General features: G+C 35.0%; 37 protein-coding genes and 2 tRNA genes. 20 read left to right on the forward strand and 19 right to left on the reverse strand.

The features are described 5' to 3' along the window. The first annotated feature begins 6 nt into the window (after positions 1-6). Both BLR17_RS11685 and BLR17_RS11690 read left to right on the forward strand, forming a co-directional pair. Complete coding sequence (locus tag BLR17_RS11685; RefSeq protein WP_066329448.1) at positions 7-756, forward strand: MlaE family ABC transporter permease; 750 nt, start codon at positions 7-9, stop codon at positions 754-756. Further along, entirely contained in the window at positions 753-1,514 is a 762-nt protein-coding gene (locus BLR17_RS11690) for an ABC transporter ATP-binding protein (protein WP_066329450.1), read from the forward strand. The genes BLR17_RS11685 and BLR17_RS11690 overlap by 4 nt, the downstream gene beginning before the upstream one ends. 67 nt (positions 1,515-1,581) lie before the next feature. Here the strand turns inward: BLR17_RS11690 and BLR17_RS11695 are convergent, their stop codons facing one another. From BLR17_RS11695 to BLR17_RS11710, 4 genes are read right to left on the reverse strand one after another with little or no spacing between them, the layout of a single operon-like run. Then, positions 1,582-2,187 (reverse strand): SprT-like domain-containing protein, encoded by a 606-nt coding sequence (locus BLR17_RS11695; RefSeq protein WP_066329452.1) that lies wholly within the window; start codon positions 2,185-2,187, stop codon positions 1,582-1,584. A gap of 29 nt (positions 2,188-2,216) precedes the next feature. Continuing rightward, positions 2,217-2,570 (reverse strand): four helix bundle protein, encoded by a 354-nt coding sequence (locus BLR17_RS11700; RefSeq protein ID WP_066329458.1) that lies wholly within the window; start codon positions 2,568-2,570, stop codon positions 2,217-2,219. A 29-nt stretch (positions 2,571-2,599) separates the two neighbouring features. Next, positions 2,600-3,277, reverse strand: coding sequence for an SDR family NAD(P)-dependent oxidoreductase (locus BLR17_RS11705; RefSeq protein ID WP_066329459.1), 678 nt, complete (start codon positions 3,275-3,277; stop codon positions 2,600-2,602). A gap of 49 nt (positions 3,278-3,326) precedes the next feature. Next, entirely contained in the window at positions 3,327-4,466 is a 1,140-nt protein-coding gene (locus BLR17_RS11710; protein WP_066329461.1) for an acyl-CoA dehydrogenase family protein, read from the reverse strand. A 171-nt stretch (positions 4,467-4,637) separates the two neighbouring features. Here BLR17_RS11710 and BLR17_RS11715 point away from each other — a divergent pair, with 171 nt between their 5' ends. Next, positions 4,638-5,720 carry an anhydro-N-acetylmuramic acid kinase gene (locus BLR17_RS11715; protein WP_066329577.1) on the forward strand — a complete coding sequence of 361 codons (1,083 nt, stop codon included), beginning with the start codon at positions 4,638-4,640 and terminating at the stop codon, positions 5,718-5,720. A 110-nt stretch (positions 5,721-5,830) separates the two neighbouring features. Then, the gene (locus BLR17_RS11720) at positions 5,831-6,736 is read left to right on the forward strand and encodes an energy transducer TonB family protein (protein WP_066329463.1); all 906 of its coding nucleotides are present in this window, start codon (positions 5,831-5,833) and stop codon (positions 6,734-6,736) included. Between the two features lie 103 nt (positions 6,737-6,839). Here the strand turns inward: BLR17_RS11720 and BLR17_RS11725 are convergent, their stop codons facing one another. Then, on the reverse strand, positions 6,840-7,235 hold the full coding sequence (locus tag BLR17_RS11725; RefSeq protein ID WP_066329465.1) for an ExbD/TolR family protein: 396 nt from the start codon (positions 7,233-7,235) through the stop codon (positions 6,840-6,842). Positions 7,236-7,238: 3 nt separating this feature from the next. Next, positions 7,239-7,934 carry a MotA/TolQ/ExbB proton channel family protein gene (locus BLR17_RS11730; protein ID WP_066329466.1) on the reverse strand — a complete coding sequence of 232 codons (696 nt, stop codon included), beginning with the start codon at positions 7,932-7,934 and terminating at the stop codon, positions 7,239-7,241. Between the two features lie 133 nt (positions 7,935-8,067). Here BLR17_RS11730 and BLR17_RS11735 point away from each other — a divergent pair, with 133 nt between their 5' ends. Next, positions 8,068-9,288, forward strand: a complete 1,221-nt coding sequence (locus BLR17_RS11735; RefSeq protein ID WP_066329468.1) for a bifunctional folylpolyglutamate synthase/dihydrofolate synthase — start codon at positions 8,068-8,070, stop codon at positions 9,286-9,288. An 80-nt stretch (positions 9,289-9,368) separates the two neighbouring features. Further along, positions 9,369-9,443: transfer RNA gene (locus BLR17_RS11740), tRNA-Val, on the forward strand. A gap of 151 nt (positions 9,444-9,594) precedes the next feature. Here BLR17_RS11740 and BLR17_RS11745 read toward each other — a convergent pair. From BLR17_RS11745 to BLR17_RS11780, 8 genes are all read right to left on the reverse strand, one after another. Further along, a tRNA-Ser gene (locus BLR17_RS11745) sits at positions 9,595-9,679 on the reverse strand. A gap of 157 nt (positions 9,680-9,836) precedes the next feature. Next, positions 9,837-11,390, reverse strand: a complete 1,554-nt coding sequence (locus tag BLR17_RS11750; RefSeq protein WP_066329470.1) for a glycerol-3-phosphate dehydrogenase/oxidase — start codon at positions 11,388-11,390, stop codon at positions 9,837-9,839. Between the two features lie 136 nt (positions 11,391-11,526). Then, positions 11,527-13,002: a glycoside hydrolase family 30 protein gene (locus tag BLR17_RS11755; RefSeq protein WP_066329472.1), complete on the reverse strand. Its 1,476-nt coding sequence runs from the start codon at positions 13,000-13,002 to the stop codon at positions 11,527-11,529. Positions 13,003-13,023: 21 nt separating this feature from the next. Further along, positions 13,024-15,492 carry a glycoside hydrolase family 3 N-terminal domain-containing protein gene (locus tag BLR17_RS11760; RefSeq protein WP_066329580.1) on the reverse strand — a complete coding sequence of 823 codons (2,469 nt, stop codon included), beginning with the start codon at positions 15,490-15,492 and terminating at the stop codon, positions 13,024-13,026. Between the two features lie 60 nt (positions 15,493-15,552). Beyond that, a complete protein-coding gene (locus tag BLR17_RS11765) occupies positions 15,553-17,640 on the reverse strand; it encodes a beta-galactosidase (protein ID WP_083189532.1) in 2,088 nt (695 codons plus the stop codon). 36 nt (positions 17,641-17,676) lie between these two features. Next, positions 17,677-19,143 (reverse strand): glycoside hydrolase family 30 protein, encoded by a 1,467-nt coding sequence (locus BLR17_RS11770; protein WP_066329479.1) that lies wholly within the window; start codon positions 19,141-19,143, stop codon positions 17,677-17,679. A gap of 374 nt (positions 19,144-19,517) precedes the next feature. Then, positions 19,518-20,993, reverse strand: coding sequence for a RagB/SusD family nutrient uptake outer membrane protein (locus BLR17_RS11775; protein ID WP_169817171.1), 1,476 nt, complete (start codon positions 20,991-20,993; stop codon positions 19,518-19,520). 11 nt (positions 20,994-21,004) lie between these two features. Then, on the reverse strand, positions 21,005-24,031 hold the full coding sequence (locus BLR17_RS11780) for a SusC/RagA family TonB-linked outer membrane protein (RefSeq protein WP_066329482.1): 3,027 nt from the start codon (positions 24,029-24,031) through the stop codon (positions 21,005-21,007). 345 nt (positions 24,032-24,376) lie between these two features. Here BLR17_RS11780 and BLR17_RS11785 point away from each other — a divergent pair, with 345 nt between their 5' ends. Continuing rightward, a complete protein-coding gene (locus BLR17_RS11785; RefSeq protein WP_066329486.1) occupies positions 24,377-27,247 on the forward strand; it encodes a triple tyrosine motif-containing protein in 2,871 nt (956 codons plus the stop codon). A gap of 49 nt (positions 27,248-27,296) precedes the next feature. Here the strand turns inward: BLR17_RS11785 and BLR17_RS11790 are convergent, their stop codons facing one another. Together BLR17_RS11790 and gldJ are read right to left on the reverse strand one after the other, a co-directional pair. After that, the gene (locus BLR17_RS11790; protein ID WP_066329488.1) at positions 27,297-28,583 is read right to left on the reverse strand and encodes a UDP-N-acetylmuramoyl-tripeptide--D-alanyl-D-alanine ligase; all 1,287 of its coding nucleotides are present in this window, start codon (positions 28,581-28,583) and stop codon (positions 27,297-27,299) included. Between the two features lie 64 nt (positions 28,584-28,647). Beyond that, positions 28,648-30,312, reverse strand: a complete 1,665-nt coding sequence (gene gldJ / locus BLR17_RS11795) for a gliding motility lipoprotein GldJ (protein ID WP_066329490.1) — start codon at positions 30,310-30,312, stop codon at positions 28,648-28,650. A 419-nt stretch (positions 30,313-30,731) separates the two neighbouring features. On the opposite strand from gldJ, the gene porV reads away from it, so the two are divergent. The 4 genes from porV (at position 30,732) to BLR17_RS11815 (ending at position 35,265) form a co-directional block, all read left to right on the forward strand. Beyond that, positions 30,732-31,928 carry a type IX secretion system outer membrane channel protein PorV gene (gene porV, locus BLR17_RS11800; RefSeq protein ID WP_066329498.1) on the forward strand — a complete coding sequence of 399 codons (1,197 nt, stop codon included), beginning with the start codon at positions 30,732-30,734 and terminating at the stop codon, positions 31,926-31,928. A gap of 73 nt (positions 31,929-32,001) precedes the next feature. Continuing rightward, positions 32,002-32,484 carry a cytidine deaminase gene (cdd, locus tag BLR17_RS11805; protein WP_066329501.1) on the forward strand — a complete coding sequence of 161 codons (483 nt, stop codon included), beginning with the start codon at positions 32,002-32,004 and terminating at the stop codon, positions 32,482-32,484. 143 nt (positions 32,485-32,627) lie between these two features. Next, positions 32,628-33,626 carry a pyruvate dehydrogenase (acetyl-transferring) E1 component subunit alpha gene (pdhA, locus tag BLR17_RS11810; protein WP_066329503.1) on the forward strand — a complete coding sequence of 333 codons (999 nt, stop codon included), beginning with the start codon at positions 32,628-32,630 and terminating at the stop codon, positions 33,624-33,626. A 7-nt stretch (positions 33,627-33,633) separates the two neighbouring features. Beyond that, entirely contained in the window at positions 33,634-35,265 is a 1,632-nt protein-coding gene (locus tag BLR17_RS11815) for a dihydrolipoamide acetyltransferase family protein (protein ID WP_066329507.1), read from the forward strand. Positions 35,266-35,477: 212 nt separating this feature from the next. Here BLR17_RS11815 and BLR17_RS11820 read toward each other — a convergent pair whose 3' ends face one another. Both BLR17_RS11820 and BLR17_RS11825 read right to left on the reverse strand, forming a co-directional pair. Continuing rightward, positions 35,478-36,119 (reverse strand): Imm26 family immunity protein, encoded by a 642-nt coding sequence (locus tag BLR17_RS11820; RefSeq protein ID WP_066329510.1) that lies wholly within the window; start codon positions 36,117-36,119, stop codon positions 35,478-35,480. Between the two features lie 27 nt (positions 36,120-36,146). Beyond that, positions 36,147-37,388 carry a glycosyltransferase family 4 protein gene (locus BLR17_RS11825; RefSeq protein ID WP_066329513.1) on the reverse strand — a complete coding sequence of 414 codons (1,242 nt, stop codon included), beginning with the start codon at positions 37,386-37,388 and terminating at the stop codon, positions 36,147-36,149. Between the two features lie 104 nt (positions 37,389-37,492). Between BLR17_RS11825 and miaE the strand changes: the two genes are divergently transcribed. Beyond that, positions 37,493-38,074 (forward strand): MiaE family protein, encoded by a 582-nt coding sequence (miaE, locus tag BLR17_RS11830; RefSeq protein WP_066329516.1) that lies wholly within the window; start codon positions 37,493-37,495, stop codon positions 38,072-38,074. A 49-nt stretch (positions 38,075-38,123) separates the two neighbouring features. Then, positions 38,124-40,868, forward strand: coding sequence for an AsmA-like C-terminal region-containing protein (locus BLR17_RS11835; RefSeq protein ID WP_066329518.1), 2,745 nt, complete (start codon positions 38,124-38,126; stop codon positions 40,866-40,868). An 89-nt stretch (positions 40,869-40,957) separates the two neighbouring features. On the opposite strand, the gene BLR17_RS11845 is transcribed toward BLR17_RS11835, so the two are convergent. After that, positions 40,958-44,947: a LamG-like jellyroll fold domain-containing protein gene (locus tag BLR17_RS11845; protein ID WP_083189535.1), complete on the reverse strand. Its 3,990-nt coding sequence runs from the start codon at positions 44,945-44,947 to the stop codon at positions 40,958-40,960. A gap of 383 nt (positions 44,948-45,330) precedes the next feature. Here BLR17_RS11845 and BLR17_RS11850 point away from each other — a divergent pair, with 383 nt between their 5' ends. The 7 genes from BLR17_RS11850 (at position 45,331) to BLR17_RS16495 (ending at position 53,993) form a co-directional block, all read left to right on the forward strand. After that, a complete protein-coding gene (locus tag BLR17_RS11850; RefSeq protein ID WP_066329521.1) occupies positions 45,331-45,909 on the forward strand; it encodes a TetR/AcrR family transcriptional regulator in 579 nt (192 codons plus the stop codon). 218 nt (positions 45,910-46,127) lie between these two features. After that, on the forward strand, positions 46,128-47,273 hold the full coding sequence (locus BLR17_RS11855) for an efflux RND transporter periplasmic adaptor subunit (protein ID WP_139068400.1): 1,146 nt from the start codon (positions 46,128-46,130) through the stop codon (positions 47,271-47,273). A gap of 11 nt (positions 47,274-47,284) precedes the next feature. Next, complete coding sequence (locus BLR17_RS11860; protein ID WP_066329527.1) at positions 47,285-50,515, forward strand: efflux RND transporter permease subunit; 3,231 nt, start codon at positions 47,285-47,287, stop codon at positions 50,513-50,515. A gap of 64 nt (positions 50,516-50,579) precedes the next feature. Next, entirely contained in the window at positions 50,580-51,998 is a 1,419-nt protein-coding gene (locus BLR17_RS11865; protein ID WP_066329530.1) for a TolC family protein, read from the forward strand. Positions 51,999-52,043: 45 nt separating this feature from the next. Then, on the forward strand, positions 52,044-53,150 hold the full coding sequence (locus BLR17_RS11870) for an NADH:flavin oxidoreductase (protein WP_066329532.1): 1,107 nt from the start codon (positions 52,044-52,046) through the stop codon (positions 53,148-53,150). Positions 53,151-53,493: 343 nt separating this feature from the next. Next, positions 53,494-53,844 (forward strand): ISAon1 family transposase N-terminal region protein, encoded by a 351-nt coding sequence (locus BLR17_RS11875; RefSeq protein ID WP_066329533.1) that lies wholly within the window; start codon positions 53,494-53,496, stop codon positions 53,842-53,844. Further along, a complete protein-coding gene (locus BLR17_RS16495) occupies positions 53,841-53,993 on the forward strand; it encodes a hypothetical protein (RefSeq protein ID WP_169817172.1) in 153 nt (50 codons plus the stop codon). Before BLR17_RS11875 ends, BLR17_RS16495 begins: the two co-directional genes overlap by 4 nt. Positions 53,994-54,071 lie beyond the last annotated feature (78 nt).

A 54,071-nucleotide genomic window follows, 5' to 3' on the forward strand; every position in this document is an offset into this window, starting at 1 on the left:
AAAACTATGATGCTCATTCGATATTTATCGCAAGTAGGAAAATATTTCCTGATGCTCAAAGAGATTTTTAACAAACAGACCAAATGGTCTATGATGCGCAATCTTATCTTTAAAGAAATAGACGATTTAATCATTGGCTCTCTTGGTATTGTTGCCTTTATCTCTTTCTTCGTAGGCGGAGTTGTTTCTATTCAAACAGCTTTGAACTTAACCAATCCATTAATTCCAAAATACCTAATTGGTTTTGCTACGCGTCAATCAGTAATTTTAGAATTTGCACCTACTTTTATTTCTATTATTATGGCTGGAAAAATGGGTTCTTTTATTACATCCAGCATCGGAACCATGCGTGTTACCGAACAAATCGATGCCTTGGAAGTAATGGGAGTAAATTCCTTAAATTACCTGGTTTTCCCTAAAATTATTGCTTTATTATTGTACCCTTTTGTTATTGGAATCAGTATGTTTTTAGGAATTTTCGGTGGCTGGCTTGCAGGTGTGTATGGTGGTTTTACCAGTAGTGCTGATTTCATTACAGGAGCACAAATGGAATTCATTCCTTTTCACATTACCTATGCTTTCATCAAGACCTTCATTTTTGCTATGTTATTAGCTACTATCCCCTCTTTCCATGGTTATTACATGAAAGGCGGAGCTCTTGAAGTAGGTAAAGCGAGTACTGTATCCTTTGTTTGGACATCGGTTACCATCATTCTTTTCAATTATATATTAACACAGTTATTATTAGGATCATGATAGAAGTTAAAGACGTTGAAAAATCATTTAGCGACAGTAAAATCCTAAAAGGAATCACAACTACTTTCGAAACAGGAAAAACCAACCTAATTATAGGACAAAGTGGTTCCGGAAAAACAGTATTATTAAAAAGTTTACTTGGTATTCACCATCCGGAAGTAGGTACAATTTCTTTTGACGGTCGTATTTACTCTAGTTTAAATGATGATGAAAAAAGAGAATTAAGAACAGAAATAGGCATGGTATTTCAAGGAAGTGCTTTATTTGACTCGATGAGTGTAGCCGAAAACGTGGCTTTTCCTTTGAAAATGTTTACCAACAAAAGTAAATCTGAAATCAAAGATCGTGTTGATTTTGTTCTAAAAAGAGTAAATCTTATTGATGCACACCATAAATTACCTTCTGAAATTTCAGGCGGAATGCAAAAACGTGTTGCAATTGCCCGCGCTATTGTAAATAATCCCAAATATTTATTTTGCGACGAACCTAACTCAGGATTAGACCCTAACACTTCTATTTTGATTGATAATCTCATCAAAGAAATCACCGAAGAATACAATATCACTACAGTAATCAACACACACGATATGAATTCGGTAATGGAAATAGGCGAAAAAATTCTATTCCTGAAAAACGGTGTGAAAGCTTGGGAAGGAACTAAAGAAGAAATCTTTAGAACAGACAACGAAGCCGTAGTCGCTTTTGTGTATTCATCTAATTTATTTAAAAAAGTACGAGAAGCATATTTGAAAGAATAAGTCTTTTAAAATTCCAATTAAAAAATCCCAAATTCCGATTTGTAATAAAATAGGAATTTGGGATTTTTTAATTAGAACTTTTAATCAATTCCACCTCAGCATTTGGATTAAATAAATACAAACGTCCCGAATTGATTTCCAGACATTCATATCGCTTGGTACGCACAGCTATCTTTTTGAAAACCTTTCCGTTTTTAATTCGAAAGACACTGCCGTAGGGAATTTCAAAAACATAATTTTTATCGTTTACTTTGTCAAATTGTTTCAATGCAAGTGACAAAGTAGTATCGGTATCACTGCTGGCGCTGGGATTTCTAAAATGCCTGGCTAATAAAGGCAACAATTGATTGGGAAAAATTTCAGGTCGAATATATGGCACCATCAATTGCTGAAAAACATATTTCCACTCGTTACCATGTGGCTTTATATTACGACCAAACTTTTCGAAGGCAACCAAATGTGCAATTTCATGAATCAGCGTAATCAAAAATCGATATTTATTCAAGCTTCCGTTTACGGTAATTTCGTGTTTTCCGTTCATGGCTTTTCGATAATCACCATGACGAGTTGCACGTTCGTTAACGATTTTTAAATGCACCCTGTTTTCTACAATCAACTCAAAAGCGGGTTTGACTGCATGATCAGGTAAGTATTTTGCTAAAGTATCGCTCAATTTTTTAATTATAAATTATGAGTTATGAATTATAAATTTTTCTTTGAGGTTATAATTATGCTTCGGATAATCTTTAAAACTTCGGCACTTTGTCTATGTAGAGAATTAAATTCGATTTCAGAAATATAATCGGTTTCTTTGAGAAGTTCTAACCAATATATCGTTTCATCACATTCTTTTTGAGCTATCGATAATTTATGAATAAAATCAGGTTTGCTTTGAGCATTTACAGCTTCACGTACATTAGCTCCCACCGAAGTTATGGAACGTAAAAATTGCTTACTCATAACATATTCTTTCTTTTCAGAAACAATATTTTTGTAAAAATTAACACCGCTAACTGCCAAATCAAAACTCTTTGTTTTAACGATACTTTCACTCATAACTTATAATTCATAACTCTTATAATTACCTACGGATTTGTCGTTGAAACCTGCAATACTTTTCCGTTGAAATATTTGTTTCCGTTCAATGTAAAATCAAAAATATAATTAGCCATGCCTTCTGCCGAAATGGGTGCCTGATAACCCGGAAAAGCTTCTTGCAACATTTCCGTTTGTACAGCTCCCAAAGCCAAAACATTAAAAGCAATACCACGTTCTTTATATTCTTCGGCTAACAATTCAGAAAGAGTTATTACAGCTCCTTTACTTGAACTGTAAGCAGCAAGTCCGGCAAATTTTAAACTGCCCTGAACGCCTCCCATCGAACTGATAGTAACCACATGACTTCCTTTTTGTAAAAATGGCAAACAGATGCGTGTCAAATTGGCAACACCAAAAACATTTACCTTATATATATTTTCGAAATCAGTTTGCGTTAAAGCTTCGAAGGGTTTACAAATCAAACTTCCCGCATTGTGAATCACAGCATCGACTTGTTTCCATGTGGAAGCAAGAAATTGTTCGACATTTTCTAAATCAGATTCATTTGCCAAATCAACCGAAAGACAGCTGATATTTTCATGAACGATTAACTCCTGAGGTGTTTTTCTCGAAATAGCCAAAACCTGATGTCCTGCATTGGCAAATTGCAAAGCCAACTCAAATCCGATTCCTCTACTGGTTCCTGTGATAATAATTTTCTTCATGTTACAAAAATAAACAAAAGCTTTAAAATAGCGATTACCAATATTTACATTAAGAAGTTAATGTTCTCGAAATTACAATTCGCTGAATCTCTGAGGTTCCTTCATAAATTTGGGTAATTTTTGCATCGCGCATCATGCGTTCCACATGATATTCGGCCACATAACCGTTTCCTCCATGAATTTGAACTGCCTCCACAGTAACATCCATAGCGGTTTGGGAAGCAAATAATTTAGCCATCGCCCCCGATTGGGTAATATCCATTCCCGCATCTTTTTCTGAAGCTGCTTTTAGACACAGCATTTTAGCTGCCATAATTTGGGTAGCCATATCGGCTAATTTAAAAGCAATAGCCTGATGCTGAAAAATTTCTTTCCCGAAAGATTGTCGCACATGAGAATATTTCAATGCCAATTCATAAGCTCCTGTCGCAATTCCTAAAGCCTGGGAAGCAATTCCTATTCGTCCTCCATTGAGAACCGCCATAGCAAATTGGAAACCAAAACCATCTTCCCCTATTCTGTTTTCCTTTGGCACTTTTACGTCATTAAATTGTAACGAATGCGTATCTGAACCACGAATTCCCATTTTCTTTTCTTTGGGACCAATCTCAAAACCAGCCCAGCCTTTTTCTACAATAAAAGCATTGATTCCTTTGTGTCCTTTTTCGGGATGTGTTTGCGCCATCACAATATAAGTCGATGCCGAAGAACCATTAGTAATCCAATTCTTGGTTCCGTTTAACAAATAATAATCGCCCTTATCGATGGCTGTTGTTTTTTGCGAAGTAGCATCCGAACCGGCATTGGGTTCCGAAAGACAAAAAGCACCTATAATATCTCCTTTTGCCAAAGGCACTAAATATTTTTGTTTTTGTTCTTCGTTGCAATATTTTTCTAATCCGGCACAAACCAAAGAATTATTTACAGACATAATTACCGCCAAAGAAGCATCGACTTTTGCAATTTCTGTGAGCACCAAAACATAAGAAACATTATCCATGCCCGAACCACCGTATTTAGGATCAACCATCATCCCCAAAAAACCTAATTCGGCCATTTTCTTTACTTGTTCCGTTGGAAATTTAGAAAATTCATCCCGTTCTATCACTCCCGGCAATAATTCAGTTTGGGCAAAATCTCTGGCAGCTTGCTGAATCATTTTTTGTTCTTCGGTCAAATTGAAATCCATAATAACGCTTTTAATAAATTAAGTCCTTGCAATGCTTTAGACGTAAAAAATATTTCAAAATTCCACACACAATCTTCGCATATTGATTTTGTGTTTTCTAAATTTACTTACTTTTATTTTAAAAACACAACTTCGGCTTTTAATATTTTAGTCGGCTTCATTTCTAATTTTATGCAAAAAGAATTTTACAATCTAATTGGCGTTATGTCAGGAACTTCATTGGACGGAGTTGATTTGGCTCACATCCAATTCGAAATAAAAAACAAGCAATGGTCATTTAAAATTCTCGAAAGCGAAACCGTTCCTTACAGCACGGATTGGGTAAACCAATTAAAATCGGCAGTAGATTTCTCTAAAGAAAATCTCGAAATTTTGAATAAAAAGTACACCCAATTGCTATCACAGATAATTGTAAATTTCATTGAAAAACACCAAATCACAAATCTTGATGCCGTGTGTTCTCATGGACATACCATTTTACACCAACCTCAAAACGGATTCACACTTCAAATAGGCAATCTTCCAGAAATAGCAACTTTGACAGGGCAAAAAATAGTTTGCGACTTCAGAGTTGAGGATGTTCAATTGGATGGACAAGGAGCCCCCTTGGTACCTATTGGTGACCGAATTTTATTTTCTGAATACGATTACTGTATGAATCTAGGTGGTTTTTCTAATGTTTCTTTCGAAGAAAATGGCAAAAGAATCGCTTTCGATATTTCGCCTGTAAACACCGTGTTGAATTTTTATGCTGACCAATTAGGCCTAAACTATGATGATAAAGGAAAAATTTCAAGTACCGGAAAAATCCACACGGAATTACTAAGCAAACTCAATTCCTTAGAATTTTATCAGCAACCACATCCAAAATCCTTAGGTTTTGAGTTTGTTAAAGAAACAGTGTTACCGCTTATGGAAAGCTATAAAATCTCAATTGAAAACAAACTAAGAACATTCACGGAACATATTGCTATACAAACGGCACTAGCCTTACCCGAAAAAAAAGGTCGCTTATTCATTACCGGCGGAGGCGCTTACAATGATTTTTTAATTTTTTGCATTCAAAAGCAACTGCCAAAAATGACCGTTGTCATCCCTGAAAAGAAAATCCTTGAATTCAAAGAAGCTTTGATTTTTGCTTTACTTGGAGTTTTGAAATTAAGAAACGAAATCAATGTTTTGAGTAGTGTAACCGGAGCAAAAGAAGATCATAGTGGCGGTTTTATTTACCTTCCAAATCACATTAAAAACTAAATACTCTAATAGAACGACATCATTTTAATTCCGAAGACTGTTTTTTACTCTTAACAATTTTTAGTACTTTTCGACGTTTTTAATACGAGCATTATAATTTAAAAATACCAATGAGTTCAACCATTTCATCAGATCAAAAAAAATCACTGGCAATATCATCACTTTTATATGGGATAATGCTTTTGATTTTATTCTTTATCCGTTTTTGGCCTCCGGCAAATCTGGACCAACTAACAGGTGGCGGTGGTGGTGGCGGTGTTACTATCAACTTTGGTGACAGTGACTTAGGCTCGGGAGCTAATTATAAAAGTGAAGTTTTAGAAGTAAAACATCAGGCTAAACAAGTACCTTCAAAAAGCACTCCTGACGAAGCCATTTTATCACAGGAAAACACTACCGAAGAAAGTGTTGTAATTCCAACCAAAGAGAAAACTAAAAAGCCTGTCGTGGTTGTAAAAAAAGAAGAGCCTAAACCGGTTGTAATTGCAAAACCTAAAGTCTCGAGCAGCACTAACAATGCCTTAGCCAGTATTATGAAAGGCTCAAACAGAGGCGGTGACGGCGATGACAAAACGGCCGGAAACAAAGGAAAATCGAACGGAAACCTAAATTCGAATGGTTATTACGGAGTGGGCGGTTCAGGCGGAGGAACCGGTGGTGGTAATGGAACTGGTAACGGAACTGGTACCGGCCCCGGAAGTGGCTCTGGTTCAGGTGGAGGATACGGAAGTGGCTCTGGTGGTGGAACAGGTTATTCACTGGGAAACAGAAGAGCAATTTCAAAACCCGTTCCAAGATACAACTGCAATGAAGAAGGAAAAGTAGTTGTTGAAGTTTCAGTAGACCGAAATGGGAGAACCACTAATGCAGTTGCCGGAATAAAAGGAACGACAAATACCGCAAGTTGTTTATTAGATCAGGCAAAAATTGCAGCAATGAACACCAGATGGCAACCTAGTGATAATGCCCCTGAAAGACAAGTAGGAACTATTACTTACAACTTCAGACTTAACTAATAAATTTTCAAAACAAACATAAAAAGAGAGCCTTAGTTTTTGAAACTAAGGCTCTCTTTTTATCATTAGAATTTAATTACTATAATTCTTAATTCTTAAAAAATTACTTCGGACTTGTAGCGATAACAAATTTCAAATTGTTTTTAACTCCTATTTGCAACACATCAACTAAATCCTGTACCTGCAAATTAAACGGAATTCTAACAATCACCGTTTGATCTTTCTCAGTATCCATCTTAGACATTAAAGTTGTTTCTAATTCCTCAAAAGCAACAGGCTGCTTATCTATGTAGAATTTTTTATCTTCAGTAACTGATAAACTGATGTATTGTTTATTTGTTTTTTCATTACTCTTTGCTTTTGGCAAAGTCATCTTAATCACATTCGGATTAGCCAAAGTAGAAATAATCAGGAAAAACAGCAACAAAAAAAACATAATGTCACTCAATGACGAAGTGGCTACTTCGGCATGGAATCTTCTTTTTCTCTTAATTGACATAACTTATGATTTTTGAATAATATTGACAAACTCCAATATTTGTTTCTGAATTTTTAAAGCAAAATGATCAACTTTCCCGTTTAATAAATGGTATCCACTATAAGCTATAATCCCCACAATCAAACCTGCACCACTACTAATCATTTTTTCATACAGTCCTCCGGAAATATTACCAATACTGATATTTTCGGTCACCGAAATGCTGTAAAAAATCTTGATAACCCCAGAAATAGTTCCGATAAATCCTAAAGTAGGTGCAATACCGGCAATAAGCCCTAATTGCCCCAGATGTTTCTCCATCTCACCTATTTCAATATCGGCTGCACGGTCCATATTCGATTCAATCTCTGCAATTGGTCTGCCTACAACCTGAATTCCTTCTTTAATGATAGTTCCTGAGGCCGTATTACTTCTCTCAGCAATAGCAGTTGCCATAACTAAATTTCCGGAAACAAGATTAACACTTACATCTTTTAATAAATGGGTATCAATTTTTGAGGCTTTATTAATGTATAAATAACGCTCTATAATCAAATAAAAAGTATAAAATAATAAGATTGCAATCGGGATTAGAAAAAAACCTCCTTTTAAAAGAAAACTCAAAACAGAAATTTCCTGATTTGCAGCCACATTTTCGACTACAACATTCGACGCAGCATTAGCAATAGTATCGGCCTGTAATTGTATCAAACTAAACATATATTATTTTTTAAATTTTACTCATTAGTTATTAAAAAATACTCCAATTTTGTATTGTAGTAACTTTTAGTTGCAATATTAAACTAAAAAAATCGAAATTTATTTCAGACCTCAACTAATTTATCAAAATATAATGAATTATCAAGAAACCACGGCTTGGATGTTCAAGCAGCTTCCCATGTATCAATTGCAGGGGGCTTCTGCCTATAAAAAAGATTTAACCAATACGCATTTGCTAATCAATCATCTTGGTAATCCTCATTCTAATTTAAAATGCATTCATGTTGCCGGAACTAACGGAAAAGGCTCCACTTCGCACATGCTTGCTTCTATACTACAGGAAGCAGGTTACAAAGTTGGGCTTTATACTTCGCCGCATCTAAAAGATTACAGGGAGCGCATCAGAATTAATGGTTCTGAAATCGCCGAAGATTTTGTTTGCGACTTTATCAACTCCAATAAAACTTTTTTTGAAGCCAATGACATTAGTTTTTTCGAAATGAGCGTTGGATTAGCTTTCGATTATTTTGCAAAAGAAGAAGTGGATATCGCGATTATCGAAGTCGGAATGGGCGGAAGACTTGATGCCACAAACATTATCACTCCATTGGTTTCTATAATAACTAATATCGGATTAGACCACGTTCAGTTTCTTGGAAACACTATAGAATCAATAGCTTTTGAAAAAGCTGGAATCATCAAACCCGAAATCCCGGTTGTCATTGGCGAATATACCGCTGAAACAAAACCTGTTTTCGAAGCAAAAGCAAAAGAAACCAATTCCGAAATCTATTTTGCGGCTGATTTAATTACCGAAGAATTTCCTTCTGACTTAACTGGCAATTATCAAAAACACAATAAAAAAACCGTCCTGCAAACCATTAAAGTTATAAATAAGCAAACTGATTTTAGCATCAGCCAAAATAATATTGAAACGGGCTTATTAAATGTGGTAAAAAATACGGGACTTCTGGGCAGATGGCAGCAATTAGGCACATCACCAAAAATAATTTGTGACACCGCACACAACAAAAACGGCTTAGAAATTGTTTTAAACCAAATTCAAAACGAAAAATTCGAACAATTACATATCGTTTTAGGAGTAGTAAACGACAAAGATTTAGACGAAGTACTGCCTTTATTTCCAAAAAATGCCATTTATTATTTTTGCAAGCCAAATATTCCACGAGGCCTTGAAGCTTTAACCTTAAAAGAAAAAGCAGCTCAACACGGTTTAAAAGGCCCAATATTACACTCTGTAACAGAAGCTTATAAAAAAGCCAAGGAATCCGCTAATCCCAACGACTTCATATACGTAGGAGGAAGCACCTTTGTAGTTGCAGAAATTTTATAATTTTTTTCATTTTTTGTTTGCACAACTGAAAAAGGGTTGTATATTTGCACTCGCAATCACGAAATGATAGCAACAAAATAGGGCGATTAGCTCAGCTGGTTCAGAGCACCTCGTTTACACCGAGGGGGTCGGGGGTTCGAACCCCTCATCGCCCACAAAATTTAAAAACTCCATGATCAAATGTTTTGGAGTTTTTTTTTATTCCCCAAAACTTAAAGATTACTCCATTCGAATTCACCCCCGCACAAAAAATCCATATCGCTAAAAACAAAAAACCCGAAACTCTCGTTTCGGGTTTTAATTCTGCGGAGAAAGAGGGATTCGAACCCCCGGACCTGTTACAGTCAACAGTTTTCAAGACTGCCGCATTCGACCGCTCTGCCATTTCTCCAGTATATCACAACCATTTCGTGATTGCGAGTGCAAATATAGAATGTTTTTCCTGATAAAAAAACACTTTGAACCAAGTTAAATCAAAATTATTGCAACAAAACAAGCCCCTGTAAAAAACACATACGCCAACGAACTGACTAAAAACCCTTTACAACCTACACCACCAAATATCCTTGAGCTAATTTTTCAAAAAACAAAATCTGCTCCCGCTCCCAATCAGGATTTTTTCCCAGCAAAGAAGCTATTATTCCGGCAACTATTGGCACAGCTTCCATTGCCGATCTTGCATCCAAAAAAAGCAATCTGATTCTTCTGGCCAAAACATCTTCAACAGTTAAAGCCATTTCGTATTTTACAGCCCAAACCACTTCTGCTTTTGTATACGAATACAAAGGATGAATTTTTTCAGACAAAGAATCATCATCAGCAATCATTTGTTGAATCAAATAAGCATCACAACCATAAACAGCTAAATGAGAATTGATTTTTTGTTTTGAATAACCGTGAACCTTCAAGTGTCTTGTTTTGCAGCGAACAAATTTCAAATCTGAAACTTGTATTACTTTATTAATAGTTTGCTGAGCCATTTTTCTATAAGTAGTCCACTTACCTCCCGTAACATCAACTAAACCGGACGGAAGCACTTTAATACTATGCTCTCTTGACAACAAAGCTGTTTTTTTCTCAGATCCAGCTTTTACCAACGGTCGCAATCCTGTAAAAACACTATTTACATCAGCATAATCAATTTGATGCTTTGAGTATTTATTAAAATGATTAATGATAAAACGGATTTCTTCTTCCAATGGTTTTGGTTCCAACATGACTTTATTAACAGGAGTATCCGTAGTACCCAACAAAACTTTATCGTGCCATGGAATTACAAACAAAACCCTGCCGTCAGAAGTTTTAGGAATTAACATTGCTGATAAACCTTCGAAATACGACTTATTCAATACCAAATGAATTCCCTGAGATGGCACAATAGTTTCCAAATTATGCCCTTCTGCCTTTTGCAATAAAGCATCTGCAAAAACACCCGTTGCATTAACAACCACTTTCGATTGAATTACATATTCCTGATTTGATAATTCGTCTTTAGCTTTTAAGCCAATTATCTTATTGTCTTTTTTTATAAAATCGGTAACTCCACAATAATTCAACACTAAAGCTCCATGTTCTGTAGCTGTTTGAGCTAGATTAATTGCCAATCGGCTATCGTCAAATTGTCCATCATAGTACAAGATTCCACCTTTCAAATTGGTCGAATCTAAATCGGGCAAATGTTTTAAGGTAGCTGCTTTTGAAAGTATTTTAGTTTTACCCAAACTGAATTTAGCCGACAGAAACTCATACACCCACAAACCAAACCCATAATACCATTTGTCCCACCATTTGTAAACTGGCACAACAAAACTTAATTTATGACAAACATGAGGTGCATTTCGCAACATTCTGCCACGTTCGAGTAAAGCCTCCCGAACCAAATGAATATTACCCTGAGCCAAATACCTCACACCACCATGTACTAATTTTGTAGATCTGCTCGAAGTTCCTTTGGCAAAATCATATTTTTCCAAAAGCAAGGTTTTATATCCACGACTGGCAGCATCAACAGCACAACCCAAACCGGTTGCTCCACCGCCAATTATTACAATATCAAATTCTGGATTTTCACGAAGTTGGTTTAATTTCTCTTCTCTGTTCATCAAAAAAAATAACTTTAGACTTGCCGCTGTATTTCACAACTGCAAGCCTAAAGTTAATTTATTTATTGCTGCTTCTATATATTCTAAAGAAATACTTTTCAAGTAATTCAAAATAGCACTTTGAACTAATAAACAATCAATCGTTAAATTGATAAACTAATGTTTGAATAGCGTGTGGCAATATTGAAACTTCAGTTGCTTTTGTTCCAATACACAAATAATATTTTATGGCATCATTACTTTGATTCATCACAACAGTAATCACTTTTCCTTCTGGATTTAAAAAAGAAGTCGTTAGTAACTGGCTTCTACTGGCAACACTACTGATTCTTTTTGCGCCTTTATCAATAAATTTAGAAAAATGACCAATGTAAAAATATGATGGCGTATAAATTAGCTTTCCTGTTTTTGTATCGCCATGTATGGGTGCGAAACAAAAATTACCAACATGATTTGGTCCTCCGTTTTCATCTAAAAGGACATTCCAGTCTGTCCAACCCACCGTTCCGTTATTGAAATCATTAATCATCGATTTTCCATAACGTTCTCCATTTGCCCAAAGCTGTAGTTTTGAATAGTCAAATCTTTCCACACATCCTTCAGTAAAAAGCAAGTTTTTATCCGGATACATTTCCTGGACTTTCCCAACATTTTCAAACATTGAATCCCCTCCACTCCAACTTTCATACCAATGAAATCCTATTCCCCAAACATATTTATTGGCTTCCGGATCATCCAGAATTGTACTTGCTCTTTGAGATATCAAATCCCTGTTATGATCCCAGGCTATAATCTTTTTATCTCCAAGTCCAGTATTCTTTAATGTTGGACCTAAATATTTTTTCAAAAAATCACGCTCTTCTTCGGCGGTATAAATACAAGATTCCCAAGTTTGTTTTGCCATTGGTTCGTTTTGAATTGTAAGTCCCAAAATTGGAATTCCTTCTTTTTGATAAGTACTAATAAACTTCACATAGTAATTTGCCCATGATTGATAAAATTCAGCTAATAATTTTCCACCATGCAACATATTTTCGTTGTCTTTCATAAAAGCTGGCGGACTCCATGGACTTACAAACAATGTTATTTTCCCTCCCGCGGTCGCCATCGCTTTTTTTATTAATGGAATTCTAAACTTTTTATCATGTTCAATGCTAAAACTTTTTAACGCAGCATCTCCTTCCTCGACATAAGTGTAACTTTCAGAACTAAAATCACAACTGTGAACATTCGTCCTAATTAATGAATACCCAATTCCTTTTTCTTTATCATAATAGGCTTGCAAAAATTCCTGCTGACTCTCCATACTCAATTTTGCAAAGACCTCAGCACTGGCATCCGTAATTGCCCCGCCTATTCCTAAAAAGCTTTGAAAAGTTTTATTTGGATTTACAAAAACACAAATTTGAGTTTCAAGAGGCTGTTTTAAATCGGTAAATTGCAAATAAGAATCCGTTTTAGTCAATCTAAAATCAGTATTCTCTGCCGATGTGTAAACCATAACATTTTTGCCTTTTATCAAAAACTCAGCATTCTCACTCAAATATCTTGCTTTTTGCTGAGCAATTAGTAACATTGGAATCAACAGCAAACCTAATAAGAGTTTTTTCATAAAGAATATTTTTAGTGACACCTAGTGTTTCAAATCAGTAAACGGAGTATCAAGTGTAAATGCAGCATGTGTTTTCTCCACTACTTTTTCTTTTTCTAATGTAAATTCAGCGGTTTCTTTTATATTCAATGACGATGCACCCACCAAAACTTTATATTTTCCTGCTTCTGCAATCCAAGCATTTTTATTGGGAACAAATGAAGCCAGGTTTTTAGCATTTAATATCAAAGTGATTGTTTGACTTTCACCGGGTTGTAACAACTTCGTCTTTCCAAAAGCTTTTAACTCTTCTCTTGGTTTATCAATTGATTTTTCAGGAGCAGACAAAAACAATTCAACCACTTCTTTACCTGCTGTTTTACCCATATTGGTTATGGTAACCGAAACAATCATTTTATCATTAAATGTTTTCGAACTCAAAGTAAGATTCGAATAATCAAATGTTGTGTATGATAAACCGTATCCAAATTCATAAGAAGGTTTGACATTAAACGTGTTAAAATAACGGTAGCCAACATAAATCCCTTCTTCGTAATTAACGCTTGTAGGGTTTTCGGCAGGTGTTCCAATCCAATTTTTAGTAGCTGCTGCATCTTCATAATTCACAGGAAAAGTCATAGTCAATTTTCCTGAAGGTGTAACTTTACCTGTAAACACATCAACAACAGAATTTCCGCCTTCCTGTCCCGGTTGCCATGGTAACAAAATAGCATCTACTTTGTCTCTCCAACTGGCTGTTTCAATTACACCGCCAATATTTAAAACAACAACCACTTTTTTGCCTTGAGCATGAAAAATTTCAGAAACACTATTAATCAGATTAATTTCGTCCTGAGCTAAATTGAAATCATCAGCCACTTTACGATCATCACCTTCACCAGCATTTCTTCCAATTGTAATTAAAGCCAATTCTGAAGTTTTCGCTTTATTGTTTATAGTTTCATTGTTTAGATCTAATTCGATAATTCTTTTTGGTGTTGCTAATAAACCGCCTTCCTTTTCGCGGCGAGCCATTTCTTTTACTTTTTGGTCTGCTACATAAGGTTTATATAAGTCTTCTAAATCTTTATCAATAGAAAAACCTGAATTAGTCAGGCCGTCAATCAGTGAAACAGAATATGCTTCGTTGACGTCTCCACTTCCTGTTCCCCCTGCAATAAAATCATAAGAGGTATTTCCAAAAACTGCCAGCGGAGCTGATTTTGATACAAATGGTAAAACAGCATTATCATTTTTCAACAAAATAGTTCCTTCTGCAGCAGCTTGTCTGGTAACTAAAGCATTTTCTTTTAAGTTGGGTTTATTAGAATACTGGTAGTTATTCATCACCGGTGATCTCATAACTAATTCCAAAATTCTTCTCAAATTAGTATCAATTACTTCATTAGTTAATTTACCATTTTTAATATTTTCTAAAATAGCATTTTGCTGGCTAGGTAATCCAGGCATCAATAAGTCATTACCCGCCGAAAGTTGTTTGACCACATCACTAACAGCATCTTTAGAAGAAATAGCTCCAAATCCGTTATAACCACCGAACCAGTCCGACATTACCAATCCTTTAAATCCCCATTCCTCACGCAGCACTGTAGTCAATAAATCTTTTCGAGCCGACGTATATTCTCCATTAACTAAATTATAAGAAGACATTACCGTCCAGGGCTGAGCTGTTTTGACCGCGATTTCAAAACCTCTTAAATAAATTTCACGCAGGGCTCTTTCGCTGATGTGAGCATTAATCCCCATACGATTTCTTTCCTGATTGTTGGCAGCAAAATGTTTGATTGAAGTTCCAACACCGTTTGATTGTACTCCATTTACCATCGCAGCAGCAATGGTTCCTGACAACAATGGATCTTCTGAATAATATTCGAAATTTCTACCACACAATGGATTTCGGTGGATATTCATACCTGGCCCAAGCAACACATCAACACCATATTCTTTCACTTCATTCCCCATCGCTTTTCCAACATTGTTAATCAGCTCTTCATTCCAAGTGGAAGCCAAAGCCGTTCCAACAGGAAATGCCGTTGCATAATAAGTATTGGTATCATTATCTCTGGTTGGATTAATTCGTAAGCCTGCCGGTCCATCCGATACAATCACTGCAGGAATCCCCAAACGTTTTATTTCATAAGTTCCTCCAGCTTCTCCAGGTACTTTTCCTTTATCAGCTCCCGGAATGAATGTGAAAGTATTCACATCAAAACCAGGCATTCCAATCCCAATGAGCATACTCGCTTTTTCCTCATCGGTCATTTTACTGATTAAATCTTGAATGCGATCTTCTACAGCAAGACGATAATCTTCATAAATATCTAATTTTCCGTTTCTATTTAAATCCGTAAAAGTGAATCCGTTAATCGTAATAATTGGATTTTTATCAATCTTATTATTATCTCCTTTCTGGTTCCATGAAATTCCTGAAACCACTAATGTTGAAACCAGCGATACTTTTACTACTTTCCTGATATTGCTAAAATTCATATCTAATATTGTTTGATGTTTATTATTCTCTATCGTTTTCGCATAACTAATCATCAGGAATTAGTTTTCCTCAATTACAAGCATTCCCCATGGAGCCAGATTGATTTCTGAATTCTTAACCACTTTTTCTAAGCTAAGTAAATCCGTTCCGTTTTTACCTTGGGTGTAAGTGAAAGTTTTGGCTTCTCCCGAATAATTAAAAAAGTACCGGATTGTTTTTCCCTGATTATTAATCCCTGATTTTGTAATAAACGGAAAATGTAATTTTTGATCTTCTTTCCACAAACCGGCTTCTTTCAAACCACCTTCCAGAATTTTCTCCATAAGATTATCACCTGGCATAAAACCAATATAAGTCACCGTTCCTTTGCCGTAATTGTTTTGAGTAACAGCGGCATAATTATTCCATTGTGGATGATCATATTTAGCCAGTACTTTGGCAGTGGTAGGAGTCAACAGCTCCATCCAGTATTTTATTTCATTTTTGTTTTTCCCTACCTGAAATGGGTCGTCTTTTAGTGATACATTTTCCGGAATCACAAACTGGCTATAATTCACACCCGCAGCCTCATTGATAATTCCGGGCTGAATGGTGTTACGTACCGTTACATTCTCATTACTAAAACCACTTTTAAAAGTATAAATAATACGCCCTCCATTTTTTGCATAAGCATTCAGTTTTTGCAGCAAGGCATCTGGTGCGGCATATAAAGCAGGTACAATAATCAACTTGTATTTTTCAATATTTGATGACGATGGATCTATAAAATCAACCCCGACATTCATTTTATACAAGGCATCATACATGGGACGCAAAACATCATTATATTGTTCCTTGGCTCCCCATCCAAAACTGAAAGCGTTAAAAGCTGTTTGGGCTTCATTACTGAAAAGAATTGCCACCTCATTCGTTTTTTTAAGACTGGCTATTTTTGAACCTATTTTTTTAAAATCACGACCAATGGTTATCGCTTCGTTATAGGTAGGATTAGGCTGAAAATCATGACTCAATAATCCTTTCCAATACGTCTCGGCAGAATTATGAATCGAATGCCAATGCCAATATTCTAACATATTAGCTCCAGAAGCAATATGACTAAATGCCTGTAATCGTAATTGTCCGGTATAAGGCACCCATTGCGGAAATCCTTGTGCTTCTGTTTCAATAACCAAATAGTTTTGACCATTTTTCATCGAACGAGCCATGTCTCCTCCAAAAGAAATTTCAGTACCCGTTAAATGATCTTGTGTAGGATGATAAATATCTACACCTGCTATATCCATCGCTTTTGCCGCAGCAAAATGATCTACATCACCCTGTATTCCATACGAATAGCCTCTCCAATCAAAGTCGAAATTTTGAGTAACAAACTGTTCCGGTTTTTTATATTCACGAACAATCGATGCTTGCCATGAAAGAAAATCAGTAACTAAACCACGTTGAAACTTAGAAAATTCAGCTTTCAATCCGGCATTAATTGTCCCCACCATAGAAGGAAATTCTTCCCATGAGTTAATGCGATTACTCCAATAATCCAGTCCAAAAGCTGTATTAATCGCTTCGGTAGTTTTAAATTTAGCTTTCATATACTGCACAAATTGCGCCTGAACATTTGCACCAGCTGTACCGTAATGCTTGGTTTCATTGTCAACCTGATAACCAATAATAGCAGGATGGTCTTTTACATGTTCCATGATTTTACGAATAATCCTTTCGGCATGAAACAAGTAATCCTTGTTTGTTATATCCATATTTTGTCTGGCTCCGTATTGATTTTTCCCCATTTGAGTGGTCGCCAATATCTCTGGATATTTTTTAACTAACCAGGCAGGAACAGCATAAGTAGGCGTCCCGATAATTACTTTGATTCCAGCTTTATGCATAGCATCAAGAACTCTGTCTATATGACTAAAATCGAATACATTATCCTTTGGTTCTTCGGTACTCCAGGTGCTTTCAGCAATACGAACTACGTTTATACCCGCATCCTTCATCATTTTAATGTCTTTGTCTAAACGGTCATACGGCATATATTCATCATAATAAGCAACGCCATAAAGCAATTCATTTTTGGGAGCCTGAGCATTTATGGAAGATACCGTTAATATCAAAGCCATAAATCCTGTAATTTTTTTATATAAATTCATCAATTTTTAATTTAAAGATTGAAATTAAATGGAATCTTATTGTAACAAAAAGCTGTTATACGAATCTGCTTCTAATGTTGGTGTGAGTATTTTGTCTCCCACTTTTATGGTAAACTTTTTTTCTTTGGTACTATCATTTTGAACCACGATTACTACACTATTATCAAGGTTAACAAACGCTAATAAATTAGTATAATCACCAGAGGTTTCCAGACGTTTTGCGCCCGGTTTCACAAAATGACTAAGATGTTTCATCAGATAATATTCAAAATTGTATTTGAAGGTTTTATTAATAGTATCGATACTTACCAATGAATTTTGTCTCCAACCCCAAGTGCTTATACCTCCTTCTTTCAATAAAGTATTCCAGTACATATAAGCATTAGCTCCATTGGTTAAATAATGTTTCATTAAGCCCCAGGTATATCCGCAATATTTCCAATCATTTTTTCCATTGCCACATTCCTGTTCTGATTGGTATAATTTAAGATTGGGATAGTTTTTATGAATTGTTGGAATGGCATCTTTTCCAGCCCATTGAAAACCAACTCCTTTAATGGATTTATTAATTGCTGAATCATTCAAAATGGAATCAACTAATTTATAATTTGGACGTTCCATTGTACCAAAGAAAATATCTACCTTCTCCTCATTCATTGCTGGAATTAAATAACTTAAAAATCGGGATAAGCCTTTTGACGTCCAGGTACAACTAGGAAAAACCTGTGCCGAATTGAATTCATTTTGTGGCATTACCATACTGATATTAATATTTTGGGCACGGTATTCCTGAATGAATTTTGAGAAATATAAACTATACGCTTTGAAATATTCATCCTCCTGAATAAACATATCTTTCCCTTCAAAACCTTCCTGCTCTGGTTTTAATCCATTGTCAAAACCTTTAAAATCCATTCCCCATTTTTCTCTTGCTTCGTCTGCAACATCTTGAGGCATGTCTTTAGGAAAAGGTTTTGAGGCATAATGCTTATTGTATTTCATCCATACAGGTGGAGACCATGGTGAAGCCCACAGCTTTATATTTGGATTGTATTTTAATGCACTTTTAATGAATGGAATTAGCGTTTGAGAATCATTTGAAATGCTAAAATTTTTCATTTCAAAGTCTCCGGCTGTTTCATTATAAGAATACCAATTAGTAGAAAAATCATTGGCTCCAACTGGCATACGGCAAATCGTAAAATTAGCTCCTACATTTGGCGAAAAGAGTTCTTTCAAAATCTTTTCTCTATCATCCGCATTTAAAACACTCAACGAAGTCCAACCTAATTCATTGAAACAAGTACCAAAACCGTCAATTTGTTGCAGAGGTTTATTTAAGAGTATCTCTACATCTGTTTTTCCAGTTGTTAAACTCACCTTTATATTCTTATGACTTTGCCATTGTTTGGCTTCTGTACTGGATACCCAGGTTATTTTGCTTTGCGAAAAAGAACAAAAAGTTGTGAGCAACAACATTAGAAATAGTTGTGTATTTTTCATTGATTTATTATTGTTTATGCAATAACAAAACCCATATTTATATTCATTTTCCACTGATTAAATTGAGAATAGCTTTCCTTTTAGAAAAACATGCTCAATTTATACTGCGTTTTTTATGAATTTAAACAGGGAAATTTGAAACTGCTTTTTGATGAAAATTGAATTTGAAAATAATTTTAGAAAGCAATAAAGCCTAACTCATTACTAGTCCAAAACATTAATTTTAGGACATTATATTCCCTTACGGACTTGTTTTGTAGCACAACAAGTCCGCTCAGAAATAATAAAGCCAATAGGCTTCTTGTAAAAAAACACTGAACTTAATTTATTAACCAACCCAACAAATTAATCTTTTCAGTAATCTAAATACTTATTTAATATCCGGTATTATTAGGTAAAAGATTCTTGTTTATTTGAATATCTCCTAAAGGAATTGGTAGCAACTTATGAAATTCTTGCATACCATAATTAAGCGGCTGAAGACTTGAATTTACCTGACTATTCATTAAATTCACCATGTTAATAGTTCCATTTGCATCAGCGCGTTTCAAATCATTCCATCTGGTACGTTCGTAAACCAATTCTAATCGTCTTTCTTTTAATACAGCTAAAGCTAATTCGCTTTTTGTAACTGCAGTAGTATTGGCTAATCCGGCTCTTATTCTTATTTGGTTTAACTGATTTTTAGCTGCATCCAGATTTGCCTGATTTCCAATTTGCACATTTGCTTCAGCTGCCAACAAAATGATATCAGCAAGTCTGATCATGATTAAATTATCACCATTAGTCCATGTGTCACTATATGAGAACTTACCGCAAAAAGGAATTGCCTGAGTTGGATTCCATGCGTTAAAAGGCATATTGAAAGAAGCTCCTGTAACCTGCCAGTTGAAAGTAGATGTATATCTTGCTCCGTTATCTCCGGCATCATTAAACGCTTTCACTAAATCATAGGAACCTATTTGACGCTTTGGCCAGTTATCAAACGGACCATAAGAAAGTACATTTATTTTCCAAACATTATATGGAGAACCAGTGGTAGGAACCTGTAATTCAAAAATGGACTCCGAAGAATTCTTATTTGAAAGTCCCCATAGTTTAGCGTAATCAGCTACTAAAGTGTAAGGTCCTTCTTCGATAACTTTATTACAATAAATTAAACAATTTGGGTAATCTCCCATTTGTGCATAAGTTTTAGCCAGTAATGCTCTCGCAGCTCCTTTTGTAGCTCTGCCATAATCTCCATGGTATGGATTATTGTCTAACACTGCTTCTGCATCTTTCAAATCCTTAATAATTTGTGCATATACTAAATCAGCACTAGTTCTTGAAGGATAGTAATTTCCAGCGTTATTAGACGAAAGAATTAACGGTACATTTCCCCATGAAGTCACTAACCAGTAATAAGCAAAAGCTCTCAAAAAAGTAGCTTCAGCTATTATTTGCGCTTTTCTATTGGTTCCATCCCATTTAGGGTCATTAATAAGAGTTACATTATCAATAGCTGTATTTGCCGCCGTTATATGTTTGTATAATTCCTGCCAACTTAATTGAATTTCACCATTGGAAGATGTAAAAGTGAAATTTTCAAGTGGTTGTTCCACATTATTATCTCCATTGATATAGGTATTATCAGACATACCCTCAGTAGTAAAGAAGTTACTGTATGAATAATAATCCGGCATAGCATTATAAGCTCCATTTAATATGCTTTCGGCATCTGAAGCTGTAGTTAAAGAACCAGCTGCTAGTTGAGATTCAGGAGATTTGTCAAGAAAATCCTGAGAACATGATGTAAGTATTATTGCTAATACTAAGAAATGAGCGTATTTTAATATATTTTTTTTCATCATATTATTTTTTAAAGTTGAATATTAACACCAGCTGTAAAAATTTTTGCTGCCGGATAAGTTCCTCTATCAATACCAAGCGACATCAATGATGAACCAGAGCCAGCATTTTCAGCCTGATTGTTTGTTCCTTGTCCAAATCCATTAACCTCAGGATAGTATCCTTTGTAATTATGAATAGTAAATAGGTTTTGAGCAGTTCCGTAAATTTTCAGTCCTGACAAGCCAAGTTTTTCAACAAACTTTTTCTCGATTTGGTAACTTAAAGTAATATTTCGTAATCTAAAGAAAGAGCCATCTTCGATGTAATGTGAAGAAACTTTGTTTTGCAACATTGCTGCTGCTCCGGTATTAGTTGTCCCATTTCCTAATGCTCTTGGAACACTGGTAATATCACCTGGCTGTTTCCATCTGTTTAATACTTCTGTACTCTCATTGGCATAACCTGACAATCCTTCAATTTCCATTCTTGTTGCATTGTAAACTTTATTACCCTGAACGGCATCAATTAAAAATGATAACGAAAGTCCTTTGTACGCAAATTCATTTGAAAAACCAACCGTATATTTAGGTAAAGCTGAACCTAGATTAACTAATTCGTTACCATAAACTAAATTACCTGTTTGTGGATCCACTCCTTCTGATTTATATCCCCAGAATGTTCCAAGAGGATAACCATTTTTAATAATTTGAGTATAAAGAGGCACTTGACTTCCTCCTATCAAAATAGGTCCTGTTTGAAAAGAGGTACTTTCATCAATGCCTTCAATACGATTTATATTTTTAGAAAAATTCACATTAGACGACCATGTAAAATTATCCCCTTTAATGATATCTGCATCTAATGATAACTCTATACCTTTATTGACGTCATATCCTGGTAAATTCATTGCAGTAACAGAACTTCCTGTAGTTAAAGGTAGTTGTAGTGTAAAAATCATATCTTCCACTTTCTTATGGTAATAATCAGCTGTAAAATTTAAACGACTATCAAAAAATCCTACCTCTAAACCAATATTGGTTTGCGTTGCCGATTCCCATTTCAAATCTGGATTTCCTAACTGAGAAGCTGGTTTAATACCTGGAGCAATATCGGTAGAATTATAAGCATAAGGAGCACCTACATTTAGTAAACTGTAGGTAGGATACAACATAGTATAAGGAGGTAAATTACCTGTTTTTCCCCATCCCACACGTACTTTAAGATTCTGCATCCATTTTACGTTTTCCATGAATTTTTCATTAGAAATTTTCCAACCAGCAGATAATGCAGGGAAATTGCCATAAACAACATTTGTACCTACCCTTGATGATCCATCACGACGGAAAGTAGCTGTAAAAAGATACTTATTGTCGTATCCGTAATTAAATCTTCCAAAATAAGAATTTGTAGACCACTCATATTCTCCTGTTCCTATTTGAAAATCAGAACTGGCAGCATTCAAAGTCTGTACAGCACTTGTTGCAAAACCGGCTCCATGCTGAGTAGAGTTTGCAATTGATTCATTCACTGCAGATGTTCCTACTATTACATCAAAAGAATGTTCTCCAAAATTTTGCTTATAATTCAAAGTATTATCCCATTGCCATCTAAAAACTTCATAGTAATTGCTGTCAGCTCCACCTTGAGAACTACGACCATTCAAACTGCTATATGGATCTAAGAAATAATCATATTTTGAATTTTGAACAACACCGTTTAACTGCGTTTTGAAAGTTAAATTCAGAGGCAATTTAGCCTCAACATAAGTACTCCCTAATAAATTATTAGCAATAGTTTTATTTTCATTGTTGTAAATTAAAGCCAATGGATTTTCGCCGGAATAAAAATTACTCACCCCATAAACACCCGGAATAGGTGCATTTGAAGGCATATAAATTGGAATATACTCTGGAGTTACAAGAGCGCTGAGTACAACTCCTCCAAAATTAGCAGAAGCATTATCTGTAATAGATCTTTGATTGGTTCTGTTGTAATTAATAGATCCTCCAAATTTTATCTTCGATGTAACATCTTGGTTTACATTTAGATTAAGCGAATAACGTTTAAAATTTGAACCAACAATAATACCCTCTTGGTTTAAATACCCCAGACCTAAATAATAATTACCAGTATCTGAACCACCTGAAGTGCTTACATTAACACTGGATTGCGCTGCAGTACGATAAATTAAATCCTGCCAATTGTTGTTTGTCCCCTGCAAATCGTAATAACTTGGAACATTAGGAGCTGTACCTAAAATTTCTGTTTGTAAATCAACCCATTGCGAATTATTTAATACCGGTAATTTCTTAACAATTTGTTGCACACCACCGTAAAAATTAATTTCTGTTCTAGGTTTTCCTTTCTTACCCTTCTTAGTTGTAATAAGAACAACTCCATTTGTTGAACCTGCAGCTCCATAAATACCTGCAGCCGATGCATCTTTTAAAATATTAATTGATTCGATATTATTTGGATCAATTGCCTTAACATTACTTGTAAGCACACCATCAACAACATACAATGGTTCACCACCATTAGGTGATCCAATTCCACGAACACGAACAGATAATGCCCCACCAGGTGATCCTGATGACGATGAAACCTGTACTCCGGAAGATTTACCAGTTATAGCTTCAACAGCACTAACAATAGGTCTATCTGAAACATCCTTAACCTTAACGCTTGAAATTGCAGAAGTCACATCTGTTTTCTTTTGACTTCCATAACCAATAACAACGACTTCTTCTAGTTTTTGCGATTCCGTTTTAAGTTTTATAGTTATATCCTTTCTTCCCTTGATTGGTTCTTCAATTGTAGCATAACCTACAAAACTAATAGCAAACACTCCATTTAAAGGAGCTTTTATTTCAAAGTTACCATCAAAATCCGTAGTGGTAGATTTAGATGTTCCTTTAATTAAAATTGATGCACCTGGAACTGACATCCCGGTTTCGTCAAGTACTTTCCCTTTTACTACAGCATCCTGTGCTTGTGAGTAAACTGAGAATACGATAGACAAAAAGCAAAAAATAAACATTTTTGTTAATTTCATTTTTCTAAATTTTTTGGTTAGTAAATTAGTTATTTGATACAAACTTATCTATTAATTTATGTTATCAATAATTTTTATATATTACAAAAACACATCAAACAACAAAAAAAGACTAGACAAAAACACATCATATTTAAAACAAATCACTGATTTACAGTTGTTTATTTTTTTTATTAGCACTGTTATTAAAACGTTAAATAAATAAAAAACACTACATTTATAAAAACATTAGAAATTATAGAATATAAAAGGGATTTTAACACAAACAACAAATTTCAAACAAAGACAACTAAAACACTAACATCAGCTATAAACCATTAAGATAACATTATTTTCAATTGTATTATGAGTCTAATAAAATCATACTTTATTATCATTATAGTGCTACTTTCAAACAATCTATTCAGTCAGGAAAAAAAAATTGGCTTACCCGAAATCAAAAACTACAGCAGAATAGATTACAAAGGAGATACTCAAAATTGGGAAATCAATCAGGACAAAAGAGGCAATTTATATTTTGCAAATAACAAAGGGCTTTTCCAGTTTGATGGTTCGTCATGGCGCAAATATTCCTTACCAAATTCAGGATTAATCAGATCATTTAAAATAGATAAATCAGGAAAAATTTTTGTTGGTGGAAACAGTGAATTCGGCTACTTCAAACCTGATTCAAAAGGGAAAATGGAATATTTTTCTCTTTCTAAATTAATCAACAAAAATGTGGTTAAATTAATTGATATTGTTTGGAAAACACATCTGTACAATAATGAAGTAATCTTTCAAACATTTTCAAATATCTATATCTACAAAGAAAATAAATTAAGAATTTTAAAGGCACCTGGGCGCTTTCAATTTTCATTTAAAGTAGGGACAAAACTTTATATTCAAGATCATAAAAAAGGATTACTTGAATATATAAACGGCTCACTTACTCCCCTGAAAAATACTACTACTTTGAACAATAGAGAAGTATGGGCCATATTCACATTACCGGATAACAACCTATTAATTGAAACCATAAATAATGGTTTGTTTATATATAATTTTAAAAAAATAGTTCCATGGAACACTGAAGCTAATGAGTTCATGAAAAAAAATGGCGCTTTAGGAGGCACCGTTTTACGAAATGATTTCATAGTTCTTAATTCGGCAACTAATGGAATTATTATTTGCAACAAAAAAGGAAAAATCATACAGCATTTCAATAAAAACAAAGGACTGCAAAACAACACCGTTTTAACATCATTTGTAGACAATAAAAACAATATATGGTTAGGCCTTGATAGCGGAATCGATTTTATTAATGAAAATTCTCCTATCACCTATTTCGGTTCAAGCTATGGAATAAGTACTGTATATGCTTCTGTAGTTTACAAAAACAACCTTTATGTAGCTACAAATCAAGGTCTTTTATATCGCTCTATGAAAAACATATTTAACGACAACACCTTTAATTTGGTAAGTGGCACTTCGGGTCAGGCATGGAACATTCAAATAATAGATGGTCAATTACTTTGCTCTAGTAACAAAGGCGCCTTAGTAATTCAAGACGGAAAAACAGTCCAAACAATTGACACTAAGGGATACATTGGTCTTAAATTAATCCCAAACAAACCCAATTATATGATAGGTTGTAATTATACTGGCTTTGCTGTATTTGAAAAAATTTCAAATAAATGGCAATATAAAAATCAATTGGAAGGTTTCTATGGATACCCATATTCCTTTCAGGTTGAAAATTCAAATTTATGGTTTCAGCTAGATAATTTAATTTACAAAATGACCTTAGCAGATGACATGACAAGAATTAAATCTATTAAAACTTACAAAAACTTATCTAATAAAGACAAAGGCATTGGAAGTATCCAACAAATAAAGCAAGCAATTTATTTTCAAAACAACAATCATTTTTACAAATATAGCGGAGATCTAGATCTATTTTATGAAGACAAAGAAATCAACAAACTATTTAAAAATCTTCCAAAAATAAATACAATAAAAGAGGACCATCAGGGCAATATCTGGTATGTCTTTAAAGAGTCTCTTGGAGTATTGATGAAAAATAATAATGGAACTTACAAAAATATCATCACCCCATTTTCAAATTTAACCGGTAATTTGGTATCCAATTACCTATCAATAAACACAATAGATTCTCATAACATATTCATTGGTCTAACAAACGGAATAGCACATTACAATCCAAAACAAAAAAACAACTTGGTTATCAAACCAAAAGCTTATATAAGGAGTTTTACATACCCTGGTGACACCTTAATTTTAGGAAATGGACAAGAGGAGTTAGAGAAATACAAAATTCCATACAAATTCAACCATGTTAAATTCTCTTTTTCTTCTCCCACTTTTGAAAATCTTGAAAATGTAGAATTTTCATACCAACTAGAAGGATTTGACAAAAAATGGAGTTCCTGGTCAAACAATCCCATAAAAGAATATACAAACCTGAGAGAGGGTAATTATAAAATGAAAATCAAAGTACGGAATAGTTATGGTGTTCAATCTGATGAAACATTCTTATTATTTACAATTTCACCACCTTGGTACAGACATCCTTTTGCCTATTTAATTTATGTAATACTTACTATTACAATTATCTATGTTATCCGAGAAAGAATAAAAATAAAGATTCGAAAAAACAAATACTACGAAACTCTGGAACAAAGAAGATTATACTTAGAAAAGGAAACTAAAATCAGACAAGAACAATATGAACTTGAAAAAGAAATTGAAAAACTAAAAAACGAAAAACTAAAAATAAAAATTTTAGCCAAAGACAAAGAGCTAGTCAACAACTCCTTACAAGTTGCTAAAAAGAACAAGGTTTTAAACAACATTATCAATAAGATAAAGGACATCAATGTAGACACTTTTGACGAAACCACTAAAACACAATTTACTAAACTCAATAGAAGCATTATAAAAGAGGTAAATACTGATAAAAGTTGGCAAGATTTAGAAAAGCATATAAAAAATGTACATTATGATTTCTTAAAAAGATTAAAAGAAAAATATCCTACTATTTCTCCCAGGGAACTTGACTTAGCAACCTATTTATTGATGAATATGTCAACAAAAGAGATTGCAGAAGTAATGAATATTTCCAATGGTGGCGTGGAACTGGCTCGTTACCGATTAAGAAAAAAATTAAATCTTAATAAAAAAGAAAATTTAATTGGTTTTCTGATGAGTATATAAACAACAAACGCCATCATATCCGATGGCGTTTATTATGTGATACTTTTTGTTATTGCAAAAAATCCAAAGTACGCTCTAAAGCCATACCTCGAGAACCTTTTATCAAAATTGTATTGTTTTCGAAATTCACATCTTTTAAACCAACTGAAAAAGAATCGAAGCTTTCGTAGAAATGGAAATTGTCTTTTGGAATCTGGCACTCATAAAAAGCTTTTCCCACAAAATAACATTGAACATTAGCTTCATTTATCAACGAATTCACCAGAGCTTCATGTTCTTTATGGCTTTCGTCTCCTAACTCAAACATATCTCCTAAAATCATTATTTTATTTGATTTTTCAAGCTGTAAAAAATTAGCAATAGCAACCGCCATACTACTTGGATTTGCATTATAAGCATCCAAAATAATTTCGTTACTTCCTTTAGTCAACAACTGAGACCTATTATTTTCCGGAATATAACTTTCTAAAGCTGCTTTTATAGCCTCATTATCCACCTCAAAAAACTTTCCAATCGTTAAAGCTGCATTTACATTATTTGCATTGTACAAACCAATTAAATGTGTTTTTATTTGAAGCGAATCAAATCGTACTTCCACAAAAGGATTTGCTTTGATATCTGCAATCACAACATCAGCATTTTCTCTATTTACACCAAAAGAATAATGTTTTAAAATTTTAGATTTCTCAAGCTGAATAGCGTCTTCAAGATTAATAAAAGCTAATTTATCATTTTTAGCAAGATATTGATACATCTCACTTTTTCCCTTTATTACACCTTCAACCCCACCAAAACCTTCTAAATGTGCTTTACCAAAATTAGTTATATAACCATAATCGGGCTGAGCAATTTCACACAAAAATTCGATCTCCTTCTGATGATTAGCACCCATTTCTACAATTCCAATTTCAGTTTCCTTATTAAAAGACAATAAGGTCAACGGAACACCTATATGATTATTTAAGTTTCCAACAGTAGCTTTGGTTTTAAACTTTTTAGCCAAAACCACATTAATCAATTCTTTTGTAGTTGTTTTACCGTTACTACCGGTCAAAGCAATTATAGGTAATTTTAAATAGTTTCGATGAAACTTAGCCAATTCCTGTAAGGTCACTAAACTATCATCTACTAAAACAGTTCGATCATCAATATAATAATCTTTATTATCAATGATAACTGAAGAAGCTCCTTTTTCAAGGGCTTCATGTGCAAAAGTATTAGCATCAAAACGATCTCCTTTGATCGCAACAAACATTGAATTTTTCTCGATTTTACGGGTATCAATAGATACTCCCGATGATTTTAAAAACAAATTATGAATGTAACCGATATCCATATAAAAATGATTAAAAAAAACAAAAGCCCCAATCAAAGGGCTTTTATCTAGTATGTTTTCGAAATTAATTTCTTGGTGATTTTCTTTTATCTGATTTAGAACCTACTCTTGACATTGCACATCTAAATCCAATATAATCTGTTGCCATATCCTGAGGAAAGTATCTTCTTTGTGCAGGATCTAACCAATACGCTCTATCTCTCCAAGATCCACCTTTATAAACTCTAATTTTATCATTAATCAAAGTAGTTCTTTTACTAGATCTGTCGTATTTTCTAACCATATTCCCTAAGCTATCCGTTGTTACATTGTGCTTAGGAGAATTGTACATTTTCTCAATTTCCTTTTCTTTAGAATTATCAGACTCAGAAGAACCAAAATTATAATACTTAGAAGACTGTTTATCTCCGTCTCGGTAATTAATATTATTACTCTTGTCAAAATTTTGTCTTAAGTAGGTCTCTTTTTCATCAACCGGAACCTGAGCAATTTGACCTGGGAAACTTCTGGCAATGATTTTACCGTTGCTCAAGGTATCATATTTCATGTTATCCTTGGTAATCATTTCTAACTTACCATCTTTTCCTATGCTATTTTTATAATAGACGTTACCTCTGAAATAGTTAAAATCATTCATTTCATTATCAACGATAGGTCTATAAACATCCGCAACCCATTCTGCAACATTACCTGCCATATCATACAATCCAAAATCATTTGCAGCATATGACTTAACCGCATTGGTAATATCAGCACCGTCATCAGACCAACCTGCTATACCTCCGTAATCTCCGTTACCTTGTTTAAAGTTAGCTAACTGATCTCCTTTAGTTTGTCTTTTTCCTGAACGTGTATACTCACCAGACCAAGGATATTTCTTTTGACCTTTATAAATATTATATTCTCTTTGCCCTACATCAGCTGCGGCAGCATATTCCCATTCTGCTTCTGTTGGAAGCCTATATTCCGGCATAATGATTCCTGATGAACGTTGAGCATATACATTTTTTTGTTCTGAAGTACTTCCGTCTTTAGCTTTTACAGCTCTTCCTTTTCCTCTTTTCAAAACGATTTCATCACTTCCTCCTCTAGAAGTTGAAGGAGACATTAAATAAGCTTCGGTATTAAAAGCGTTCTCAGCATTTACATCATCTGTTTTCGCATTCTTTTTCAAATAACCATTACGTTCTAAAACAGCCTCATTAACACGATCTGTTCTCCATTTTGCAAAATCAACTGCCTGAATCCAATTAACACCTACTACCGGATATTCAGCATAAGCAGGGTGTCTTAAATAATTATTAGTCATAGTTTCATTATACCCTAACCTGTTTCTCCAAACAAGAGTATCAGGCACAGCACCATCATAAACTTCCTTATATTCATCAGGTGGAAAAACCAACTTTACCCAATCCAAATATTCTAAATACATAAAATTGGTAACCTCAGTTTCATCCATATAAAAAGATTGAACGTGCTGTTGAGTAGGGGTATTATTCCAATCATGCATAACATCATCCTGTACTTTACCCATGGTAAAAGTTCCTCCTTCTACAAAAACCAAACCCGGACCTGCTTCCTGCTTTTTAGCCGCTGTCTTATTGTCCACATTCCATCCTGTAGCTCTTGAAGAGCCTTTAGAACTGGATTTTTTACTACAACTGGCAAATCCTAAAACAACAATTAGTGATAAAACTAATCGAAAAAATGTAATTTTATTTACTTTCATACTCTTCATAAGGTAATATTATGGGGCGCAATATAATCATTAACGATAAACTCTCAACACTTATGTCAACAATTACAAACTATTACTATAATCAAATTTAACGCAAATTTATACTTTTTATTATTTATTAGCACACTTAACGCTTTTTTTTTAGCCTTTTAAGTTTTTTATTAAATATCTCCTTACTATCCAATACATAAAGACATTTATTGATCCGTTTTTTATACAAAAATGCAGCAACAAAATCTTATTTAGCACAATATTAATAAGAATTAATAGTTATATTTAGTCACAATGAATTAGACGTCAAAAAAACAAAAAAACAAAAACGACACATTTCCCTTCATAAAGCATTAAAGAGAAAACTTGCAACTTTTTAATAAAACAGTATATTTGTTGAATCAATTTTCCACTAACCAATGAAAAAAACAATACTTTCAACCCTTTCTTTGTTTTCCATTTTGCTTATTCAGGCACAACAACAAAGACCTATAACTACAGCAGTTCCATTTCTGACTGTTAGTGCAGATGCCCGGTCCGCAGGTATGGCCGACATTGGTGTCGCCACCTCTGCTGATGCATTTTCTCAGCAATGGAATCCGGCCAAATATGCTTTTGCAACAGACAAACAAGGACTTAGCGCCAGTTACACCCCCTATTTAACAGGCTTAGCGAATGATATTTCATTAGGCCAGGCTACTTATTACAACAAAATTTCAGACAGAAGTGCCTTTGCCGGAAGCATTCGTTATTTTGGTTTTGGAGAAATTGAATTAAGACAGGACGCATCAGACCCTAACCCTCCTATTGTTTCTCCAAATGAATTTGCATTAGATGGTTCGTACTCACTTAAATTAAGTGAAAAATTCTCTATGGCAGTTGGCGCAAGATACATTCATTCTAATTTAAAAGTTGCAGTCAACAACAACGACGCTACAGCTGCAAGTTCATTTGCAATTGATGTAGCAGGCTTTTATCAATCAGAAGAAATTGCATATAAAAACTTTAACGGCAGATGGAGAGCCGGTTTTAACATGCAAAATTTGGGCCCTAAACTAAGTTATGATAACGACGAAATAAGCGCAAACTTCCTTCCCGCCAATTTAAAACTAGGAACAGGATTTGACTTCATCCTGGACGATTATAACAAACTAGGAGTCAACCTTGAACTAAACAAACTTCTTGTACCTACGCCTAAAGTAGAAAACAACAATGGTGTTTATTCAGGCAAAGATATGAATGGAGACGGTGTGGTTGATGCAACCGACTTCAACTTATCTAATGAAGATTACAGAAAAACAGGCTGGGTTTCCGGAATTTTCAAATCATTAGGAGACGCCCCTGACGGATTCAAAGAAGAACTCAAAGAAGTAATGTACTCTTTAGGAGCTGAATATTCTTATCAGGATGCTTTCTCAATGCGTTTAGGTTACCACCATGAGAATATTAGTAAAAGCGGATTAAGATACTTTTCTCTTGGAGCCGGCTTCAAATACACTTCTGTAAAAGTAGATGTATCTTACTTATTCTCGGCCTCAAAAATACCAAACCCTTTAGAAAACACCTTACGTTTTTCACTAACATTTAATTTTGGTGACAAATACGAACAATATTAATTTCAAAAACAAGACAATATAAAATCCAAATTTCCAACTAACGAAATTTGGATTTTTTTTACTCTAAAATAAAATGGAAGAAATCATTATCTCTAACAGATTCTTCACCTTTAATAACATCGAAGAATTACCCAACAACATCCAAAACCTATTCAACCAAGCTTCTGCAGCACAAAAAAACGCCTACGCACCTTATTCAAAATTTAGAGTTGGCGCAGCAATCGAATTGGATAACGGCGAAATTATTTTAGGTACAAATCAGGAAAATGCCGCCTATCCTTCCGGATTATGCGCTGAAAGAGTCGCTCTATATCAGGCTACTTCTAATTTCCCAAATGCAAAAATCCTTTCAATTGTCATTACCGCTTCACCAGAAGAAACAGGAATCTCTGTCCCAATTACACCATGCGGTTCCTGCAGACAATCTATAGCTGAATACGAAACAAAACAAGACAGTCCGATAGCGATTTATTTCATGGGAGAAAAGGAAAAGATATACAAATCTGAATCTTTAAAAAACCTGCTCCCTTTATTATTTAACAAAAAACTGCTCTAATAAAACTAAAAATTAGCTTTATAATTTTAGTACTTAGTCGGAATGTTCTATTTTTGCATTTCGCAAATTCGACCTAAAATGAAGAATTTGCAAAAAATACTAATTTACAACACAATAAAAACTTTAGTAAAAGAACACTTGAGATGAAAGAAGTTACAAAAGAAGTATATTTAAAGTGGTATGAAGACATGCTACTTTGGAGAAAGTTTGAGGATAAACTAGCTGCGTTATACATCCAACAAAAAATTAGAGGTTTTCTTCATTTATATAATGGTCAGGAAGCTGTACTTGCAGGAGCATTGCACGCAATGGATTTATCCAAAGACAAAATGATTACTGCTTACAGAAACCACGTTCAGCCAATTGGTATGGGTACAGACCCAAGACGCGTTATGGCTGAGTTACTTGGAAAAGCAACTGGAACTTCTAAAGGAATGGGTGGATCTATGCACATCTTCTCAAAAGAGCACGGTTTTTATGGTGGTCACGGGATTGTAGGAGCTCAAATTCCTGTAGGTGCCGGAATTGCTTTTGGAGACAAATACAACAATACAGGAGGAGTTACTATGACTTATTTTGGTGATGGTGCTGCTCGTCAGGGTTCTTTACACGAAGCTTTCAACATGGCTATGTTATGGAAATTACCAGTAGTATTTATTGTTGAAAACAATGGATATGCAATGGGAACTTCTGTTGAAAGAACAGCTAACCATACTGATATTTGGAAATTAGGTTTAGGATACGAAATGCCTTGTGGACCTGTTGACGGAATGAATCCGGTAAAAGTTGCTGAAGCAATGCACGAAGCTATCGAAAGAGCACGTCGTGGTGACGGACCAACTTTCTTAGAAATGAAAACGTACCGTTACAGAGGACACTCTATGTCTGATGCTCAATTGTATCGTACTAAAGAAGAAGTTGAAGAATACAAAAAAATAGATCCAATTACTCAAGTTTTGGATATTATCAAAGAGAAAAACTACGCTACAGAAGCTGAAATCGAAGCTATCGACGAAAGAGTGAAAAGTTTAGTTCAGGAATGTGTTGATTTTGCTGAATCTTCTCCATATCCGGAACTTGAACAATTATATGACGTAGTTTACGCACAAGAAGATTATCCATTTACACCTCATAAACTATAAAAATATTATGGCGATAAAAGTTACAATGCCTCGTTTGAGTGATACCATGACGGAAGGAACGGTAGCAACTTGGCTTAAAAAAGTAGGAGACAAAATAAGCGAAGGAGATATCCTTGCGGAAATTGAAACTGACAAAGCAACGATGGAATTCGAATCCTTCAACGAAGGAACTCTTTTACACATTGGTATTGCTGAAGGAGAAACTGCTCCGGTAGATTCATTATTAGCAATCATAGGAAACGAAGGTGAAGATATTTCAGCTTTATTAGCTGGAGGTGCTGCGCCAGCAGCTGCCGCTCCTGCTGCAGTTGAAACTAAAAAAGAAGAAACAGCAGCTCCTGCTGCTCAACCAGCTGCTGCATTACCAGCTGGAGTTATCGTTGTTACAATGCCTCGTTTGAGCGACACAATGACTGAAGGAACTGTAGCTACCTGGTTGAAAAAAGTAGGTGACTCAGTTGCTGAAGGTGACATTCTTGCTGAAATCGAAACGGATAAAGCAACAATGGAATTTGAATCTTTCAACGAAGGAACCTTATTATATATCGGAATTCAGGAAGGAAATACAGCTCCTGTTGATAGTTTATTAGCTATCATCGGACCTGCAGGAACTGACATCAGCGGAATCGCTGACGGTTTCGTTGCCGGTTCTGCTCCACAAGCTGCTGCTCCTGCTGCTGAAGAAACAAAAGCTGCTCCTGCTGCTGTAGCTGCCGCTCCGGTTGCTCAGGAAGCTCCTGCTGACGGAGGAAGAATCATCGCTTCTCCATTGGCTAAAAAAATTGCTTCTGACAAAGGAATCCAATTAACTCAGGTAAAAGGATCTGGTGAAAACGGACGTATCGTAAAAAGCGATATCGAAAACTTTACTCCTGCTGCTGCCGCTCCACAAGCTGCTCCTGCTGCTAAAGCAGATGCTGCTGCACCAGCTGCAAAACCTTATGTTCCGGCAGGACAAATTGCTACTGAAGAAATCAAAAATTCGCAAATGCGTAAAATCATTGCGAAACGTTTATCAGAATCTTTATTCACTGCACCTCATTACAACTTAGTAATCGAAGTATCTATGGATGAAGCTATGAAATCAAGAGCTACTATCAACACGGTTCCTGATACAAAAGTATCTTTCAATGATATGGTGATTAAAGCTTCAGCATTAGCTTTGAAAAAACACCCAAAAATCAACTCACAATGGTCTGCTGATGCAATAACAATTAACTACCATGTAAATATTGGTGTTGCTGTTGCTGTTGAAGACGGTTTAGTTGTTCCTGTATTACCTTTTACCGATGGTATGAGTTTATCTCAAATTGGTGCTAGTGTAAGAGATTTGGCTGGAAGAGCTAAAAGCAAAAAATTATTACCTTCAGAAATGGAAGGAAGTACTTTTACTATTTCTAACCTTGGAATGTTTGGTATCACTGAATTCAACTCTATCATTAACCAACCAAACTCAGCTATCCTTTCAGTAGGAGCAATCGTTGAGAAACCAGTAGTTAAAAATGGACAAATCGTTGTAGGAAACACTATGATGTTATCTCTTGCTTGTGACCACCGTACTATCGATGGAGCAACCGGAGCTCAGTTCTTACAAACATTAAAACAATACATTGAAAATCCAGTGACTATGCTTGCATAATAACTTGGTTGTTTATAATAGAAATCCCGTTTTGAAAATCAGAACGGGATTTTTATTTTTAGGCATGTCCCCGCTTCCACTCCCGATAATTATCGGGACGTTACAGCGCGGTCGGGCTGTACGCTATATCTTTTATTCCTCTCTTTAAAAAACGAGATCCATAAAAGGATACCACTTCCATCCTTCATGCTAAAATTTCAAAGCGAAAAATTTTATATTTTTTTTACCAAACCTTTTAATTCATCTGGAACTTCGTTAAATGGCGTTTTGTAAATCATATTATTGTATAACGACAATTCTTCCCAATCCTCCAATTTATAGTAATCCTTAATATTCTTACCTGAACGGTATAAAAACTCCATCGACAAACGCATTTCTATGGCTTCATAATCAAGTGCCGTGTTATCTTCTAAATGCTTCACCTGATCGTAAGTAGCAACAATCCATTTAAAAGGAGTTCCATTTTCAAAATAATCCCAATGGGTTGCCTCATCTTCATAATAATGATCTTTAAAAACCATTGCAGAAAAACCCCTAAACGAAGGCAGTTTTTTTTCATATTCACGTAATGAAATTTCTCCTTTAATTTTGTATTTTTTATTACGTATTGCCCACAATATATCATCTACAAACAAGGGGCCTGCTAAAGGTTCTGCCTTTAAAAAATCTTCCTCCCTATAATCTTCTTCTTTTTGAACAATATAATTGTAAGAGTAAATAATTAGGTGAAATGTAGTTGATAAATCATATTCTGAAAAATCACACATATTAATGACCTTTACAAAAGTATAACCGAGATTATGATTTAATGTAACTTGAATAACTGTTCCACTATTTAATGTTTCCTTTCCCATAAATTACATTTATAAAATTTCAATCAACTATTTATTCTTCTCCTCAATCCACTTTGCCATATACTTTGTACTTTTTAAAGTATGATGTTGCAACAACTCACCCATAAAATTATTCAATCTGTGTTGCTTTATATTAGAAACTAAAAACTCCATTTGTTTAGCAAAATCATTTTCAAATAAAGTTCTCAAATAACGCTGATTAATTATTTCAATTCCGTTTTTTTGAGCCTGTAACCAAAGGTCTTTATCCTGATACAATTCTACCGCTTTATCAGCAAAAAGTTCCGGCTGATCCTCTACAAAACCATTCCAATCTAAATTGTCCTGCATCGATTCAGCACCAATAAAAGTAGTCACACTTGGAGTTCCACATCGCATGGCTTCCAGTAACTTCCCCTTAATTCCTGCACCAAAACGCAAAGGAGCTAAAACTACACGAGCTTTTTGAACCACTTCATTAGCATTTTCAGCACGCCCCTGAATTAAAAAACCTTGTTTAGCATTATGCAATTGCAATACTTTTTGCGAAGGATAAGCGCCATAAACATTCAAAACAGCTTCCGGCAATTGCTTTTTTATTAACAGCCAAATCGTTTCTTTCAAATACTGAACCGCATTCCAATTAGGCTCATGAAGAAAATTACCAATAAAAACAAAATCTGTACGTTCTTCGAAAGCAGATAATTTGTCTATATCGGAAATGAAATTCGACTCCAATAAAAGCGGTAAATAATATAACAAACTTGCATCTATTTTAAAAACCGTAGTTAGCAATTCCATTTCATATTCGGAAATCATCAACGACAAATCACAACGCAAAATACTGGCAATTTCACGTTTCACTACTTCTTCAACTAATAAATCCTGAGTTTGAAACTCCCGCTTTTCCTTAAATGCTTTTTGTCTTGCTAATCGCAAACAATGCAAATCTTCGGTATCCAAAATTCGTAAAGCATCGGGACAATTTTCGGCCACACGCCAACCAAATTGCTCTTCAACCATAAATCGGTCAAACAAAACAACAGACGGATTTAATTCTTTAACAAAAACATCAAAGCTGGAACAATTTAAATGTATCGTTTGCTTCGCAACATCAAATTGACATAAATCAACCATAAATTCGCTATCCTGCGCCGGACTTGCAAAAGTAATTGCAAAACCCTGCTTTTGAAATAATGAAATTAATTGCATCATTCTCCCACCTGCTGCCGAAGAATTTGGCTCTGGCCATACAAATCCGATAATTAATAAGCGTCTGTTCTGATTCATTGAATGTAAAAATGCGGTAAAGTAACGGTAAAATAACAGCAAAGGTCGAAAATATAATAGAATACAAGGCAAAAAACTTAATTTTGTAACCTAAATTCAAAATCATGTTAGGATTAAAATTAGCCACCGATCCAAGATGGGTCAATATCGTAGAATCGAATATCGAAGAAATTTTAACCGACCACGCCTGGTGCGAACAAAAAGCAGCTTCTAACGCCATCAGTTTGATTACCCAAAACTCTGAAAAAGAAGAATTAGTTAATGAATTAATTTTAATAGCTCAGGAAGAAATGGAACATTTCAAAATGGTTCACGACCTGATTAAAGAAAGAGGGCTTACTTTTGGTCGAGAACGCAAGGACAGCTACGTAAACGAACTTTTTAAATTTATGAAAAAAGACGGAAGCCGTAATGATGCTTTGTGTGAACGTTTGCTTTTTTCAGCCATGATTGAAGCCAGAAGTTGTGAACGTTTTAAAGTCCTATCAGAAAACATAAAAGATCCGGAACTAGCTAAATTCTATCGCGATTTAATGATTAGTGAAGCAGGCCATTATACTACTTTTTTAGGTTTTGCCCGAAAATATGCTGACAATGTTGATGTAGACAAACGCTGGAAGGAATGGATAGATTATGAAACTTCCATCATTGTTAACTACGGTAAAGACGAAACCGTTCACGGATAATAATATCATCCTAAAATTCGTTTTAATTTTATTCTATAAATAAATCATCATGCCTCAAAAGAAAGCTGTTTTTCTTAAAATTTTAAAATACACAGGAATAACAATAGCCAGTATATTAGCCTTTTTGTTTATTGCTCCTTATGTTTTTGCTGATAAAATCAATGCAGAAATTAAAAAAGTAGCCAATCAAAAACTGAATGCAAAACTGGATTATTCTGAATCAAATATTTCATTTTTTAATCACTTTCCGTCACTGACAGTAAGTTTAGAAAATTTCAAATTAAATGGTTCGGCACCTTTTGAGAATGAAAAATTGATTACTGCTAAAGAAATTGCCTTTGGAATTAATGTTTCCAGTTTAATATTTGGTAGTTCGATTAATATTGACAAAATCTTTCTTGCCGATGCGGATATTAATGTAAAAGTAAACCAAGAAGGTTTTGCCAACTACAATGTCTATAAATCTGAAAAAGCTAAAACCGAAGAAAAAGATGGAGACAATTCATTAAAACTGGAAAAAATAGAAATCGAAAACTCTAAAATTGTTTACGATGATTTGTCTACCAAATTACATTTTGACATCTTTGGTTTCAACTATTTAGGAAAAGGCGATTTAAGCAAAGCCATTTTTGATTTATCGTCTAAAGCAAAAATTGAAAAACTCAATGTTTTATACGACAATGAACCCTATTTAATGAATAAAAAAGTAAATGCCGATTTAATTACCAAGGTAAATGTAAACTCGCTTTCTTTTATTTTCCAACAAAACGATTTAAAAATAAACAACCTGATAGTTGACTTTAAAGGGAAATTTGACTTCCTTAAAGAAGGCTACAACATGGATTTTATTCTTAAAACAACCAACAGTAATCTGAATGATTTCTTTACCGCTTTTCCTCCAAAATTCATCACTTGGTTGGATAAAACAAAATTAGACGGAAAAACCGATTTCAATTTGTCATTAAAAGGGAATTATATTGCATCTAAAAATATAGCGCCAAATCTTGAATTGGATTTCAAAGTAAAAGACGGAAGCGTAAACTACAATCAAAGTCCTGCTACAATTAACAATCTGAATGTTGATTTTTCTACGCAATTACCTTCATTAAATCCTGATTTATTGATTGTTGACCTGAAAAATCTTTCACTTAACATTGATAGAGAAACTCTAAAAGCGAAATTATACAGTACTGGGACGAAGGTTTTAGATATAAATGCGGATTTAAATGCTAAAATTGATTTAGAAAAACTGAATCGCGCACTTGGAATTCCTGACTTAGAATTAAAGGGTAATTTAACTGCCGACGGAACTGCAAAAGGAAAATTCGACAAAGAAAAAGGAACTTTTCCTGTTACAAATGCTGTAATCAATTTAAATAATGGTTATCTGAAAACAAAATATTATCCAAACCCAATCAGCAATATCGAAATTGTTTCGACTATTTCTAATCCGAAAGGAACTTTCAAAGATTTAAAAGTTGTTTTAAAACCGGCTCAGTTTACTTTTGAAGGAGAACCTGTTTTTGTAAAAGCAAATCTGAATAATTTTGACAATCTTTCATACGATATCAATGCTAAAGGAACTTTGGACATTGGCAGAATCTATAAGGTTTTTTCACAAAAAGGACTCGATGTTAATGGTTACATCAAAGCCGATTTAGCGCTAAAAGGAAAACAGAGTGATGCCGAAAAAGGAAACTATTCGAAATTAAAAAATAGCGGTATACTCGAAATCAAAAATATTGCATTTGTTTCGGAATATTTACCCCAGAAATTCTTAGTCAAACAGGGAATTTTCAAATTCAGGCAAGACAAGATGAGTTTCAATACTTTCTTAGCTTCTTATGGTGAATCTGACTTTAAGATGAATGGTTATTTACAGAATGTTTTTAATTTTATTGCTACTAAAAATGGTGTATTACGAGGTGCTTTCACCTTAGATTCTGATTATATCAATGCTGATGAATTTATGTCGGAACCAACAAAAAAAGAAACATCTAACACAGCAATTACAACAGCTCCTAATAAGCCAACATCAGAAACAGGAGTTATTGTGATTCCTTCAAATCTGGATTTACGTTTTAAAGCCAATGCTAAAAAAGTGGATTTTAACGGCATGAATTTTCAGAACGCTACCGGAACATTAAAAATGAAAAATGGAGTGCTGACTATGGACAACACAGGCTTTAACCTGATTGGCTGTAACGTGTCCATGAATGCCAATTATAAAAGTGTCAATACTAAAAATGCTCAATTTAACTATCATATTAAAGCAAATGAATTTGATATAAAACGCGCATATAAAGAAGTTAAATTATTCAGAGAAATGGCCAGCGCGGCTGAAAAAGCTCAAGGAATAATATCTTTAGATTACAACTTAAAAGGAAGATTAAATGCTAATATGGAACCTGTTTTACCCTCTTTATCAGGTAAAGGAGTTATTTCTATTAAAAACGTTAAAATGTATGGCTTGAAAATGTTCAATAGCGTTGCCAGAAAAACTTCTAAAGAAAGCATTAAAAATCCTGAATTAAATCAGGTTGACATTAAAAGTTCTATTAAGAATAACATTATTACTATAGAACGATTCAAGTTTAAATTTGCCGGATTCAGACCTCGAATTGAAGGAACAACCAGTTTAGACGGAAGACTAAATCTTAAAATGAGATTAGGTTTACCTCCACTTGGAATATTTGGAATTCCATTAACAATCACCGGCAACAAAGACAATCCTAAAATAAAAATAGGACGCAAAACAGAAGATTTAGAAGAGACAAAAGATACTATTCAATAAATAATATTTTTTACTTGATTTAAAAAAAGCCATCTCTTTGAGATGGCTTACTTATTAGTAGAAAACTACTTTACATTGGAATCAAATCCTTATTTTTTAACTATGGATTTTACAGTATAGTGTTGTCCGTTTTTAACATGTAAAAAGTAAATTCCTCTGTATAAATCACTCATTAACATCAGCTGCATAGTACTTGTTAAAGGTTCTGATTTCACTATTCTTGATAAAACATCATAAAGTACTAGTTCTGCTCCTTCATAAACGGCATCAACCTTAACAGTTAAAACAGTTGTAACCGGATTAGGGAAAACTACAACATTTTCAGTAATACTATTGGCTGGAGTATTATTGCAGCTTCCCAATTTGTCTCCATGATTCAAATGTGCCTGAACTGCAGTTGAACTGATACAAGTTTCCTGACCATTATGACAAACCATAACTTTATCACCTGAATTACCACATTGTACATTAATTGCATTAACATCAATAGAAGCTGAAGTTTGACATCCTTTAGAATCAGTTATTACTACCGTGTAGCTTCCTGCTTGGGATACTGCGATTGTCTGGTCAGTTTGGTTGGTACTCCATACATAAGAATAAGGAGCTGTACCACCTGCTGGAATTACTTTTATATTTAAAAGTCCGGTTCCATAACCTACATAAATAGTGTTTTTTTGCTGATTGTTAATGGCATAAGCATCAGGAATCGATGCGGTCAGTTGAACTGCATTGGTGTCGTCACAATCAGTATTATTTGTCGCATAACCTTCAGGAGCGACTGATGAACACAGCATTGCTGTTTGAGTTGATCCCAATCCATCTTTATCCGCATCTACATAATACAGAATAGGCTCATGAACAGTTGCGTCATTATCGTTACAATCGGTATTATTTGTTGCATAACCTTCCGTAGCGACTGATGAACATACCATTGCTGTTTCAGTTGAACCGAATCCATCTTTATCGGCATCTACATAATACATGATTGGTACATGAACAGTAACGTCGTTATCATTGCAATCATCGGTGTTGGAATAACCGTCATTGTCATCATCAATTGGTGTTGTTACATTAAATACTTCTGAATATGCAGAAGCATCCGTTTTATTAGTAGCTTTTAAACGGTAATAATACTTGGTGTTAGCTGTTAAATTAGTATCGGTGTAAGTGATTGTATTAGCCGCAACTTCTGCTATTTGTGCAAAAGAGAGCCCGTCTGATGAACGTTCAATTGCAAAATTGGCTTCATTGTTTGAATTGTCAGTCCAGTTTAAAGTTACTTTGCTTGAAGGAGTTGGTATTGGTACAATATTCGTCTCGAATGTTACATTGGACGGCGAATTAATTAGAGTTGTATTGTATATTGTTGCAACTTCAGCAGCTGTCAGTGCATAGTTAAACATTTTTAACTCATCTATTTTTCCTTTGTAAGGTGCAGGAGTAGTATTGGCATACAACTCAAGGACTCCAATATTGCCAATTACTAAATCAGTTGGTTCACCAATACCTACAGCTGTTCCTGTTGCATCAGCCTTCTCACCTGTTAAAACTCCATTAGTATATATTCTCAGTTTTGCCGCAGTAACATCTCTAATGATAACTACATGTACCCAATTTGAATTAAAATAACTAGTTGCTGCTAATGTTGAATTAAGTTCTGTTTTAGTTTTATCATCATCAATAGCAAATCGGAATTGATTACTTTTAATTTCTACATTAAATCTTCTGCCCGTTGCACCTGTCGCAGCGTTTTTTGTCATCGAACCTTTGCATAATATATAAGAACTCAAGGTTGAAGTAGCAGGTAATTGACTGGCGTCAGCCTTCATCCAAAAAGAAACAGAAAATGAATTTTTATCGAATAAAAGATTGTCCTGATGAGGGATAGTCACCATTTGCTTATTTGGTAAAAATGTTGCAAAATCGAGTGCATTGTTAGCTTTTCCGGCTACCCTAACAGTAGCATTATCGAAAGAAGCATCTAATTGACCATCATTGGCATACTTAGAAACATCTGCAATTTGTTCTCCATCTCCTGCTGCTTCTTTAAAAGGCCAATGACCAACAAGTTCCGGATTCAGCGCGCGGAAATTCCATATATCTCCAGCCACTGTTCCTTTAACATTAGTAGCATCAATTCTCCAATAGTATGTTGTTTCCGGACTTAAACCGGTAAGTGTATAACTTGGAGCTGCAACATAAGCCACATCAGCTAATTTTGCTAAATTGGCAGGATCAGTACCGAAATAAACAGAATAAGTTGTTGTATTTGAACTTCCTGTCCATTTTAGAGCCAGAGTGCCATTTGTCAACTCTACTGCATTCATCCCTGTTGCAGGAGTTGGAGTAGCTGCTTTTGTAGGAGCTGAAGGTATAGCTGGTGTGGTAAGGGAATTCACATCACTATAACTGGAAGATTCAGTTGCAGTTGTCGCTTTAACACGATAATAGTATTTAGTGTTTGGAACTAAATTATTATCAGTATAAGTAGTGATATTAGCACCAACTTGGGCAATTTGTGTATAGTTCGTTCCATCTAGTGAACGCTCAATTACAAAATTAGTTTCGTTATCTGAATTGTCTTTCCAAGTTAAAATTACTTTGCTTGATGGAGTTGGTGTTTCAACTGAAGTGGCAGAGAAAGTAATTGCTGTTGGAGGAATTACAAAATCAGGCGGTACAGTATTGATTAATCCGTTTATGTAAACTTCAATGTTTAAATATTCAGGCGAAGTGGTGCTGTAAGCAACGGCATCATTAGCATTGTTTTTGTTTAGGCCATTACTATCTTCCCATGCATCAGGCATACCGTCGTTGTCAGTGTCTAAAGGGGATGGAGCTCCGTAAACGTGTCCGGCGCCGCCATTAATAAAACCAAACTTGCTTGTTAAATCGCTTTGAACATAAACATAAGTAGCGACTGTTCCTTTCGACTTTAAATCAGAAATCATTAAATTATCAACCTGATCGCGTCTTGGATAGGATGGTCCTACACTTGCCACAATTTTATCATAAGCGTCCTGCGCTGATAAAGTTGTGTTTTTCATTGGATAATCATAAGGAGTTGAATGAATTGTAGACGCATCTCCCGTAGGATATCCTGTTAAATCCTGAGGAACTAAAGTTCCATCCAATATTCCGTTTCTGTTATTATCGAAATAGTTACCTGCTCCATATAATGAGAAGTTGTCATTTCCACGACTAAAAGGTGTTCCAACAGTAGTACTTGTATTTGGACCACCAATGAAATAATTATTGATAATGTTTACATCTGAACTTCCTGCAGAATCACCACCCATGATGTAAGCTTCTCCAGATTCGGCATGTCCATAGGTGTTGCCGTAATTCCCCCAGTTGTAAACAACGTTGTTGACAAACTCATTAATTCCTTTTATTTTGTTATTACGGGTTTTGTTGCAGATGTATAAGTTTCCAATTAAACTTATTTTCCCCCCTGAAGGCTGCATCAAACCTCCGGCTGAGTGATTGTGACGGTGTAATCCCTGACCAATAATTGAATTTTGAATCGTGATATTGTCAGGGCTCGTGCCTTTGCTGTCCCAGTTAATTGAAAAAACTTCGTCAGTTCCCCAGGTAAAAGCCATGTGATCAAAAATCATGTTTGCCCCATTTGCTAAACCGGATGCATCCTGACCCTGAGTAGTAGATCCGTAACGAATACGAAGATAACGCGCTATTGTATTACTGGAACCTGTAAATGTTACTTTGGCACCTAAAAGTACAATTCCTTCTCCTGTTGCTGTTTGTCCTGCAATGGTGGTATTTTTCGCTACGACAATTTGGGATAGAGTGTTAATTATCCCTCCCACTTTAAAGATAACAAAACGGCCTTCCTGGCTTACCGCATCACGAAACGAACCTGGTCCGCTATCATTTAAATTAGTTACCAAATAAATTTTTGGATTTGCGACCCCTCTGGCTCCGGTAGTATATCTACCAAATCCTTGTGCCTCTGGAAAGGCTAGAGTTTGGGAATTGGCATTCCCGGAACTCAATGCAAGTCCGCAGAGCATCAGTGCTTTGGGTACTTGTTTGAAAAGTAAAGTTTTAAAATTCATAAATAAAAATTGTTATGGTTGGTTATCTCAAAGCTAGAATTTTAACATTTTATTAGTGTCCTGTTCTATCCTGTTATACATAGTTATTTTTTTAATTGTTTTCTACAAAAAAAATGAAGAAAATTATTTTTAAAAACGGTGTTAAGGCTTTGTTTTACAGTATTTTTCATGGTTGTCTCTGAGGGATGTCTTTTTTGCGACATTTAGCTCGTTTATCTGTTTTAGATAAAATTGGCGCATAATATGATAAAATGAATAATAATTTTAAATCTTGATTCAGTTCATAAAAACAGCTCTTTAGAAAAAAATTGAAAAAAATATTCAATTCTGAAACGCTTATTCCAGAAATAAGTTTTACATTTGCAGAGTAAAAATTAAATCTGATGGCTCGCTGTGTAGAATTTAACGAAGTCGAAAAAATAGAAAAAGCAATGAATGTCTTTTGGGAAAAAGGATATAATGCTACTTCTATGCAAGACCTTGTGGATGCAATGCAGATCAACAGAAGTAGTTTATACAACACCATTGGCGACAAACACCAATTATTCATGAAGTGCATTGGCAATTATTTTGATCAGGCCATGTGTGAATTGAAAGAAAAAGTCGCTAAAGAAACATCGGCTAAGCAAGCATTAATCAAAGTTATTACTGATAAAGCTGCCTGGATTGTTTCCTGTGAAAAAGGATGTTTGGGCATCAAAACAATTTTTGAAATTGCTCCCGATGATTGTACGGTCAGAAATTTAATGAGCAAACAAAATGAAGTTTTCATTGAATATATGACTACAATAGTTCAAAAAGCAATGGATGATGGGGAAATGGATAATTCAGAAGATGCAGCAATTATGGCTGAATATATTGCAACTTCTTTTACGGGTTGGAAACAAGCCTATATCCTTCATGGAAATCCCATCAAAATCAAAAAAATGTCAGAGTTTCTGATAAAAAATATCTTTAAATAACGGCTTTTTTTTAGTCAAATTCTGGAACGTTTATTTCAGAAATAATTACGAATACGCATACCTAATTTTTAAATTACAGCATTGATTCTGAAACGATTATTCCAGAATTAAAGCTATAGCAAATTATTAACTTTTAAATACAAAACAGCATGAATTCTGAAACGTTTATTCCAAATACAAGTATAATATCCAAGATCCAATTAAATCAAATTCCAATTATGAAAAAAGTGACTCTTTTAAGCTTAATCGTTATATTTTTTATTAGCTGTGCTGATAAAAATGCCGCGCCACCGGCTCCGGAAGCTCCAAAACTTCCTGTTGCGGCAATAACAACTGAAAGTACTACAACTGATGCTGAATATCCTGCTTCTATCCAAGGTACAGTTGATGTAGAAATCCGTCCGCAGATAAGTGGAAACCTGGACCGCGTTTTAGTAGACGAAGGTGCTTATGTGAGCAAAGGACAAACTTTGTTTAAAATAAACGAACGCCCTTTTCGTGAGCAGTTAAACAATGCTTTGGCTAATCTTCATGCGGCAGAAGCGGCGCTAATCAACGCCCAGTTAGAAGTTGATAAACTGACTCCATTGGTACAAAACAAAGTAGTTTCGGATTATCAGTTAAAAACGGCAAAAGCGACTAAAAAAATTGCTACTGCCAATATCGAGCAGGCAAAAGCAATGGTGGCTTCGGCTAAAATCAATTTAGGATATACTAATGTTACTGCTCCGGTAAGTGGTTACATTGGCAGACTGCCTAAAAAACAAGGAAGTTTAGTTGCTGCAACCGATGTTGAAGCCTTGACTACGCTTTCGGATGTTCGTGAAGTCTATGCTTATTTTTCTTTAAGTGAAACCGACTTTATCAACTTCAAATCGCAATATGCAGGAAGCAGCATTGGTGCTAAAATCAAAAACCTACCTCCTGTTTCTTTAATATTAGCTGATAATAATGCTTATCCTCAAACAGGAAAAATTGATATGGTTGATGGTCAGTTTGATAAAACAACCGGTGCGATTACTTTAAGAGCCACTTTCCCAAATGCAAACGGGACTTTACGCTCCGGAAATACAGGAAGAATCCGTTTAGGGTTGGAACATGACGATGCTATTTTGGTTCCGCAATCGGCTACGATTGAAATGCAGGATAAAGTGTTTGTGTTTACTGTAAATAAAGAAAATAAGGTTACTAAAACACCAATTACTGTTGTCGGAAAAAGTGGCGCCAACTATCTGATTAAAGACGGTGTGAAATCGGGTGACCAAATTGTATTAAGCGGTATCGATAAACTTCAGGAAGGACAGCTGATTCAGCCTGAGAAATCAAGAGATACTAAGATTGCTCAATTAATTAATAAAAAATAATTTACGCGAAAATGTTCAAAATATTTATACAAAGACCCGTACTGGCAACCGTAATCTCCATTTTGCTGGTGATATTAGGTGTACTGGGATTGACAAAACTGCCTTTACAACAGTTTCCTGATATAGCGCCGCCATCGGTTTTGGTAACGGCGGTTTATCCGGGAGCCAATGCCGAAACGGTTTTACGTTCGGTAGCACCATCGCTGGAAGAATCTATCAATGGTGTCGAGAATATGACGTACATGAGCTCAACGGCGAGTAACGATGGTACTTTAGCTATTACGGTTTTCTTTAAATTGGGTACGGATGCCGATCAGGCTGCTGTAAACGTTCAGAACAGGGTGGCTCAGGCTACAAGTCAGCTGCCTGCTGAGGTTGTTCAGCAAGGAGTCATCACGGCTAAACAGCAAAACTCTTTCATCATGGCAATTGGTATGTATACCGATGATGAATCGAAATACGATCAGACTTTTGTTGCCAACTATGCTCAAATTAACATCATTCCTGAAATCAAACGTATTCCGGGTGTGGGTGCTGCCAGTATTTTTGGTGGTGTAAAAGATTATTCAATGCGTGTTTGGCTGAATCCAACACAAATGTCCACTCATAATGTAACGCCAAACGAAGTGATGGCTGCCATTCAGGATAAAAGTTTGGAAGCAGCTCCGGGGAAATTTGGAGAAAGAAGTAAGGAAGTTTTTGAATATGTAATTAAATACAAAGGAAAACTGACCAAGCCGGAAGATTATCAAAATATAGCTATTCGTTCAAATGCTGATGGCTCAGTCCTTCGATTAAAGGATGTGGCTAGAGTGGAATTGGGTGCTTACTCATACAACAGTTTAACGCGTTTGAATGGTAAAAAAGGAGTGGTAATTGGGGTTATTCAATTGGCCGGTTCTAATTCAAATGACATTCAGATTGCGATTAATAAAATGATGGAAAAGGCTTCTAAAGATTTTCCAAAAGGTATAAAACACAATATTTTCTATAGTACAAAAGTATCTTTGGACCAGTCTATCGAACAGGTTGAACATACTTTATTAGAAGCTTTTATCCTTGTATTTATTGTGGTATTTATTTTCCTTCAGGATTTTAGATCTACTTTAATTCCTGCCATTGCAGTGCCTGTAGCAATTTTAGGAACGTTCTTCTTCATGCAGTTATTCGGATTTTCGATCAACCTTCTAACACTTTTTGCTTTAATTCTGGCAATTGGTATTGTGGTGGATGATGCCATTGTGGTGGTCGAAGCCGTTCATGCCAAGATGGAACACAAACGGCTGTCGCCAAAAATAGCTACTCACGAAGCAATGCACGAAATAACGGGTGCTATCATTTCGATTACATTGGTAATGGCTGCTGTGTTTTTGCCGGTTGGTTTTATGGAAGGTTCTACAGGAGTTTTCTATCGCCAGTTTGCCTTTACGATGGCGATTGCAATTGTAATTTCGGCAGTAAACGCTTTGACACTAAGTCCGGCTCTTGCAGCTTTATTTTTGAAAGACAATCACGCAGCTCATGGTCATGACGTACCTTATGAGAAAAAAGGATTTAAAGAAAAATTCTTTAATGCATTCAACAGCAGCTTTGATTCTTTAACCAATCGTTATGTTGGCGGATTGAAATTTTTAATCAGAAAAAAATGGTTGAGTTTAGGCGGTTTGGCTCTAATTACAGCAGTTACTATTTTGATGGTTAAGACAACTCCTGCCGGATTTATCCCAACAGAGGATCAGGGATTTATTGCAATTGCGGTAAATACTCCTTCCGGAACATCTTTGGACAGAACACAAAAAGTGATGACTGAGGCTGAAAATACTTTGAAAGCTCTGGATGCTTCCCGATTTGTAACAGCGATTTCAGGTTTTAACTTATTGACTAATTCGACAAGTCCGTCTTCGGCAGTAGTTTTCGTATTGCTGAAACCAAATGAAGAGCGTGGAGAAGTTAAAAATATAGACGAAATCATGAATCAGGTTCGTGGAAAGCTAGGCTCAATTTCTGGTGGAAGTTTCTTCGTGTTTAGTTTTCCAACCGTTCCAGGTTTTAGTAATGTTGAAGCTTTAGATTTAGTGTTACAGGATAAAACCGGAGGGAAACTGGATAAGTTTAGTGGGATTTCTCAGGAGTTCATCGGAGCATTAATGAAACGTCCCGAAATTGCTGTAGCCTTTACCTCTTTCAAAGCCGATTATCCTCAATTGCAATTGGATATCAACGACGAAAAAGCCGATCAGTTAGGAGTTAAAGTAAAAGATATTCTGCAAACAATGCAGGCTTATTTTGGTAGTGCCCAAGCATCTGATTTTAACCGATTTGGTAAATATTACCGAGTGGTTGTTCAGGCTGATGTTCAGGATAGGGCAGACCCATCATCAATTGACAGGATTTTTGTAAAAAACAAAAATGGCGAAATGGTTCCGATCAATACGTTGGTGAAACTAAGTCGTATTTATGGTTCTGAAACGGTGTCGAGATACAATTTGTTTAACTCAATTTCGATTAATGCCATTCCGAAACCCGGATTTAGCTCGGGAGATGCGATTAAAGCAATCGAAGAAGTAGCGGCTCAACAACTGCCTTCGGGCTATAGTTATGAATTTTCAGGGCAAACCCGTGAAGAGATTTCTTCAGGAGGGCAATCGGCAACGATTTTCTTGTTGTGTTTGATATTCATTTACTTCCTGCTTGCAGCTCAGTATGAAAGTTACATTTTGCCTTTAGCGGTAATATTATCAATACCTACAGGAATCTTTGGAGTTTTTGCAGCCATTGGTTTAACGGGAATCGAAAACAATATTTATGTTCAGGTTGCCTTAGTAATGCTTATTGGATTATTGGCTAAAAATGCGATTCTGATTGTAGAGTTCGCGGTACAAAAAAGGAAATCAGGTCAGGCATTAGTCAAAGCGTCAATCGATGCGGCAAAACTGCGTTTACGTCCAATTATTATGACGTCACTGGCTTTCGTTGTTGGATTAATTCCGATGATGAGTGCCAAAGGTCCTTCGGCTCAGGGTAACCATTCGATTAGTATTGGTGCTGCCGGAGGAATGGTTTCGGGAGTAATTTTAGGTTTGTTCATCATTCCGGTATTATTCATCGTATTCCAATATTTACAGGAAAAAGTTAGCGGAAAACCGCTGGCTGTAATTCATAACCAGGAAAATAAAAATGGAAAATTATATCACAACAATTCTGATAGCAATCATCATCAGCATAACGTACCTGTCTTATAAAGTTTCAAAAGATCTTGATGACAGAAAAGACAATTGTTCAGAAAATTAATTACGATAAGTAAAAATGAAAAAGTATATAACCAAAATTGTGATGGTCGCTATTTTGATCAGCACGATAATATCCTGTAAAGTTTCGAAAGATATTGAAACTCCTAAAGATGCATTTCCTGAAAAATTCAGGAGTGCATCAGTTTCAAAAGACACTGCAAGTATTGGTGATTTGGAGTGGAAAAATTTCTTTGCAGAAAAAGATATTGTTCAGCTAATTGATAGTGCGGTGACAAGAAACAACGATTTACAGATTGCGACCAAAAACATCGAAATTGCACAATATCGATTCTCACAATCAAAATGGGGAAATGTTCCGCAGGCTAATTTATTTGTAAATGCGAGCATCAACCGTCCGTCTGAAAATAGTTTTACAGGAATGAACCTGAATCAGGCTTTAGGGATAAAACATATTGAGGATTATTCTGCCGGAGTTTCACTTTCATGGGAAGCGGATATCTGGAGGAAAATCAAAAGCCAAAAGAAAGGAGCTTTTGCAACTTATCTTCAGTCTGAAGAAGTAAAAAAAGCATTGCAGACAAATATTGTTGCTAATGTTTCTAAAGGATATTACAATCTTTTGATGTTGGATGCACAACTTGAAATTGCTAAAAAAAATGTGCAATTAAATGACAGTACAACCAATATCATCAAATTAAAATATGATTCGGGACAGGTTTCTTCGTTAGCTGTTCAGCAATCAGAAGCACAGAAATTAACTGCTGCGCAATTGGTTCCTTTATTGGAACAAAATATTGCTATTCAGGAAAATGCTTTGAGTGTTTTGACAGGTTCATTTCTGAATGCCAAAAAAAGAAGTATTGTTCTTAGTGCTATAGAATTAAAAAATAACAATTCAATCGGAATTCCGTCATCCTTAGTAAGCAGAAGACCCGATGTTAAAAGTGCCGAATTAGCGCTGAAAGTTGCGAATGCCAATGTTGGAATCACAAAAGCCGATTTGTATCCTGCATTAAGAATCACAGCCCAAGGTGGATTGAATTCGTTTGAAACGAGCAGTTGGTTTAACATACCGGCTTCTTTATTTGGAACTGCTGTTGGAGGTTTAACTCAACCTTTATTGAACAGTAAAAAACTAAGAACGCAATATAATATTGCTAAAGTTGAAAGAGAAAAAGCTGTTTTAAGTTTCCGTCAAACTGTTTTGGTTGCGGTTAGTGAAGTCTCTGATGCATTGGTAAAAGTGGAAAAATTAGAGCAACAACAGGCTTTTTTACAGCAACGAGTAAAGACATTACAACAAGCGATTAAAAATTCGAATTTGTTGTTCAAAAACGGAATGGCAGAATATCTGGAAGTAATCACAGCACAGGCTAATTTACTGCAAAGCGAGTTAGAACTGGCAAACCTTAAAAGAGAACAGCTAGCTGCTAATACCGATTTATATCGCGCATTAGGCGGAGGCTGGAGATAAAAACCAAATTTAGAAAACTGAAAATCAATAAAAATATAAAATCACATGAGTACAATTAATTTATTTACACAGTTCCATTTAAAGTCGTTACATCTTAAAAACAGAATTGTGATGGCGCCAATGACGCGCTCTTTTTCTCCAAACGGAATTCCAACGGATGACGTAGCCAACTACTACCAAAAAAGAGCCGAAGGAGAAGTAGGTTTGATTTTTTCGGAAGGTACGGTTATCGACAGACCGTCTTCATCCAATGATGCTAATGTGCCTCATTTTTATGGAGAGGAAGCACTAAAGGGATGGAAACAAATAATCGATGGTGTTCATTCTGCCGGAGGTCAAATGGGACCGCAAATCTGGCACATGGGAATTATGGATAATCATCATTCAGGCTGGGTACCACCAGTTCCTTTTGAAGGGCCGTCTGGATTAAACCGACCTGGTTTTAATAACGGAAATACGATGTCTGAAAAAGACATTGAAAATACTATTCTTGCTTTTGGTAAAGCAGCAGCTGATGCTAAAAGACTAGGTTTTGATACTATCGAAATTCATGGTGCTCATGGTTACTTAATTGATCAGTTTTTTAATCCTGAAACTAATTTACGTACTGATGTTTATGGTGGAAAAACAATAAAGGAGCGCAATACCTTTGCAATTGAAGTAGTGAAAGAAGTTAGAAGACAAGTAGGAAATGATTTTGCAGTAATCATGCGTTTTTCTCAATTTAAGCCTTCTGATTACAATTATAAATTGGCAAAAACACCTCAGGAATTAGATGCCTGGCTCACACCTCTTGTTGATGCCGGAGTGGATATTTTGCATTGTTCACAACGCCGTTTCTGGGAACCAGAGTTTAAAAATTCAGATTTGAATTTTGCAGGATGGGCTAAAAAAGTAACTGGATCGCCAACTATTACCGTAGGTTCTGTTGGGCTTTCTGGTGATTTCTTTGGAGCTTTTGCAGGCGAAAGTTCGCAACCAGCTTCTTTAGATGAATTAACGAAGCGTTTCGATCGAGGCGATTTTGATTTGGTTGCCGTTGGAAGACCTTTGCTTTCTGATCCAAATTGGGCTGCCAAAATAAGATCAGGAAAAACAAAAGAGCTTATAGGTTTTACCAAAGAAGCCTTAGCTGAATTGGTCTTAGAATAATATTTGATTTTTATCCAATTATTGATTGAAATAATAAATTTATATTACGTATTGGACTAAAATCGAAATAATACCCTTTTTAATTATTTATTTGGATGACGCTGTAGGACTTCGGTTTTGCAGCGTTTTTTCGTTAAAGATTAAAATTTATAATACGTCATTCTCTTTTTTAAAATTCTTAAAAAAAATCAATAGATAACATTGGAAATATAAACATAAAAAATTGCTATAAAACAAAAAACCCTTCATCGTTAGATGAAGGGTTTTCAAAGAAAGGCGGATCAATCCCAAAACTTGGGGAGGAATATTAAAAAAAAGAAGAACTTTGTCTTTATAAGAATTATTGATGACCTCTATAGAACTTTTAAAATTTATGCTTCCTGATTTTTTAGTAGAATACTTCGAAGTGGTTTCGGCTAATAACTCAGAAGAAACATTACATCTGTATTTTGAAGAAAAAAATCAACCTCCTAAAGAATTTAACACTATAGCATTAGTATCTAAAGGCTTTTTAGACGAAATAACTATTCAGGACTTCCCACTCCGAGGCAAGTTAGTCTATTTACATATCAAACACCGTCGTTGGACCAATAAAGATACCAAGGAAATTATCAAAAGAGATTGGCAATTAGTAGCTAAAGGAACTCGAATGACGCAGGAGTTTGCATCTTTTTTAAAAGAAATTAATAGATGATACCGCCACAGACTGTCATACCATTGGAGGATTTTTCGGGGTCAACGGTAAAAAACTACAAAGACAATATAAAAAACATCTTAGTTCGTTTAACACCTGGAAACCCAGAGAGCATGCTCACCAATGGATTATTTATCCTGAAAATATAGGAACTCATTTAGCTATTGACGAAGTAGCCTTATCTCAAGGTGAACTTTATACCATTGTAACAAACAAAAAAGCCAATG

The sequence above is a fragment of the Flavobacterium glycines genome (genome assembly GCF_900100165.1).
Classification (GTDB): domain Bacteria; phylum Bacteroidota; class Bacteroidia; order Flavobacteriales; family Flavobacteriaceae; genus Flavobacterium; species Flavobacterium glycines.

Coding starts and splice junctions, on each gene's coding strand:
- BLR17_RS11685 (WP_066329448.1), top strand. CDS start 7: ATGATGCTCATTCGATATTTATCGCAAGTAGGAAAATATTTCCTGATG.
- BLR17_RS11690 (WP_066329450.1), top strand. CDS start 753: ATGATAGAAGTTAAAGACGTTGAAAAATCATTTAGCGACAGTAAAATC.
- BLR17_RS11700 (WP_066329458.1), bottom strand. CDS start 2,570: ATGAGTGAAAGTATCGTTAAAACAAAGAGTTTTGATTTGGCAGTTAGC.
- BLR17_RS11705 (WP_066329459.1), bottom strand. CDS start 3,277: ATGAAGAAAATTATTATCACAGGAACCAGTAGAGGAATCGGATTTGAG.
- BLR17_RS11710 (WP_066329461.1), bottom strand. CDS start 4,466: ATGGATTTCAATTTGACCGAAGAACAAAAAATGATTCAGCAAGCTGCC.
- BLR17_RS11715 (WP_066329577.1), top strand. CDS start 4,638: ATGCAAAAAGAATTTTACAATCTAATTGGCGTTATGTCAGGAACTTCA.
- BLR17_RS11720 (WP_066329463.1), top strand. CDS start 5,831: ATGAGTTCAACCATTTCATCAGATCAAAAAAAATCACTGGCAATATCA.
- BLR17_RS11725 (WP_066329465.1), bottom strand. CDS start 7,235: ATGTCAATTAAGAGAAAAAGAAGATTCCATGCCGAAGTAGCCACTTCG.
- BLR17_RS11730 (WP_066329466.1), bottom strand. CDS start 7,934: ATGTTTAGTTTGATACAATTACAGGCCGATACTATTGCTAATGCTGCG.
- BLR17_RS11735 (WP_066329468.1), top strand. CDS start 8,068: ATGAATTATCAAGAAACCACGGCTTGGATGTTCAAGCAGCTTCCCATG.
- BLR17_RS11750 (WP_066329470.1), bottom strand. CDS start 11,390: ATGAACAGAGAAGAGAAATTAAACCAACTTCGTGAAAATCCAGAATTT.
- BLR17_RS11755 (WP_066329472.1), bottom strand. CDS start 13,002: ATGAAAAAACTCTTATTAGGTTTGCTGTTGATTCCAATGTTACTAATT.
- BLR17_RS11760 (WP_066329580.1), bottom strand. CDS start 15,492: ATGAATTTTAGCAATATCAGGAAAGTAGTAAAAGTATCGCTGGTTTCA.
- BLR17_RS11765 (WP_083189532.1), bottom strand. CDS start 17,640: ATGAATTTATATAAAAAAATTACAGGATTTATGGCTTTGATATTAACG.
- BLR17_RS11770 (WP_066329479.1), bottom strand. CDS start 19,143: ATGAAAAATACACAACTATTTCTAATGTTGTTGCTCACAACTTTTTGT.
- BLR17_RS11775 (WP_169817171.1), bottom strand. CDS start 20,993: ATGAAAAAAAATATATTAAAATACGCTCATTTCTTAGTATTAGCAATA.
- BLR17_RS11780 (WP_066329482.1), bottom strand. CDS start 24,031: ATGAAATTAACAAAAATGTTTATTTTTTGCTTTTTGTCTATCGTATTC.
- BLR17_RS11785 (WP_066329486.1), top strand. CDS start 24,377: ATGAGTCTAATAAAATCATACTTTATTATCATTATAGTGCTACTTTCA.
- BLR17_RS11790 (WP_066329488.1), bottom strand. CDS start 28,583: ATGGATATCGGTTACATTCATAATTTGTTTTTAAAATCATCGGGAGTA.
- gldJ (WP_066329490.1), bottom strand. CDS start 30,312: ATGAAAGTAAATAAAATTACATTTTTTCGATTAGTTTTATCACTAATT.
- porV (WP_066329498.1), top strand. CDS start 30,732: ATGAAAAAAACAATACTTTCAACCCTTTCTTTGTTTTCCATTTTGCTT.
- cdd (WP_066329501.1), top strand. CDS start 32,002: ATGGAAGAAATCATTATCTCTAACAGATTCTTCACCTTTAATAACATC.
- pdhA (WP_066329503.1), top strand. CDS start 32,628: ATGAAAGAAGTTACAAAAGAAGTATATTTAAAGTGGTATGAAGACATG.
- BLR17_RS11815 (WP_066329507.1), top strand. CDS start 33,634: ATGGCGATAAAAGTTACAATGCCTCGTTTGAGTGATACCATGACGGAA.
- BLR17_RS11820 (WP_066329510.1), bottom strand. CDS start 36,119: ATGGGAAAGGAAACATTAAATAGTGGAACAGTTATTCAAGTTACATTA.
- BLR17_RS11825 (WP_066329513.1), bottom strand. CDS start 37,388: ATGAATCAGAACAGACGCTTATTAATTATCGGATTTGTATGGCCAGAG.
- miaE (WP_066329516.1), top strand. CDS start 37,493: ATGTTAGGATTAAAATTAGCCACCGATCCAAGATGGGTCAATATCGTA.
- BLR17_RS11835 (WP_066329518.1), top strand. CDS start 38,124: ATGCCTCAAAAGAAAGCTGTTTTTCTTAAAATTTTAAAATACACAGGA.
- BLR17_RS11845 (WP_083189535.1), bottom strand. CDS start 44,947: ATGAATTTTAAAACTTTACTTTTCAAACAAGTACCCAAAGCACTGATG.
- BLR17_RS11850 (WP_066329521.1), top strand. CDS start 45,331: ATGGCTCGCTGTGTAGAATTTAACGAAGTCGAAAAAATAGAAAAAGCA.
- BLR17_RS11855 (WP_139068400.1), top strand. CDS start 46,128: ATGAAAAAAGTGACTCTTTTAAGCTTAATCGTTATATTTTTTATTAGC.
- BLR17_RS11860 (WP_066329527.1), top strand. CDS start 47,285: ATGTTCAAAATATTTATACAAAGACCCGTACTGGCAACCGTAATCTCC.
- BLR17_RS11865 (WP_066329530.1), top strand. CDS start 50,580: ATGAAAAAGTATATAACCAAAATTGTGATGGTCGCTATTTTGATCAGC.
- BLR17_RS11870 (WP_066329532.1), top strand. CDS start 52,044: ATGAGTACAATTAATTTATTTACACAGTTCCATTTAAAGTCGTTACAT.
- BLR17_RS16495 (WP_169817172.1), top strand. CDS start 53,841: ATGATACCGCCACAGACTGTCATACCATTGGAGGATTTTTCGGGGTCA.